Origin of the sequence: Methylophilus sp. 13 (assembly GCF_015354335.1) — a bacterium.
GTDB lineage: Bacteria > Pseudomonadota > Gammaproteobacteria > Burkholderiales > Methylophilaceae > Methylophilus > Methylophilus glucosoxydans.
This window is the reverse complement of the sequence record NZ_JADKYR010000001.1, coordinates 802,614-858,027: the sequence shown is the minus strand read 5'-3', so window position 1 is coordinate 858,027 and position 55,414 is coordinate 802,614. Positions and strand designations below refer to the sequence as shown.

Sequence of the window (55,414 nt, the reverse complement as noted above, 5' to 3'; positions counted from 1 at the left end):
CGGTTCCGGCAACCCAGCACCATGGAACGAAACCATGCGTCCTGGCGACAACAAGTGGACCATGACTATCTGGGGTCGTGACCTCGACACCGGGATGGCGAAATGGGGTTACCAAAAGACACCTCATGACGAGTGGGACTTTGCTGGTGTGAACCAGATGGTACTGACTGACCAACCTGTTGACGGCAAGATGACACCGCTGCTCAGCCACATTGACCGTAACGGTATCTTGTACACGCTGAACCGTGAAAACGGCAAGCTGATCGTGGCTGAAAAAGTCGACCCAGCCGTGAACGTGTTCAAGAAAGTGGACCTGAAATCAGGCACACCAGTGCGTGATCCAGAGTTTGCAACCCGTATGGACCACAAAGGCACCAACATTTGTCCATCTGCGATGGGCTTCCACAACCAGGGTGTTGACTCTTACGACCCAGAAAGCCGTACTTTGTACGCAGGCCTGAACCACATTTGTATGGACTGGGAGCCGTTCATGCTGCCATACCGTGCCGGTCAGTTCTTCGTCGGTGCAACTCTGGCGATGTACCCTGGCCCGAATGGCCCAACCAAGAAAGAAATGGGTCAGATCCGTGCATTTGACTTGACCACTGGTAAAGCCAAATGGACCAAGTGGGAGAAATTTGCAGCTTGGGGCGGTACTTTGTACACCAAAGGCGGCCTGGTTTGGTACGCAACACTGGATGGTTACCTGAAAGCGTTGGATAACAAAGACGGTAAAGAGCTGTGGAACTTCAAGATGCCATCTGGTGGTATCGGATCTCCAATGACTTACTCCTTCAAGGGTAAACAATACGTCGGCAGCATGTACGGTGTCGGTGGCTGGCCTGGCGTTGGTCTGGTGTTTGACCTGACAGACCCAAGTGCTGGTTTGGGTGCGGTTGGTGCGTTCAAAGAACTGCAAAACCACACACAAATGGGCGGTGGCCTGATGGTGTTCAGCCTGTAATTCAAGTCCTGAACCTGTTGATGTAGTGTGCAGGGTGGCCGTTTGTCGCAAGACGGGCTGGTCACCCTGTTCTCAGCCCTAGAGTGAAGAGAGCAAATATGTTTCCTGATGTAAAAAGAGTCCGTGCTGGCTGGGTAAGCGCCTGCCTCACGTTGGCATTCAGTCTGTTGGCGTTGCCTGCCGTGGCTGCAAATGCACTCAATATCTGTGCTGGTAAGTCCGAGCTGCCTTTTTCAAATGACAAGCAAGAGGGCTTTGAAAACAAGATTGCAAATGTGATTGGCAAGGCCATGAATCTGCCAATTAACTATTTCTGGTGGACCAATCCACTCACCCTGCAAAAAGACATGGAAGCAGGTAAATGTGATGTGTTGATTGGCACCGATCCGAATGATCCGCGTGTGCTGACGACCAAACCTTACTATCGTTCAGCTTACGTGTTTATCACACGCAAAGACCGTGAAATTGATGTGACCTCCTGGGATCATCCCTACCTCAAAGAGAAAAATTTCCGTATCGGTGTCATGCCGGATAGCCCCGGTAAAAACATGTTGCTGCAAATCAATCGTTTTGACGACATGTTTGACTACTTTACTGAAATCCAGAATTTTCAGTCCACCCGCAACCGTTACATCCACGTCGAGCCGTCACGGCTGGTGAATGATGTGGCCAATATGCATTTGCATATGGCGATGTTGTGGGCGCCAGAAGCTGCGCGTTATGTGCGTGCTTCCGAAGTGCCGTTGAATATGGTGATCGTCGAAGATACCGCCAAAAAAACCAACGGTGAAAAAATCCCCATGCACTACAACGTGGTCATGGGCGTCAACAAGCAGCACCCCGAGCTGGTGGATGCTTTGAATCGTGTCATTGATGCGCATGGCGCAGAGATTACTGCCATCCTCAAGGATGAAGGCATTCCTCTGTTGAGTCTGCATTAAGTCACTGTATTTTGTTAATCAAGTTTTGGAGTTTGAATTGAAAGAATCTCAACAACCGCATTTACGCCGCCTGCGTCAACCGCTGACCATGGCTTTGGGTCTGACGGGTTTGGTCATGGCTGCTTTTCTGACGGTGGCCTGCGCCAAAGATGAATCTGCTGCGAGTCCTTCTGCGGCTAAAGCAGAGGCGCCTGCCACCCCAGCCACTGCCGTGCATGTCTCGTTGAAAGATGGTCCGCCATTGGAGTTTCGTGGCACGATTTCGGGGGATGTGCTGGAGATCGCACCGATGGACGGTGAGACCTTTACCCCTGAAGCCAAGCATTTTTTAGCCACCGGTGAAAACCCCTACCGTTCCGATCCTGAAGCCATCAAAAAAGGCTATACGATTTTCTCAACCGCCTGTTCTGGTTGCCATGGTCACCTGGCTGAGGGCAAGTTAGGTCCGGCGCTGGCAGATGAATACTGGACTTATCCTAAAAATCAAACCGACAAGGGCATCTTTGAAACCATTTATGGTGGGGCGAACGGCATGATGGGGCCACAACAGGGCCGTCTGCAAGTGGATGAAATTATTCATATCATTGCCTGGATTCGTCACCAGGAGGAAGAGAACCTTAAAAACGGTGGCGCGGCAACGCCTCACGGTTAAACGACTTACCAGAGGGTTAGGCTGGTGGGCCCTCTGATAATTTAAAAAAATACACCAGCTAATTTGTGATTAAGGAGAAATGTGATGAAACACGTAATGACATTACTGGCCGTGGCTGGTGTGTTGGCAGTGTCCAATCAGGCTCTGGCTTACGATGGTCAAAATTGTAAAGAGCCAGGTAACTGCTGGGAAGCCAAACCCGGCTATCCGGAAAAAATTGCGGGTTCCAAATACGACCCAAAACATGATCCGGTGGAACTCAACAAACAAGAGGAAGCCATCAAAGCCATGGATGCACGTAATGCAAAACGCATTGCAAACGCCAAATCCAGCGGCAACTTCGTATTTGACGTGAAGTAATCTTAAATTCCCCCCAGGAGACTGACATCGTTTCCGGTGTCAGTTTCGTCCCCCGTTTGCATGTGACATACCGGTGTCGATTGTGCGCAGTCGATAGTGGCCTGTTTCATTCTGAATCATGGATGGTGTATGGAAAAACAAATGGATTTGGCCGCATGGCGTGAAGGTGCGCTGGCGTTCGAGCAAGCATTAAACAGTGTGGTTGTTGGCATGCCTGAGCAAGTCAGGGCGCTCACGATTGCGATTTTTTCACGTGGCCATGTGCTGCTGGAAGGCGACGTTGGCGTGGGTAAAACCACGCTGTTACGCGCGGCGGCGCAATTGCTGGGCGGCGGCTATCAGCGCATTGAGGGCGCGATTGATCTCATGCCGAGTGACTTTTTGTACCATGCCTATATCAACGAGCAGGGGCAGGCTGCGGTCAAGCCGGGGCCACTGTTGCAACATGAAGATGCGCTCTCGGTGTTCTTCTTTAACGAAATCAACCGTGCCAGACCACAGGCCCACGCCTTGTTTCTGCGCCTGATGGCTGAACGCTCGGTCAATGCCTTTAACCGCGAATATCATTTTCCGCACCTGACCGTGTTTGCTGACCGTAACCGGCTGGAGCGTGAAGAGACGTTTGAGATCCCGGCGGCGGCACGTGACCGTTTCCTGATGGAAATTTCGGTGAAGGCGCCGGATGCACGTGAGCTGCAACGGGCACTGATGTTTGATACCCGCTTTTATGATGTCGATGCTCTGGTCGGCCAGTTACCGTCAGGCCTCACACCCTACGATCAACTGAATGCGCTGGCTGCGCAGGTGCAAAGCACCGTGCGTGCAGAGATGGCCTTGCAGGAGTATGCGGTCAAACTATGGCGCGTGCTCAAGGATCCGCTGGCCGCAGGCATCAGCCTGCCCGAGGTGGATATGAGCCGCTTGCTGGCCGGTGGTGCCAGCCCACGGGGCATGGCCATGTTGATGCGCAGTGCGCGTACGCGTGCCTGGCTCGAAGGCCGCGATTATCTGACCCCGGATGATATCCGCGCCGTATGGCCGTATGTGGTGACGCACCGCGTGTTTTTGAGCGGCGCCTATGCCTTGCAGCATGAGCGGATTGCCCCGCAATTGCTGCAAGCCGTGCTGGATAAAGTCTCTGCGCCCTAAGCGGTGCTGCAGGTTCAAGTCATGATGCAGACACGATGTGTGTGTATGGATGTGAGTGAAGCATGGTAGCTGCAAGCAACGCAATGGTGCAACAGACCGGGCAGGGGCCTATGCAGCCGCTCTCGGCGGTGTCCGTACAAGCCGCCTTCGAGCCGCACCAGTTCTTTTATCCGGTGCCATGGCGGGCGCACAGCTATCACGCGGGCGCGACGCTCACCAAGCATCATGGCAACGGCACTGACTTCGCTGGCTATGCTTCTTTACTGGCTTGTCCGGATCCCAAACGGATTGATATTCGGGCCAGTGTACGCACGCAGCCACAGCAATGGCTGGTCAGGACCTATCTTGAACGTGCTGCCATTCATGTCTACGCCATTGTGGATGTTTCCAGCTCCTTATTTTTTCAGGGCCCTTCTGCCCAAGACTTGCAGCAGCGCCTGACCCGTTTTGTCGCGTCGCTCGCGTGGTCGGTGACGCGCCAGGGCGATGGCTTCGGCATGCACGCTGCCAGCGACCATTTACCCGGCAGTTTGCAACGCCTGCCCAGTTTTCAGCCTGGCACAGCGCAGCAAGTACATGGGCTGCTCAATGACTATTGGCAGCAGGCGCGTAGTTTGGGTGCTGATCACGGCCACACGGCCAGCGCGCTCCCTGCTGCGATAGAGGTCATCGGTCCACGGCGTGCGCTGGTATTCCTCATCTCTGACTTTTTTTGGCCAGAGTCACTGTTGCAAGCCACCATGCGTGCGGCTCAGCCACATGATGTGGTGCCTGTGGTATTGCGCGATGCCTCGGCGTTTGAGGCATTGCCGGCGTTCGGCTGGGCGCGATTACGCGATATGGAAACCGGGCAGGAGCGCAGCTGGCTATTGCGGCGCAAGTTGCGCACACAGATCGCCGCGGATGCCGCGCAGCAAAAGCAGTCGCTCAATCTTGGCTTGGTCAAGGCGGGTGCCAGATCCCCTTTGTGGCTAGCCCCGGATTGGCGTGCGGAAGACGTGAGCCGACACTTGATGGAGACGATGGCATGAGTATCACAAGCAACCGGTTTGCGGGCACGATGCAGTTTACGCGCTGGCTGGCGACATTTTTTGCAGGGTATCTGCTGGCGGCCACTACGCTGGCATATGCCGCCAGCACCACAGCAAGCACCCAAGCCACAACGCACGCCAGCATAAGCGTAGAAAGCGCCACGCGTGAGGCAGATTACACGCTGGGCAGCATTGCAACACAGCATCTCAAGATTCATGTCCCGCCTGGTTTTGTGCTGGATCCGGCCAGTTTGCCTGCCCCGGCACAAAATGAGGCCATTGAGCTGCGCGATGCTCATTGGCAACATGAGGACCTGGCGAATGAGCGCGTGATTAACCTGCAGATAGACTGGCAAATTTTTGTTGCCGGCGACACGGTTAAAATCCTGCCCTTAAAAAAACTGCATCTTGAATTCACCTGCGATCAGTCCAGCTGCGCTCAACAACGGTTGACCGTTGATGTGCCACCAGACAAGGTCATTGTGTCGAGTTTGCTGCCTGCGCGGATTGATGCCGAGCACGTCAAGCTTTACCCGGATGCGCCCATGCCTAGCTGGCCGCTCGCGCCACAACTGTGGTCACTGGCAGGTTGGGGCAGTGCGCTTGCACTGGCATTACTTTACCTGGCCTGGGTGGCCGGCTGGATCACCTTGCCACCAGAAAAACACATGCCTTTCCGTCAGGCCTGGCGCCAGATCCGCAAACTCAGGGGCGAGGCGGCCTCGGATAGTTTGCAGGCCATGCGCTTGCTGGTGCGGGCCATGGATCAATTTGCCGGGCATGCGGTCACCGCTGAAAATCTGCCACAGTTAATGCAACAGCAACCCAGGCTACAGGCCTATGCGCCTGCGCTTGAGGCCTTTTATGCGGATGTGCAGCAGGCGTTTTTTGCTGGCCGATCTGTGACGTCTTCGATCGCTTTGCTGACACAATTAGCCAAAGACTTGAGTCAACTGGAGGTCGCTTAAGCATGTGGCAGGCCTGGGGGCAATCCGTCATCACCTGGAGTGGCTTGGGGGAGTCATGGGGGCTGACACAGGTGTGGCCCTTGCTGTTATTGCCATTGGCCGTATTGCCCTGGTGCATGCGAGGTCAACGGCATTTCAAGCATCCGGCCTTGCAAGGGTTGCCCGAAGACCCGCTCTCCGTCTGGCTGGAGCGTGCTTGGAAAATCAGTTTAAGTACTTTGCTGCTGGCACTGGCCATTGCGCTGAGTGGCCCGTTTCTTAAATCGCAATCCATCGAAAAAATTGGGCGTGGGGCCCATGTGATGATTGTGCTGGACCGCAGCGCCAGCATGAACGAGCCGTTTGTGAACAAGGGCGATGCTCAGGCGCGGCAACCGAAAATGCAGGCCGCGCGTGAAGTGTTGAAGTCATTGGTCAAGCAAGGCCATGAAGACCTGATGGGCATGGTGACCTTTAGTACCTCCCCAATTCTGGCAGCACCGTTGGGGAATGACCGGGCGTTTGTGCAAGCTGCACTGGAAGCAACCGAAGCCGGTGGCATGGGTTTCACGGCGGTCGCGCGCGGACTTGGCATGGCGCTCGATTACTTTGCCGATCAGCCGGTGACCGGGGCGCGTGCCATTGTGCTGGTCTCTGATGGCGGTGCACACCTGGATGGCAAAACCCAGGACATGTTGCGTGCCATGTTTATGCGGCAACAGGCCTCTTTGTACTGGATTTATCTGCGCTCTGAAAACGGCGTCACCATCAAGCAAAGCCTAGCCGAAGGCGAGAATATTGACGCCTATCCCGAGGTGGCCTTGCATGACTATTTCCAGACGCTCAATGTGCCTTATCACGTGTATGAGGCAGAAAATCCGCAGGCGGTGATGGCGGCCGTGCGCGATATCGCCAAGCTTAAAAACAAACCAACCCGTTACCTGGAACCGATTGCACGACAAGACTTGAGTCAATACGCCTATGGTCTGGCCTGGCTGGCAGCCTTGCTATTAATCGCGATGGTACAACTGGAGTTAACACGGTGGCAAACATGAGTCATCCCAACATAAGAAGGCAATGGATCAATCATTTACGCCGCGGCGGGCTGTGGGCTGCGCTGCTGGTGGTGCTATCACTGGTGATGCTGGCGCGTCAGGGCATGGAGCTCTATCAGTCTGCAGTGTACAGACACAGCCTGGCGCCGCATGTGCTGATCCGTTCTACCCTGCTGGGGGCTGACCAGACACCGCAGGCCTTGTTTGCCAATGCAGTGTTTTATGACGATCAACTCAAATCTGATCAGGCGCTGGCGCAGTATGCCGCCGTGATTGCCCGCACCACCGATAGCCAACCCTTGCGCAAGCAGGCCTATTTCAACTCGGGCAATGTCTATTTGCGCACGGCAATCCGCTTGCTCGAACAACGTGGCCTGCCTGCCTGGGATGAGGCGGGGCCATTGGTCGCCCTGGCCAAAGAGAGTTACCAGAAAGCCTTGCGTATCGAGCCTGACTGGTCAGAGGTGAAGTACAACTACCATCTCGCCCTGAGGCTGGCGCCGACCACGCATGGCATGAATGGGCCGCAACAGTACGAAGATGAGCAGATTAAAGCGGAAGAGCAACCCAGTGGCTGGCCTGCGATGCCTGGCAATCCGAGAGGCATGCCCTGATGATGGCTTGGTTTAAACAACTCAGGGCTTTGCTCGTTGGCAGCCCTGAAAACGCGCAGGTGACGCCCGGGCTTGTCTGGCGCAAGCGATGCTTGTGGCTGATTGCGCTGTTGCTCACGCTCACGCTCTTTCACCCGCAACTGAGTTTACCCAACCGTGTGTATGACTGGTACTTTGTGGTGGATATCACACAAAGCATGAATGTGCCCGACTATCAGCTGAATGGGAAAAGCATCAGCCGCCTGGAGATGGCCAAGCAAAGCATACGCAAAACCCTGTCTGTGTTGCCCTGTGGCTCACGCGTGGCGCTGGGCATGTTTACCGAGCGCAATACGGTTAATGTGGTGAAGCCGGTGGAGGTTTGCAGCCATTTTGCCGCGCTGGATCATACCGTCGCCAGCATGGATTGGCGCATGGCCTGGGCCGCAGATTCGTTTATCGCCCATGGCCTCTATCACGCGCTGGAACAAGCGCCGTTGTTGGGCAAACAGATGCGCCTGCTGTTTTTTACCGATGGCCAGCAAGCGCCGCCGGCCAATCCGCAATACATGCCCAAATTTGCAGGCAAACCTGGTGAGGTGCAAGGCTACCTGGTGGGCATGGGCAAGCCCACACCGAGCAAGATCCCCAAACTGGACGAGAAAAATGCCGTAGCCGGCTATTGGGAGCAGGAAGAGGTTCAACGGTTTGGCAACTTTGGCATGGCCGAAACGCTGTCAGTGCTGGCCATGGAGCAGGGGCAGCATGACCGCAATTCCGGACATGGGCCAGGGAACGAACTCTTAAGTAATGCCCATTTATCTGCGCTGGATGAAAAAAACTTGCAGCGTCTGTCGGTAGAGACCGGTTTGCATTACGCCAGGCTGGAGCATGTGGCACAAAGTGGTGACTGGGCGACCGGCTTGGGCATGACGGCCTGGCGCTGGGCCAGAACCGATTTGCGGCCCTGGCTGGCGGTGCCTGCCTGCCTATTGTGGCTCATGTTTATGGGGCTGACGTTTGCCGATAGCCCCTGGCTGCTTGGCATGCGACAAATGTTTAAACGATTTTTTAAGAAGGAGTAGTGTTTTATGAAGTGGTCTTTATGCGGAATGATGATGTTGTTAAGTGTGCAAGCTTGGGCACACGGGCCTACGCCGCAAAAAACGGATGAATCCATTCAGGTCAACGCATCGGCTGACGCGGTATGGAAACGTGTCAGCAGCCCATGCAGTCTGGCGCAATGGCATCCGCAAGTCACGGCTTGCGAGCCAGTGAACGACACCCAGCAAAAACTGACCCTGAAAAATGGCAAGCAGTTGTTGCAGGAAATCGATGAAGTGTCTGCGGCAGACATGACCGTGTCTTATCGCTTATCTGGTGACATTGACCTGGAAGCGCTGCCTGTGAGCTCTTTGAACGGCAAAATCAAAGTCGCTGCCGATGGCAGCAATGCCAAGGTGAGCTGGACAGCGCGTTACTATCGCGCCTTTACCGGCAATGAACCCCCTGCAGGCCAGGATGATGAATCCGCCAAAAATGCGGTAGACGCCTTTGTCAAAGCCGGTTTGCAAGGGCTGAAAGAAGGCCGCCAGAATGCTGCGGCAAACACCCAGGGTTGGCGCCAAAAACTCTGCGCCAGCTTGCGCCCTTTGTTTAAACGCATGGGTTCCAGCCTGTGTGCATAAATTGAGCTCCGCCGTGTTGATTGTGTGGATTCAGCGAGGCATGTCATGGTGAGTAAACACTTAGGGTTATCCCGGCAGTCTGTATGGCTGTGTATCTCTTCAGTGGTCAGTCTCCTGGCCCAGTGGGCAACGATGATGTTGCCAGCCGTAGCTTGTGTTTTGGTCACAGCCAGTCTGCCCGCCAGGGCGGAAGAGGGCGTCGCCAGCAATGAGGCTACATGGGTGATACTCGAAGAGACGGATGACTCGTTATGCCTGGCGCATGGCGGCAAACTGATCACGCTGGCCCTGACTGACAGCGGCCAGCACGCTGCCCCGGCCGGACTGGAGGTGTGGGTGGACCGCTGGTTTATGCAGGTACAGACCGCAGACCATACCCGCCATCAACTCACTGCCGAACACCCCAGCCAGGAGTTGGGGTGCTCACAAAGCATCGCTGGCCCGCAACACTGGACACTCAGTACCATTAAACGCCTGCCCGAGCAGGCGCATCCCTAGGAGTCTCGTATGCAAACAACCAACCCTTCAGATCCGCAATCCAATCTGGCATCTACCCAAACCGCTGCCGTGGTGCAGACACTGGCAAGCCAGGCGCAATTCAATGCGTGGGTGCAGGCGCATCCGCTCGCCGTGGTATTGTTCACGGCCGAATGGTGTGAGCCTTGCCAGCACTTTGCCCCCGTCCTGGCAGCGGTTGCCGCCCAGCATCCACAAGTCGCGTTTGCGGTAGCCGATGTTGATGTCGCCACCGATCTGGTCGCCAATTTCCAGGTGACACAAGTGCCTGCACTCATGACGGTGCGTGATCGCGTCATCATTGATATGGTCAGGGGCGCCATGCAGGCGCATGAGCTGCAGCACCACCTGCAAATGTGGCAAGCGCTGGATATGCGCGCCATCAACGCACATTTCTCGCAACAGAGCGCCTCTGCTATTGCATGAAAAATTCCTGACCCTTTGCGGGAACAGGTCTCAATTCTTACGGCTCACATCGCGCTATCGTAACGCTTGTATGAGGACGATTGATGTGAGCGCGTGCTGGCGCCTGCGCTTGAAAGCGTTGTCGGTTACGCTCAGTCTTTGTTTTACGCTGGGCGCATCCGCGGCAGAGTTCGCCTATATCACCAATCAGGGAGAGCACACGGTTTCGGTCGTAGACCTGCGCCAACTGCAGGTGATCAAAACCATCGCGGTCGGTCAATCGCCGGTCGGCGTCGCTATTCATCCTCAACAGAAAAAAGTATACGTGAGCAATGTCGATGGCCGTTCAATCTCGGTGATAGACATCACGCGGCAGCAAGTGGTGCAGACCCTAGAGCTGCCGATTGCCCCGGTCGGACTGGCCGTGAATCAGGCCGGTAACCGTTTATATGTGGCTGACTGGTATCACCATAGTTTGCTGGTGGTTGAGCCCGTGCACGGGCAAGTGCTGGCGACTATAGAAGTGGGGCAGGCACCAGGCGGCTTGCAGTTAAGTCGCGATGGCCAGACGCTCTACGTGGCGAATCGCGACAGTAATGATGTGAGCGTGGTCGACACGCGCGCGAACAAAGAACTGCGCAGAATTAAAGTGGGCGAGCACCCGTTCGGTTTGGGGCTGAGCCCCGATGGCAAGCAGCTGTATGTGGTGAATGTCTACTCAAACTCAGTGAGTGTGATAGACACGCATGACCAGCGTGTGGTGGCCACGCTTAGCGTGGGGCGGCACCCTTACTGTGTGACCACAGACCCGCAAGGGCAGCGCTTGTTCGTCACCAACACCGGCGAAGATAGCGTCAGCGTGATTGACCTGGCCAGCCAGCGGCCGCTGGCTAAAATTCGCGTCCCCGGCACGCCCGAAGGCATTGCTTTTGACCGCCAGCAACAGCAGCTCGTGGTCACCAGCTGGATGGACAACGTCGTAGCCGTCATTGATGGACAGCGCCTGGACTCGCCGCGACAGGTCAAGGTTGGGGCACAGCCGCGCGCCTTCGGTGGATTTGTGTTTGAGGCTGGCGAATGAGTATAGCGTCGGGAGTTTATCCCGGTTAAATCGGGAAGCATGACGCTATTGCCAAGGATTTTAAGTGCTTAATATGCAATGGTCATTTAAATTTCAAATTTAATTGATTTGCATAAAGTATATCTCCATGTTCTGGCCAGTTGTTGCAGCAACTGGCCGACTTTTTTTAAGGATGCTCTATGCAATACGCTCGATTGTTGACCCTCACCGCAGGCCTGCTAGCCAGCCTCACTCTCAGCGCCCAGCCGCTCGCTTATGTCCCCAACGAAAAAGACGGCACGGTCTCGGTGATTGACACCAGCACCGACGAAGTCATCAACACCCTGCCGAACAAAGGCAAGCTCGGCAAAAAAGTGCAGGCTGCCGCCATCCACCCCAGCAACCAAAAACTCTACGTCGTTGTGCGCGATAAAAATGCCGTCTCGGTGGTAGACACCAAGCTGGGCAAACAAACTGCCCTGATCAAAGTCGGCGACGAACCAGAAGGCATTGATATTTCACCCGACGGAAAATTGCTGGCCGCCTGCCTGGAAGAAGAAAACGCGGTCTCGCTGGTAGACCTGCAAACCAACAAGCTCAAACACACCATCAAAACCCAGGGCAAAAACCCCGAGCATTGCGTGTTTTCACCCGACCAGCAATGGCTGCTTGCCAGCAATGAAGAAAGCAACAATGTCGATGTGATTAACCTCAACATGCTCAAGTCAGAACACCTGATCGCATCCACCAAACACCCGCGCGGCGTCGATTTTAGCCCCGATGGCAAATGGGCTTATGTGGCAAATGAAGCCGCCAGCCTGCTAGAGATCGTCTCCACCGCCGACTGGAAAGTGCAAGCCAATATCAAGGTCGGCCTGCGCTCCAACGGCGTTAAGGTCAATGCCGATGGCAGCCGTATTTATGTCAGCAATGGCGGCGACCACAACCTCAGCGTGATCGATACCGCCACCCGCGAAGTCATCGCCACCATCCCTGTCGGCCAACGCCCTTGGAATATGGCTCTCACGCCGGACGGCAAAAAACTCTATGTCGCCAACGGTCGCAGTAATAATGTCTCAGTGATTGATACCCAAACCAATGCCAAGCTTAAGGATATTGCAGTGGGGAGTTTACCTTGGGGGGTGGTGATTCATTAACCTTGGTAGGTGATTGTTGCTTTTTATTCTGCATCACCACAATATGCGGCGTACCGTGTATGGGTACGCCCTACGTGGGCTGCTCGACTGCCAGTCTGTAGGGTGGGCAACTCGTTGCCCACGCGTACGAGCCGAAATGCTCACGTTGGGTAGAGGAATTCACTTTTCTCTGGCGTGTCAAGATAGTTTCCCCATATGGCCCATTTTGACTGGTCTGGAGATACACACGCTAGTAGCCAAAGCGCGGAAATGTTCAGGCTGGGTGGTATTGCTAGTTCATGGGGATTGAACCGAACTTGCTGGTTTAAGTGGATGATAACCGTTAGGTCATTCGTTCCCGAGTACTTTCCAAGTGAGTTCAATACGTCTTGTAACTCGGCCTTGCTGTTTAGGTCCTTGGGCGCGACCTCCTTGATTTGAACTGGAGCAAAATGCATTTCTTCGCCGTTCGCCCAAAACGCCACGCAGTCCGCGTCCTCGAACTCTCCCTTTGAGAAAAAGATCTTCTGACCGATCCTCTCCCCATAGCCGTGACAGAAGAGTGCGGCTACACGAGTTTCGCGCCACTCCTTCAATCCCTGTGTGCGCAAACGTCGAACCTTTTCGTCTTCGACTTGCTTGAGAACCAGCTCCGCAGACCGCAGCCTCTTTAAGAAATCTTTCGGGTCGCGGTAGTCGCGCTTCCTCAGTTGACGAAACCGTATTGAGTCCATTTGTGGCCTAATAACGTTTGACATAAGGGGCTGGCGACAATGGTGGCTCAACCCTCGTTATTGAAAATTGGTTCATCGAAGATTGCTTTCGCCAGTCCCTCTTGATGGATGGGTTAGACATTGTTTAAAAGCACATAGGGTTGAGCATGGTGTACGCCACACACACCCAGTAGCAAGCACAGTACCCCAGCAGCCCCCTTTACTTCCAGATTGACTTTCACTTTAATGACAATATTTCTCATGGCTACGGCCCTCCTTTTGCTCAGTATTGGCTGGTTTAATGTTTGTAATTCTCTTGCTAGGGGTTTTCGAAGACCCCAAATCTCTTCCGGTCACAACGTTTACTACTTGCGTAATTTGGTTGCTGCGGGGCTGATTTTGCTCACTCCTATGTGCTCTCCTATTGATATGGCTAACGTTTGACATAAGGGGCGTGCTTTAGCGCGTCCCGCTTGATGGAGGGGTTAGAGCGGTATTACATTCGATAAATGTTCTAGTGGTTATACCAAGCCAACCCGTCACATTTTTTGCGCATGCCTCCATTCCGATAGCGTATTTTTCATAGTCGGATTTAGTAACCCCAACTCGATTTTTCATAGTGTTGGTTCCGATCACGAATGTATTACCAAGGCCTTTGATTTGTTTAAATTTTTCTGTTATCAAACCTTTTGAAACAACCTCAGTAGATATTGGACCTATTTCGTTAAGATAGCCAGTTAGAAAAAGAGAATAAAAAATCATGAGGCCTGCAATTGACGACAAGTTACCATGCCCTCGAAAGCACACCCATATAACCGCAGTAAGAATACAAAAAATAATCGTCGCCAAAATAAAAAAGTGTAAAAAATTTAGTATTTGAAAACCATATGGTACAGGGTAAGCAAAAATCAACGCCAAACCCAAAGTGCTTATAAAGAGAGGGTCGAACAGATTTATGCGGCTACTAAGCAAAGGCTTAAACTTAGGCTCTCTAATTTCAAATGTGTTTTTGAAAATTAGGTTTGCTATAACCATTGCTGGTAGAAATAAAACAGCACAAGTTGTTGCCCAATAAAAATGCCAATATGGAAAAAAAATGAGCCAAACCAATAAAACAAAAGATATTAGTATCAGCGTTGCTTTTATAAGTCTCAAATCTTTGTACCTAAGCTCTAACGTTTGAATTAAGGGGTGCCGTTAGGCGTCCCGCTTGAATGATGGGTTAGGGTTAATTTCTCGAACCATGATTTTTGCCTAATTTATCATAGTCTCTAAGTAGGCACATTAGTGGGTGGGCTTCTTCTATCCGCGAATGATAGTCATACTCTCGCATGGCCTGTAGTCCTAACTCGTAATTTTTCTGGGATTTACCTTTTTTTGCGTCCTCTCTTGCTTTAGGTAAAAAAACACATTGGAGCCATTGTTCGAAAGTCGGGAAGACTTGCCCGGACTCAATTGCTTCTAGCTGTGGTGGAGTATCTGTCCAAAAGCCAATGCGCCTCATTTCAGCCTCAATCCGCTCAAGTTGCTGGAGAGCCAAGAGGTTGGGCGACTTTTTCCTAAATAAACTGAACATAAACCCTAACGTACAGTAGGCATCCTAAATGACGCAAAACTTTCCGGCATTGATGCTTTTTTGATTGAAGGTTTAAGGTTTTTATTTAACATTTTCAAGCTGTTATTAATTTTTAGACCATCCTAAAATACAACCTTAACTGCGTCAACTTCTATCAGCTCTACACAACAAACCATACCTTTTAATGGCATTTTCATCAAAAGCCGAGTCTGCCGAGAACAGTTCCAGGCCTTCTAGTTTGGCTTGAGCAAGAAGCAATCCGTCCAATAGGTCTTTGTTGTGAGCTGGCAAGTTTTTTGTTAGGCGCTACAATCGACCATGTGACCCCACGCCTTGATAATTTCTTGCTGTACGAATGAATAGGGAAAAATTCCCGAATGTTTTTGGTGAATACTCTTTAAAATCCCCCTAGCATGATGAAATCTCTCAGCCTTCAATTCAAACTCAATCTGATTATTACCCTGTTATTGCTTGGGTTGTTGCTGACGTGGGCTGTGTCGGTGGTTAAAAACGCGCGCGAGGATGTGCTGGCGGAGGTGCAGTCGACCAGTAATCTGGTGATGCATTTGCTGGATGCGGAGATTGCCCATTACATGACGGACTTTGGCTGGTTGCAGCATAACCAGCAAGAGGGGATTCAGATCTTCCGGCTGGAGGAGTTGAAGAATATCCGCCATTTGAAGGTGGATTTTTACGATAACAATGGCCGGTTGCGCGAATCTAACCGAAGTACGCGCATGGCGCATAGCGGGGAAGACCCCCCCAAATGGTTTGTGAAGTTGCTGGATATTTCTAGTGTGCTGAATGAGCCCAAGCGCAAAAATATCATTTTGAACGGCCGCTTTATTGGCGAGTTGGTGATTACGCCGGACCCTAGTTTTGAGTTGCGCGAGATTTGGGATGATACGTCTGGCTTGCTCGCGATTGTGAGTTTGTTTGGCTTGAGTGTGCTGCTGTTTGTGTATTGGACGGTGCGGGCGACGTTTAAGCCGGTTAAGCAGATTATTCATGGCTTGAATCAGATTGAGCGCGGTGAATACCAGAGCCGCTTGCCGGGTTTTGAGCAGGTGGAGTTAAGTGAGATTAGCGACAAGTTCAACAGTATGGCGAGCACGCTTGAACAAAGCATTCGCAACAATCACCGCTTGACCCAGCAGATTATTCATTTGCAGGAAGAAGAGCGTAAAAAACTTGCGCGCGATTTGCATGATGAGATTGGTCAGTATTTGACTGCGGTGCATGTGGATGCGAGTGCGCTGGTGGCGGCGAAAAAGCTCAGCTCGGCGCGGGAGAGTGCGCAGGCGATTGCGCAGATTACGCGGCAAATGATGGTGACGATACAGGATATTTTGTCGCGCTTGCGTCCGCGTGTGCTGGATGAATTGGGGTTGAGCCTGGCGCTGGCGGAGTTGATTCATCACTGGCGCGACCGCAATCGCGGCATTATGGTGGTGAATCAGATATCTAACCATTTGTCGCAGCCGGATGAAGCGCTGTCGGTGACGGTGTACCGCATTTTGCAGGAGTGTTTGACCAATATCAGCAAGCACGCCGCCGCGACACGGGTGACGATTGAGGTGAAGGAGATGGACAACGGCCTTTACCTGATGGTGGAGGATGACGGACGGGGCTTTGATCCGCAGTTGCAAACGCGCGGGTACGGCTTGGCCGGGATGCAAGAGCGGGTAGAGGGCTTGATGGGGCGCATGCATATTCATACGGCGCCTGGTCAGGGGACGCGCATAGAAATCCATTTTCAGATGACAGAAGCATTTCAGGAAGCAGCGGTATGACAGTCAAGGTGGTGTTGGTAGATGATCACACAGTGGTGCGATCAGGGTTAAGGCGCCTGCTTGAAAGCCACAAGTCGATAGAAATTATCGCTGAGGCGGATACGGGCGAACAGGCTTATCAGGTGTATGGTGAGGTCATGCCTGATGTGATGCTCATGGATATCTCCATGCCAGGCATGGGCGGGCTAGAAGCCGCCAAGCGTATTTTGCAGCGCTACCCGCAAGCCAGGATCGTCATTTTCTCTATGCATGAGGCCGTTTCGTTTGCCGCGCAGGCGCTCAAAACCGGCGTCAAAGGCTATGTGACTAAAACTGGCGTGGCTGAAGACCTGGTACAAGCCGTGCTGGATGTGTCCAAAGGGCGCACGTTTTTAAGTCAGGATGTGGCGCAGAAAGTCGCGTTACAAACCCTGGTGGGCGACAGTAATCCGCTCCAACAGCTGACGTCACGAGAGTTTGAGGTGTTTCGGCTGCTGGCCGAGGGCAAACGGGCGGATGAGGTGGCAGACATGCTGAAAATCAGCCAAAAAACCGTGGCCAATTACTACACCCTGATCAAGCAGAAGCTCTCTGTGAACAGCCCGGTAGAAATGGTCAGGCTGGCCATGAAACATGGGCTGATTGATGCCAGTTAACAAGCTGATAAGCTCAGCTTTTATTTGTTAAGTCTCTACTCTCAATCCACACACAGCAGGTCTTTCCAGTTGGTCGTATAACTCGGGCTCTTGCGCATTTGCTTCATTTGCCAGGGCTGTTGCCGGCCTTCGCTTGCCAGCCGCAAGGTGGCTCTGCCCATTTTGCGGTTAATTGCGTCCATGGCCTGCATCAGCCGCGCAGTGTTGTCTGCTTGCGGGCTTGAATGAAACAAATCCTGTTGTATCGCCTGCGCAGGCACCAATTCGCCCAAGGACACGCCGGCTTTGGCATAGTCGTGTCCGGGCTGGTAAATGCGCCTGAGTGCCCAGAGTGCCGCTTTGACCAGTTGCCGGGTATCGTGCGTGGCCACCGGTAGTGGCACGGTGAGGGCATTGCTGTAAAAGCGGCTGTCCTCGCGGAAGGGGCTGGTGCGGATATACACATAGACACTGCCAGCAAACAGCTGTTTTTTGCGTAACTTTTCTGCAGCACGGGTCGTGTACAACGTCAGCGCTTCAGACAGGCCTTCGATTTCTCTGACCGGCTGGCCAAAGCTGCGAGTGCTCAAAATCTGTTGCTGCGGCCCGCGCACTTCTTGGAGTTCCAGGCACACGGTGCCATTCAGTTCACGAATGGTTTTCTCCATCACCACGCTAAAGCGCCTGCGCATGGTTTCGGCATCACTGTATTTGAGGTCATAGGCGGTGTGAATCGCTAGTGGACGTGCATGCAGCGTGGCGGCCAGGCGGCGGCCGATTCCCCAGACTTCATCCACCTGTATTTCGGCGAGACGGGCATCTACCGCAGGCGGCGGCAGGGCGTTGAAATTGCACACGCCTTGCATGGCAGGGGTATGCTTGGCGCAGTGATTGGCGAGTTTAGCCAGCGTTTTGCTGGCGCCTATGCCGACACACACCGGTAAACCGGTGCCGCGCAAGATGGTTTGCCGCAAGGTTTGTGCATACTCGGTCAAATCGCGCCGCGTAAACCCGGTCAACTCCAGAAAGCATTCGTCGATGGAGTAAATCTCCTGTGCCGGACTGAACTGACGCAAGATGGACATGACGCGGTTGCTCATGTCTGCATACAAGGCATAGTTAGAGGAGAAGGCAATGACGCCAGCGCGTTCTGCCTGCTTGCGAATCTGGAACCAGGGCGCACCCATGGCGATGCCCAGCGCTTTGGCTTCGGCGCTGCGCGAGACCACGCAGCCATCGTTATTGCTTAATACCACCACGGGCCGTTGGCGCAATGCGGGTTTAAACACGCGCTCACAGCTCACGTAAAAGTTATTCACATCAATCAGTGCAATGGTGCGTGCATGCATGCTTGGGCAGTCTGTCGCGTTCATTGGCATGAGGTGTGTTTCATGAAATTCCCTAATCCTTGTTCATGATCGGCAATAGCAGGATTTTGGCCCGCCGGGTCGATAATACTTTCACACGGGCAAGACATGGGGTCGGCCCGGGACAACAACAAGGAGATCAATCATGTGGACTAAACCAGCTGCAACTGAAATGCGTTTCGGTTTTGAAGTAACCATGTACGTCATGAACAAATAATTGTTCTGACTGACGGACAAGAGACCCGGTCGCCTAGTACCGGGTTTTTTGTGCGCGACGCATGACTCTCTTGCCGGTTTGCAACGCGCTGTTTTTGATGTTGCCTCAATGTCTCACCCATCAGCATGGCGGCCGTCAGCATAGAAGACGGCTGCCTGATACGACATTCAGCTGGATGCGCTGGCATGCGCATGCAGACCAGACACCTAGCCGCGACTCCCCTTGTTAGCAAGCCTGATCGCGGCTTTGCACGTCGCGCTTGATTAATAGGCGTAGGCTGCGCGCATGGAGAACATGCCCGGTGTCGCCTGCAGGCGCGGTTTGGCGGCGGTTTTTGGTTTGAGGAAGGCATGAATCGCTGCCGCCAAACGGGCGGGTTCATCGTATGGCAGCCCGTGCCCTGCATCCTGAATGACCTTGTATTGCAGATCAGGATTGATGCGGTGCAAGGCGCGTGCCGTTTCCGCCGAGACCACGCCTTCGCTGCCAAGCAGCATTAAGGTGGGCACATAAATATTGCGGATCAGTTCATCAAACTCTGGATTCGGTGGAATCAGCACATCAAATGCTTGCAGGCTGGTTTGCAGTCTGGCTTCTATCAGGTGCTCGATAATGGCCGAGGCGCGAAAACGGTGTTTCGCCTTGTCTGCTTTAAATAATGCTTCTTTGCTGGAAGTCAGCATCTGTTGATGTTGCTCAACCAGCTGGCGGTGATAGACCTCATGCGGCCACTCTGCACTCAGAAAGGTCGGGTCTGCCAAAATCACGCCATTGATCGCCAGGCCGAGTCTGCTGGCGACCATGGCCGCAGTCATGCCTCCCATGGAGTGGCCGAGCAGGTAGGGCGATTTGATGCCCAGCGTGCGGATCAGCTCAATCACATCATTGGCGTGGTCTTGATAGGTGTAGCCATGCAGGGGCGCGCTGGATTGGCCATGGCCGCGCGCATCCGGCATGATGATGTCATAGTGTTGCTCCAGCGCACGGGCAATGGGTGACCAGCATACGCTGTTGCCGGCCAGGCCGTGCAAGGCAATGATGGTCGGTTTGTTGCCGCCAGTGCGCAGGTAGTGAATATTGATACCGTTTGCTCTGCAAACGCCATCTGTCCAGTGAGAAGCAGGGGTATTTTGACGTGCCATGATTAAAACTTTCTAAAAGAACCAGTCACCACGCCCCAGATTTCAAACTGCATGTGTTGCGAGATCAGGATAGGGGCGTATCTTCCTGATGAATTAGCGGGTAATAACTTGGGCATACCATCTTTTTGTTTGGCGAGGGTTTTGACCGTAAATTCGCCATCAATCATGGCCAGCACAATATCGCCCACAGCGGGCACCTTGTCTTTTTCAATCACGGCTTTATCGCCAGGCATGAGGCCCACCTCAATCATGGATTCGCCTTGTATCGTGACAAAGAAGGTTTTGTCGGCCTTGTTGATCAGATAGGCATTCGGGTCCATGCGTGCATCGACATGGTCGTCAGCAGGGGACGGTAATCCGGCGGGCACTTTGGACTCAAACAGCGGCAAACTGACCTGGTCAAGCTCAGCCGATAACTGTGTAAATTCTTCAATGCGATCAAGATGGTCTTTCAGCTGCGCCAACCGCTGTTTTTTCGCGTAGGCCTCCAGAAAGTCGCTGATGACCGGCTTTTGGCTGTTAGGCACGCGCATGACCGAGGTTTCTTCCCGGTAGGTGCCTGTGCCTGACTTGCGCCCGGCGCCCGCTCTTTTGCCGCCGTGTGTATTGTCTTCATCGTTCATGGAAATTATTGTAACAGCAATCAAGTTTTATTGTAACAATAATCAAGATTTTTTTAAGTGTGATGAAAAAACGAGTGCACCCTGGCTAGGGGGTCACAGCAAACAGCTGTCGGTGGGCACAGTGTGCCCGGATGTGTGACTAATCAGGAATGGGTTTTTTGACGGATCTGCAGGTACTTATCTGAAGCGCCTGAATGAGCCAATGACGACGCCCCAGATTTCAAACTGCATGTCGTCTTCGATCAGAATCGGGCGGTACTTGCCTGAGGCATTGGCAGGTAACAGTTGTGGTTTGCCATTTTTTTGCCTGGACAGGGTTTTGATGGTGAATTCGCCATCAATCATCGCCAGCACAATATCGCCCATCACCGCCTGTTTGTTTTTATCCACCACGGCTTTATCGCCAGGCATGAGGCCCACCTCAATCATGGATTCGCCTTGTATGGTGACAAAAAATGTAGTGTCTGCCTGATCGATCAGGTATTCGTTGGGGTCCAGCCGTTGTTCGATATGATCATCCGCAGGCGAGGGGAAGCCTGCCGCCACTTTGGACTGAAATAAAGGTAAGGCAATGCCTGACGTATCGCGCGCCGGTTGCGCAAAAGATTGCGGGTTATCCAGGCTGTCCGGTGATGGTTGCCGCTGTTTGCGGCCATAGCTGGCCAGCAGTTGGCGAATGGCGGCCTGTTGGCTGGCAGGCATCCGCATGCCCGTTGTCGCTTCCTGGTATAAGCCAGAGCCCGGTTTGCGACCGGCACCGGGGCGCTTGCCTCCTGCTTTTTGATCAACCATCTCGTTCATTTGATTATTGTAACAAAAATTAGTGCGTGGGCAGTTAAACAAAACAGGAGGGATGCAAAAGAAAAAATAATCTCAGAAGGTATACTGTGCGGCCTGATCATTCAAAAAACTGCTATGGACTGGTTAACCGTTTTTTTTGAACAATATGCTGTGTTTTGCCTGATGGGCGTGATTGTCGGTGTCTTGTCTGGCTTGCTCGGGATTGGTGGCGGCATTGTGCTGGTACCCATGCTGCATGCCATTTTGGTCGCCAAAGGCTTTGCAGCCGACACGGCGTTTCATATGGCGCTGGCGACCTCGATGGCTTGCATCGTGTTTACCTCGCTGTCCAGCATTTTGGCGCATCATAAAAACCAGAATATTGTCTGGCCCTATGTGTGGGCCATGGTGCCGATGGCGTTTGTGGGGTCGTTGCTGGCGACACTGGTGGCGATTCATCTGGATGCCAGGTATTTGACGCTGTTTTTTGCCACCTTTACTTTTTTTGCGGCGGTGCAATTATTTCTGGATCGCAAACCGACCCAGCATAAAGTGCCAGGCAAGGTTGAGATTGGCCTGGTGTCATTGCTGATAGGCGGTGTGTCTGCGCTGGTGTCGATTGGCGGCGGAACCTTGACGGTGCCTTATTTAGCCATGCGCAATGTGTCGGTGAAGCAGGCGATTGGGACCTCGGCGGTATTGGGCTTTCCGATTGCTCTGGCCAGTACGGTCAGTTATTTGCAAGATGCCTGGCGGCAAACCGCACATGCGCCAGAAACGTTTGGCCTGCTGTATTTACCCGCGGTGATACTGCTGACGCCTTTTAGCATGCTCTTTGCACCAATGGGTGTCGCCCTAACGAGACGACTTCCGGTCAAGGTCTTGAAGCGCATTTTCGCCGTTTTTTTGATCGGTGTGAGTCTGAATCTGGTATGGTCACAACTGTTCTGAAACATCTTTTGCCTCGCGAGATCCACCAGTCAGCTTGCAGTCGTCCATGGTTATCCGTTGCCGCTATAATGTTGGTCAGCAGGCTAGCCAGCGCTCAACATTCAATCATCATTATCAGGGGGAATACATGCAGGTCGATGAACTGGAGTATGTTGGTTTTTGGGCGCGTGTCGGGGCTTCGCTCATTGATACGGGCTTGTTGGGTGTGATTATCTGGCCAATCCTGACCGCCTTTTATGGCGAGTCCTATTGGTCCAGTCAAAAGATGCTGCAAGGCCCGATGGATTTCATCATGTCGTGGTTGTTTCCTGCCGTGGCGGTGATCATTTTCTGGCTGACAAAGCAGGCGACACCGGGAAAAATGGCTATTTCAGCAAAAGTAGTCGATGCAAGAACTGGACAGAGTTTAACCACAGGGCAATCCATCGGCCGTTATCTGTCCTATTTTCTTGCGGGTCTTCCGCTGGGCCTGGGGATTCTGTGGGTGGCTTTCGACCGTCGAAAGCAAGGATGGCATGACAAACTTGCGGGAACCGTTGTGGTGCGTCAGAAAAACAGGCATCCGGAACCGGTCACCTTTGAGCGCTAGCATATTGTTTTTCGGGTGAAAGACCGTGGATATCTGCGAACTTACCCGTCATAAAAAAACCGCCGGAGTCCGGCGGTTTTTTGTTCAGCTCACTTGTGATTAAGACAAGCGCTGATTATTTGTTCATGACGTACATTGTTACTTCAAAGCCAAAACGCATTTCAGTTGCAGCTGGTTTAGTCCACATAATCGTCTCCTTAAGTGTTTGTTTAAATGCATCATGATTGATGTATTTGTATGACTCTCACTATACGCGGGTGTTTCAATCCAGACCTGAAGCGAATCCGTAAAAACGGCTCATGATTTTACGTAGTTTTTATAATCAGGTCGCTCACTCGGCGTAGAATAAGGCTGTCTGGTCTATGCAGGATTCGAGGTCTATATGATGCAGCGATTGCCACGCTGGGTAGAGTGGGGCGGGTTTTTAATGGCATTGAACGCCGGCTTTATTAATGCGGTGGGGGTATTAGGCTTCAGACATCAGGCGGTGTCGCATCTCACCGGGATTTCGACTTTTTTCTCCATTGAAATCATGCAGGGCGACGGGTTGCAGGCCTTGCACTTGCTTTGCGTGATGCTGTTTTTTTTGCTGGGCGCCATGCTCAGTGGTGTCATCATCGGGCATGAGGCACTCAAGCTCGGGCACCAGTATCATTGGGCGTTATGGCTGGAGGCCGGCTTGTTGGCCGCTGCTATCCTGCTATTGAATACGGGCTGGCACAGCGGACAGTGGCTGGCCTCGGCTGCTTGCGGCTTGCAAAATGCCATGACCAGCACCTATAGTGGCGCCGTGGTGCGCACCACGCATGTCTCGGGCCTGTTTACCGATATCGGCATTGCACTGGGCTTGCGCTTGCGCGGCAAGGCCGTGGATAAGCGCCGGCTCACACTGTATTTGTTGCTGATAGGCGGGTTTGTTTGTGGCGGGGTATTGGGCGCCTGCAGCTTTATGCGCTGGCATTTTAATGCCTTGTGGTTGCCGGTGGGCCATGTGGCCGCGTTGTCGCTGCTGTATTTTAGTCTGCGTCATCGCGCAGCCTGAATCATGCGGAGAAGGAGAAATCCCGCCGCACACAAAACTGCCATCAATTTGTAATACAATCAAGCTTAGATTTTTTTACATTTCACGAAGCCCATATCATGTCGATTCAAACTGTCGCTACACAAGCTTTTTCTGATCAAAAACCCGGGACCTCTGGCTTGCGCAAAAAAGTGCGCGTGTTTCAACAGCCACACTACCTGCAAAACTTTGTGCAAAGTATTTTTGATACGCTGGAGATTCCTGCCAATGCGACCTTGACGCTGGGCGGGGATGGCCGCTACTTTAATAAAGAAGCGATCCAGATCATTATCAAAATGGCGGCTGCCAACGGCTTTGGTAAAGTGCTGGTCGGCCAGCACGGTATTCTGTCTACACCGGCGGCTTCTCATCTGATCCGCAAATACCAGACTTTTGGCGGCATTATTCTTTCTGCCAGTCATAATCCAGGCGGACCGGATGACGATTTTGGCATCAAATACAACACCAGCAACGGCGGCCCGGCACCGGAAAAAATCACCGATGCCATTTTTGCCAATAGCAAACAAATCAGCCAATACAAACTGGCCGACTTGCCAGAGGTGGATCTCTCCAGTATCGGTGTCACCACCCTGGATGGCTTCGTGGTTGAAGTGATAGATGCGGTGAGTGACTATGCTGAACTGATGGAAAGCATGTTTGATTTTGCTGCCATCAAGCGCTGGCTGGCCGCGGGGCATCGGCTGACGTTTGATGCCATGCATGCCGTGACCGGGCCATATGCCAAGGAGATTTTGGGCAATCGCCTGGGCGCATCTGCAGACAGCCTCATGAATTGCGAAGTCTCCGAAAACTTTGGGGGCGGCCATCCGGACCCTAACCTGACCTATGCCGAAGACCTGGTCAAAGTGGCGTATGGCGCACAGGCCCCGGATTTTGCAGCGGCTTCTGATGGCGACGGGGATCGCAACATGATTCTGGGCAATCACTTTTTTGTCACGCCGTCTGACAGCCTGGCCCTGATTGCCGCCAATGCCAAGTTGATTCCTGCTTATGCCAAAGGCTTGTCTGGCGTCGCCCGTTCGATGCCAACCAGTGGTGCCGTAGACCGCGTGGCCGCCAAATTGGGCATCGCTTGTTACGAAACGCCCACCGGCTGGAAGTTTTTTGGCAACCTGATGGATGCTGGCCGCGTGACCTTGTGTGGTGAAGAAAGCTTTGGTACCGGCAGTGACCATGTCCGCGAAAAAGATGGCTTGTGGGCGGTGTTGTGCTGGTTGAATCTGCTGGCCGCCACTGGTGAGAGCGTTGAGTCACTGGTGCGCAAACATTGGCAAACCTATGGCCGCAATGTGTATTCTCGCCATGACTACGAAGGCGTGCCCACCGAGCAGGCCAATGCTGTGATGGCACATATCAAGGCCCAGTTTGCCAGCTTGCCTGGTCAGGTGTTTGGCAGCTACACCGTGAACACGGTGGATGACTTCAGTTATACCGACCCCGTCGATGGCTCTGTCAGCACTGGCCAGGGCTTGCGCATTCTGTTTGCCTGCGGCTCACGGGTGGTGATCCGTTTATCCGGCACCGGCACTGAAGGTGCCACCATCCGCGTTTATCTGGAGGCCTTTACGCAAGACCTGGCTCAGCAACAGCTCGATGCCCAGGAGGCATTGGCAGAACTGATTACGGTCTCGCATCAGATTTCGCAGTTGCCACAGCTGACTGGTAGACAGCAACCTACGGTGATTACTTAAGCAAAGGCTGCACAGGGAACCGTGGCGTGAACATGATCAAAAAAAGCATTCTTTGTCCGCTGATAGTATCTGCAGGCCTGCTGGCTTGCGGGGTGAATCCGGTCACCAAAGAGCGGGAGTTCCAGTTTGTCTCGCAAGACAAGGAAATCCAGATTGGCCAGCAAAACTATAGCCCGGCGCGTCAATCGCAAGGCGGCGACTATACGCTGGATCCTGAGCTGACACGCTATGTGCAGCAAGTCGGCCAGCGGTTAGCCGCGGTGTCTGACCGCCCGGATTTGCCCTATGAGTTTGTGGTGCTCAATGACTCAGTGCCCAATGCCTGGGCCATGCCGGGTGGCAAAATTGCGTTTAACCGGGGCCTGTTATACGAATTGCACAGCGAAGCTGAACTGGCGGCTGTGTTGGGCCATGAAATTGTGCACGCGGCGGCCAGGCATGGTGCCAAAGGCATGGAGCGTGGCATCTTTATGCAAGGGGCCATGCTGGCGGTGGGCCTGGCCACGCGTGACTCCAATTATGCCAATCTGGTGGTCGGTGGCGCGCAATTGGGCGGGCAACTGATCACGAGCAAATATGGCCGTGAGGCTGAGTCCGAGGCAGATCACTATGGCATGAAGTATATGAAGCTTGCCGGTTATGACCCTGCTGCGGCGGTGACGCTGCAAGAGACCTTTGTCCGGCTCAGTCAGGGCAAACGGCAGGATTTTCTGTCCGGCTTGTTTGCCAGCCACCCGCCTTCGCAAGAGCGTGTCGATCTCAACGAAAAAACCTTGGCTGAGCTGGGCACTGGCGGTGAGATGGGGAAAGAGATTTATGCACAAAAAGTCGCCAAACTAATGGCGACGCGCGAGGCTTATAAAGCCTACGATGAAGGCAAAGAGGCCTTGCAAAAAGGCGATACCGAAAAAGCAAAAACTTTGGCGAAAAAAGCCATCAGCATTGAGCCGCGCGAAGCGCGTTTCGAGGAGCTGCTGGGGGATATTGCCCTCACCAAGAAAAATACTACCGAAGCGCTGGCGTTTTACGACAAAGCCATCCAGATGCAACCGGACTACTTCAAGCCCTATGTGCAAAGTGGCATTGCCCTGTTTAATGCCGGTAAAAAAGAGCAGGCGGAATCCTTTTTGAAAAAAGCCAACGCCTTGTTACCAACGGCGCCAGGCTATGCCTTGCTTGGGCAGATTGCTGAAGGGCGTGGCGAAACCGCCCTGGCGTTGCAGCATTATCAACTGGCGGCAAGTTCAGATTCCGAAATCGGCAAAGAGGCTGCGGCAAGAGCCATGCGACTCGATTTGCCACGCAACCCTGGCCGCTATTTGCCTGCTGGTCCGCTGGCTGATGATACCGGCATGGTTTACGCTGCCGTGCAAAATAACAGCAATGTGCCGGTGGGGCGCGTGCAAGTACGCATGCTGCAATACGACAGCCGTGGCCGCATGGTCAACCAGACGCGTTCGATGTTGATTACGGGCGGCATTGCCCCCGGTCGGCGCGGTTCAGTGGCCACCGGTGTCCGCATCATCGACCAGGCCGATTTGCAGTTTTTCCGGGTCGTGGTTGAAGGCGCCGAACTCGCCAATTAATCACGCGATTATTCAATCATTTGGTTTCATCCTATGGCCACTACCGATTCCTGTGTCTCCGTCTCTCCCTACTTTGAAATCCAGCCTGGCCAGGCTTCTGCCTTTCGGGCGATTTGCGAAAAATATGTGAGCTGGTCATCCCGTGAGCCTGGTTGCCTGTATTACGGCTTTAGCTTTCACGGTGACTTGGCCCATTGCCGCGAAGGGTTCACCAATGCAGAAGCGCTGTTGGCGCACATCGAAAACCTGCGGCCGATTTTGCACGAGATGGGGGAAGTGTCTAAGTTGGTGCGGATTGAAGTGCATGGGACAGAAGCCGAATTGGCCAAGCTGAGGGAGCCGTTGGCAGGGATGCATCCGCAGTGGTTTGTGCTCGAATTCGGCTACAGAAAATAGCTTGAAATTTAATAGCAGCCTTATTCTGCGTTCTGAATGGTCATGGTGCCTTGGTATAAGCGCACATCCATTCTGCCTAAAAAGCTCATGCCGAGCAGGGCATCGCCTTCCAGTCCAGGCGAAATCGTCGCGGCGACATCATGGGCGACGACGCCACCCAGTTGCACGGTTTTAAGCCTGACCAAATAAGCGACCGCCGTGCCGTTGGCAGTGTGGGTGCTAATCGCGTCATGGCTGACCAGACCCAAGCGGTCTGCCACATTTTGTGAGATGGCGACACCGGTGGCTCCGGTATCCACCAGAACGCGTACCCGTTCGCCATTAATAAGGGCTTCGGCACTGTAATGGCCGTCGGTGCCGCGCTTGAGCGTCACCACTTTTTGCTGGCCGAGTTGTTCCAGGGTGTTGGGGTGTTGTACGCGGTCTACCAGAAACCAGATCAGTGCAGCTAGCCCCAGCCAGAGCAGGGTGTAAAGCAGGCTGCGCCCGCGGAGATGGTTTTTTTGAGTGGCATGTCGCATGCTCATTCAATGGAGGCTCAAAAAGGGATTTTCAAGTCTGGGTGAGCGCTGAGTAGCCGTTGTTTGAATGTCTGTTGAATGCGGGTTAAGGCCGCATTGTCATCGGCCTCAAAGCGCAAGGTCAACACGGGTGTGGTGTTTGAGGCGCGAATCAAACCAAAGCCATCGGCATACTCAACGCGCAAGCCATCGATGGTGATCACTTCTACTGCGCCCGGAAATTGCGCGGCTTGTTGCAGTTGCGCAATAAAGGCATGTGGCTCGCCTTCTTGCATGGCGATTTGCAGTTCTGGCGTGTTGAGGCTGTCTGGCAGGGCTTCTAGCACGGCGTTGGCATCGGGGCTGCGGCTCACCAGTTCGAGCAGGCGTGCCGCGCTATACAGGCCATCATCAAAACCAAACCAGCGCGGGGTACCCGCGACACAGTCATTAAAAAACAAATGACCCGAGAGCTCACCACCGATGGCGGCACCCGTTTCCTTGATTTTGGCTTTCATCAGCGAGTGGCCGGTTTTCCAGATCACCGGTTTACCCCCATGTTGGCGTATCCAGGGCGCGAGATGGCGGCTGGATTTGACATCAAACACCACTTGGCTGCCTGGTTGCTGGCTGAGTATATCCTCTACAAACAACATGAGCTGGCGGTCGCTACGGATGATTTGCCCGGATCGGGTGACCACGCCCAGACGGTCGCCATCGCCATCAAACGCGATCCCGATTTCGGCGGTGCCGCCTTGCAAGGCGTGGATGACGTCCTGCAAGTTTTTGGCTTCCACCGGGTCTGGGTGGTGGTTGGGGAAGTGACCATCGACCTCACAAAACAGCGGCTCGACCTCGCAGCCTAATGCCTGGAGTATGGCGGGCGCGTAGGCGCCGGCGACACCGTTGCCGCAGTCGATGACCACTCGCATGGGGCGTGCGAGCTGGATATCCGACACAATGGCTGCCTGATAGGCGGGATAAATATCGTAGCTGGTTTGATTGCCAGCTTGGTCGGGCTGGTAAAACTGCTGCTGCATGATGCTGTGCTTGAGGGCCTGGATGGCTTCGCTACTGAGCGTCTCGCCCGCAATCACCATTTTGAGGCCATTGTATTGCGGTGGGTTATGGCTGCCGGTGATCATGACGCCACTGTGCGTTTGGGCAAGGTAATGCGTTGCAAAATACAGCATGGGCGTAGTGATCATGCCCAGATTCAGCACATTGACGCCCGTTTGCATCAGCCCTGCACTCAAGGCAGTGGCCAGTGCCGGGCTGGATAAGCGGCCATCATAGCCCACGCAGACACTCTGCTCGCCGCGTGCCTGTGCCAAAGAGCCCAGCGCCAGGCCAATCTGCTGCACAATCTCTTCTGTCAATGTGTCGCCGACAATGCCACGGATGTCGTAGGCTTTGAAAATCGACGCTGGCAGCAATGGAATCATTTATTCGGCTTCTTCTATCCAGGCCAGTTGAATCGCCTCCAGGATTTTTTCGCCGCAGCGGGAGGGCTCATCATCAAAGTCTTCCAAATCCATCACCCATTGCATGAGGTCGGTAAAGCGGATGGTTTTGGGGTCAATCTCGGGGAATTGATCATACAGCTCTTCAGCGATACGCTGGCTGTCAGTCCATTTCATGGTGGTGGGCTCCTGTCGATGTGAGTGATATTGGCTCATTATAACTGACAGTAGCTGCCGGATTTGCCAGAATCCACCTACAGCGCTGTCAGACGTGGGGCACTGGTCAGCCTGAGCTGCACGCGGCATCATAACGTGTTATGAGTGATATTGATAAAACACCTCGCGCTCCCCTGTTTGCACGCTGGCTGGGGGGCATGCTACTTGTGCTTGTCTTTGTAGTCATGGTCTGCGAAATGCTGGGCTGGCCTTTTTTGCGCCAACCCCTGCAAACCGCGTTGCAAAATCAGTTGCAACGGGCCGTGATCATAGACCGTCCTTTCCATTTGCAATTGCTGGGTGGCATCCGGTTGCAAGTAGGCGGATTGAGAATTGCCGCGCCCGCAGGCTTTGACGCGCCTTATTTTGTTGAAGCGCATGGCTTGTCGCTGGCGTTGCGCTACCGCGACCTGTGGTCACTCAAAGCACGCGATCCTTATCGCATTGCGTCGATTCGCGCGGACCGTTTAAATGCTTACATGATCCGCCATGCCAACCAAGAGGCCAGTTGGGATTTTGAGCTGGATGACGGCAGTCCGCCCCGTCCGTTTCCCATCATTGAGCAACTGGCCGTTAATGAGGGGCAAGCCAAGGTTGCCGATGCCGTTACGGATGCGCAACTGAACGTCAAGTTTTATACCGAAGAGGGCGCCCATCTTAAAACGCCGGAATCGCAAATCAAAGTGGATGGTCAGTTCCGTCGTTTGCCCTTGCAGGCCGCATTGGTGACGCAAGGCTTTTTACCGATCGCGACTCAGGGGCAGGACTCACCGCCAGTTAACTCGCAAGGATGGTTAACGTATGGTGCCGTGCATGCCACGTTCCGCGGTGCCGTATATGATGTGTTGGGTGTCCAGCGTGTCAAGGGGCAGGTAGAGGTAAAAGGTTCATCGCTGGCCGATGTCGGGGACTTGCTGAGCCTGACATTCCCTAGGACACCGCATTTCAAAATCAAGGCGGCGGTTGAAAAAAACGCGACGCAGTGGGCTGTGAATGTCGCCTCTGCACACATTGGCAACAGTCAGCTGGCGGGACAGTTTGTGTATGATCTTGCCCCAGAAACGCCGATGTTGACTGGCAAACTGCAAGGGTCTTTATTGATGTTGGCGGATTTGGCGCCCGCCTTTGGCGCTGCAGCGACTTCATCAACAAGCAACCCGCATCCAGGCAAATTGTTTCCAAATACCTCGCTGGATTTTACGACCTATGGCCGCATGAATGCGGATATCGATGTGCATATTGATGCGGTCGATTTAGGATCGGCCTTCAGGCAGCGCATTGCACCGCTTAAATTGCGCTTGCGTCTGCAAAAACACAAGTTAAGTCTGGCAGAGCTGGAGGCCAGTACGGCTCAAGGCTCGCTCTCAGGCGCGCTATCGATTGATGCACATGATGTGCAGAACGCCGACTTGTCGCCACCCGCTGCCCCGGATTGGGAGATTGCGCTGGCGGTGCATGATATCCGTTTGGAACAATGGCTAAAAGTCTCGCCACAGACGGATAAAAAATCGACCAGTGACGCAGCCAAAGAGACCAGCCAACAGCCGGCGCCAGCTTATGTGAGCGGTAAATTGAATGGGCGTGCCAAGCTGCAGGGGCATGGCCGCTCAACCGCCGAATTATTGCGCTCGCTGGATGGTCAGCTCGCCCTGATGGTGCGTCAGGGGGAAATGTCTCACTTGTTGATTGAGGCGGCTGGCTTAGACATCGCTCAAGCGGTTGGTGTCATGATCAAGGGCGACCAGCCCTTGCCCATGCATTGCGCCGCGATGGGCTGGCGGGCCAAAGAGGGTGTTTTGACACCAGAGGCAGCCGTGATTGATACGCCTGTGACGACCGTCACGGTCAATGGTGCCGTCGATTTGGGTCAGGAGCAGCTCAACCTTAAACTCCAGGCCAGTCCTAAAAACTTTTCGCCGTTAACCGTGCGCTCACCTATTCTGGTGACAGGGCCTTTTGTGGACCCCCAGGTTTCGATCAGCCCGGGACCGATTGCCGCACGGGTCGCTGGCGGCATATTACTGGCATTGATCAATCCGTTTGCCGCCATCCTGCCATTTCTCGATCCGGGCGATCAAAGTGCAACTACGGATGTAGGCTGCCAGCAAACCTTGCAACAATTAAAAATGCGTCAACATTGAGTCAAGACAAGACAGCATCCCCTGAAAAAAAAGAACCCAACCGAAGTTGGGTTTAGGGAGCGATTTTGGAGATATACGCTTACGCATCTTATTAAGCATAAGCTGTGCCAGATTTAAAAAAATAATTTAAATCAATTGCTTAAGTATTTAATTCTGTTTTTTGGTGCATGTTGTTTCAATCAGGCTGGTGATGTTTGCACTGTATTGGTGCGCTTTGTGTCTGGATTACACCACGCCTCAAAGTGATAGGCGCTCAATGAGCGCATCGCTAAAGATGGATGCTGAGGTCGCCTCATGCTAAAATCGCGCTTTATTTTTGTGATACGGAAACTTGATCGTCATGTTTAGCTTTTCAAGAAACTTAAGCGTTGCAGACCCGGCCTTGGCCCAAATGATTTCTTCCGAAGTGGAGCGTCAGCATCAGCATATCGAGTTGATTGCTTCAGAAAACTACACCAGTCCAGCGGTGATGGAAGCCCAAGGCTCGCAATTGACGAACAAGTATGCTGAAGGGTATCCAGGCAAACGCTTTTACGGTGGCTGTGAGTTTGTTGACCAGGTTGAACAGCTGGCGATTGACCGACTGAAAGCCTTGTATGGGGCTGAGTATGCCAACGTGCAGCCACATTCTGGCTCACAGGCGAATCAGGCCGTGTATTTCTCCATCCTGAAACCAGGCGATACCGTCATGGGCATGAATCTGGGTCACGGCGGTCACCTCACACACGGTTCTCCGGCTAACCTGTCCGGCAAGTTGTTTAATATCGTGCCTTACGGTTTGAACGATAAAGAAGAGATCGACTACGATGAGATGGAGCGTATCGCGGTGGAGTGCAAACCAAAGTTGTTGATTGGGGGTGCTTCTGCGTATGCCTTGCGTTTTGACTGGGCGCGTATGGCTGAAATCGCTAAAAAAGTCGGTGCTTATTTCATGGTCGATATGGCGCACTATTCTGGCCTGATTGCAGCGGGTGTCTATCCTAACCCGGTGCCCCATGCTGACTTTGTGACTTCAACCACGCACAAGACCTTACGTGGTCCACGTGGCGGTATCATCATGGCCAAGGCCGAGTTTGAAAAATCACTGAATTCCAATGTGTTCCCAAGCTTGCAAGGCGGCCCGTTGATGCACGTTATCGCCGGTAAGGCGACAGCTTTCCTCGAAGCGGCACAGCCAGACTTCAAAGCGTATCAGGAACAGGTATTGAAGAACGCCAGCATCATGGCCAGCACGTTGGCTGCGCGTGGTTTGCGTATTATCTCCGGCCGTACCGAGTCTCATGTATTCCTGGTGGACCTGCGTCCTAAAGGCTTGACGGGTAAGGCGGCAGATGCTTATCTGGGCCAAGCGCACATTACGGTCAACAAGAATGCGATTCCTAACGACCCCGAGAGCCCGTTTGTGACTTCCGGTATTCGTATCGGTTCGCCTGCGATCACAACGCGTGGCTTTAAAGAAGCCGAAGCCGAGCAAGTGGCTAACCTGATTGCCGATGTGCTGGATAATCCGGAAAGCGCTGAAGTGATTGCGGCCACCAAGGCGAAGGTGCATGCCTTGACCGATCAATTCCCGGTGTACGGTAAATAATTTTTCCGGCTATCCACAGCCATGAAATGTCCGTTTTGCGGTGCTGATGATACGCAAGTGGTGGATTCCCGCCTCAATGAGGAAGGGAACTCCATCCGCAGGCGCCGTCGCTGTCAGGTGTGTGACAAGCGCTTTACCACCTATGAAACGGCAGAATTGCATTTGCCACAGGTGGTGAAGCAAAACGGGACGCGCGAAGAGTTCAAGCGCGAAAAATTGCGCCTCTCATTTACACGCGCCCTGCACAAACGTCCGGTGCCTACCGAATATGTCGATAAAGCACTGGACCGCATTGTTCAAAAAGTGCTCGGTTTGGGTGCGCGCGAAGTGCCTGCGCGGTTGCTGGGTGAAACCGTCATGCAAGAGTTAAAACAAATGGATCAGGTGGCGTATATCCGCTTTGCTTCGGTGTATCGAAGCTTTTCAGATGTGGATGACTTTCATAACGCCATCCGCGATCTGGATAACTGACAACAACCATTGCCGGACGCACCCTCTGTGCGCTGGTGTATGTGTTCCGTGTGCCTTGCTTCAACCGGTGCACGGTCTATCAATGTTGCATGTGAAGGCGGGGGCGTATGAAACTGATCAAGCTGTCTGCAGTGGTATTAGCGGTATTCACCGTGATTCTCACCATCGTGTTTTTTACCTGGTGGGCATTTAAAGATGAGGCTGTGTTTGGTCGAGACAAGTTTGACCAGACCCGCTGGATGCAATTGTCCAACACCGTGCAAAAGGAGTGTAGACGCGGTGACATGGCATACGATCTCAAAAATCACATCCTGATTCGAGGCGCCAAAAAAGAGGCCGTCATGGCCCTGCTTGGGCGGCCTAGCCTTGAGGACGCCAATGCACTTGAGTATGATCTGGGTAAGTGCATGCATGTCTATCATGCCTTACGCATATACTTTGACCAGGACGGACGTCTCACCCATAGTCAAATCTCCTCTCATTAGCTTTCTTTAATACGCGCTTTATTCAGGCCGTGGTCTTATTATTCACTGGCCGTTCAAAGGTGTCCGCCATACAAAACCACCGCAAGGCGGGCTTTTTTTGTATGATGCTAGTCTATGTTACACAGTGCTCAAGATATTCAATGGATGACCCATGCCTTGCGCCTGGCGGCGCATGGACTGTATTCGACCACGCCTAATCCGCGTGTCGGGTGTGTCATCGTCAAACAAAGCCAAGTGGTTGGAGAAGGCGCTCACCTCAAGGCGGGGGAACCCCATGCTGAAGTGCACGCCTTGCGCGCCGCTGGCGAGCAGGCGTGGGGGGCTACTGCATACGTGACTCTGGAGCCCTGCAGTCATTTTGGCCGGACGCCCCCCTGCGCCGATGCACTGGTGAATGCCGGTGTGAGCCGGGTCGTGGTTGCCATGCAGGATCCGAATCCTTTGGTTGCTGGCAACGGCATTGCACGTTTGCAGGCACAGGGTATTGCTGTCACGGTTGGGGTTTGCGAAGCGCAGGCCAAGGCGCTGAATCCCGGGTTTATTCTGCGCATGACGCAACAACGCCCTTATGTCCGTCTCAAGGTCGCTGCCAGTCTGGATGGCCGCACAGCGTTGGCGAATGGCGTCAGTCAATGGATCACGTCGCCGGAGGCACGGAAAGATGTCCATCACTGGCGTGCGCAAAGTTGTGCAGTGATCACGGGTATCTCTACCATTCTGCAGGATAATGCCTCGCTCACCGTACGTGAGGTGAAGACTCCACGCCAACCGCTACGCGTCATTCTCGATAGCCAGTTACGCATCCCGATAGACGCCAAGGTGTTGCAGGATGGCCATGCGCTGGTGGCGTATGCGCACGGGGAGGCCGCCAAGCTGGAGATATTGCAAGTGATGGGGGTACGTACCCTGCATGCACCGAATGTGCAGGGGCAGGTGGATATTGCTGCCGTCATGCAGGCACTAACGGCCTGGCCTTGTAATGAGGTATTGGTCGAGGCCGGGGCAACGCTGAATGGGGCCTTTTTGCAAAGCGGGTTTGTGGATGAGTTATTGCTGTATTACGCACCCAAGCTAATGGGAGACGCGGCACGCGGCATGTTTGCCCTGCCAGCATGGAGGCAGATGGCAGACATACATACGCTGGACATCATGGATCTGCGACAGGTCGGGCAGGATATCCGTCTTCAGGCCAGGCTTAAGGCCTGATTCTTATGCTGATCGACACCCACTGTCATCTGGATGCCCGTGAGTTTGATGCCGACCGTGAGCCGGTCTGGCAGGCGGCCCTGGCGCAGGGCGTTCGTGCGGTGGTCATCCCAGCCGTGACGCAGGCGACATTTGAGCCGATTATGGCCTGGTGTGCACGGCATCCACAAGCTGGATTCGCTCTTGGCTGGCATCCCATGTATGTGTCTGAGGCACCTGAGGATGCGCTGGCGCAGCTCGAGCAAACCGTCGCCAGGGTGCTGGAGGGCCCTCAGGCGCATCAATTGCTGGCGATTGGAGAGATCGGTCTCGACTTTTACCTGACGCGCGAACATGAGGCCAGACAGCTAGAGCTATATGAAGGACAGTTGCGCATTGCCAGGCAGTTTCATTTGCCTGTGATTTTGCATGTGCGAGGTGCGATAGACACCATCCTCAAATATTTGCGCAAGCATGCGTTAACGGGGGGCATTGCACATGCTTACAACGGCAGCAAGCAACAAGCGGAGATATTTGCTAGTTTGGGATTCAAATTAGGGTTTGGTGGTGCCATGACCTGGCCGCGCGCATTGAAGCTGCGTCAGCTTGCTGCAGAATTGCCTGTGGAAACACTGGTTCTGGAGACCGATGCGCCGGATATTCCGCCGGTTTGGCTGGGGCATCAAGGAAGAAATGCGCCGGATCAATTAAAAAAGATCGCAGAAGAGATGGCCCTGATACGTGGCTTGGAAGCTTCGCAACTCATTGAAATGACTGGTAAAAATTCTGTAGAAGTTTTGCCAAAAACAGCCCATTTATGCACATGACTTAAAGTGACACTTTAAGAATGTGTCGAAAGTGACTATATTATAGTGGTGCTTTGTAAGTTATTGATTTTATTGAATAAAAAAATAGATTAAAAAATGAACTTTTGGAAAAAGTCCTTATAAATTGGTAAGTTACGGAATTAAGACACAGCAATCCACAAAGTTATCCACAGATTTTGTGGATAGCAAAATACGGTGTTTGTCCTACAAGAAAAGCAAGTGGTTTTACAAACTTTACAATTACTAATCGGTGCTTGGCCAGGCCTCTCATATGCGCATTCAATCCCAACATTTCCGTAGCATTTGGCAACAAGCCAACGCTGTTTATATCATTGACCAGACGCAGTTGCCGTTTGGTTTTGTGACGGTGGAATTAACGTCTTTGGCGCAAATATGTCATGCCATCCGCCACATGCAGGTCCGTGGTGCACCCCTCATTGGAGCTGCGGCAGCCTATGGTGTGGCGTTAGGCATTCAGCAGGATGCCAGCGATGAACACTTGCAGGCGGTGGTAAAGCAGCTGATCGCCACGCGACCGACTGCCGTCAATCTGGCCTGGGCGGCACAGCGCATGCAACAGACGTTGATGCCGCTGGCTGTGGCGCAACGCGCAGCCGCTGCTTGGCTGGCGGCACAAGCGATTGCTGATGAGGATGTGGCGCAGAATCTGGCGATTGGCCAGCACGGTAAAGCCTTGATCGCTGAAAAGGCGACGGTGGGTGCCAAACAGGCTGTGAATATTTTGACCCACTGCAATGCCGGGTGGTTGGCCACGGTGGATGGCGGGACGGCCTTGGCGCCGATTTACGCCGCGCATGATGCAGGTCTGAAAGTACATGTCTGGGTAGATGAAACGCGGCCACGCAACCAGGGTGCCAGCCTGACCGCGTGGGAGCTGGCGCAACACGGAGTTCCGCATACGGTGATTGCCGATAATGCTGGCGGCCATCTGATGCAGCATGGTCAGGTAGATCTGGTCATCGTCGGTGCAGATCGTGTCACCAGTCAAGGGGATGTCTGCAACAAGATAGGCACCTATTTAAAAGCGCTGGCAGCATTTGATCAGCAAATCCCATTTTATGCTGCGGTGCCGACGCCGACCATAGACTGGCAGATCGCACGCGGCGCAGAGATCGAGATTGAAATGCGTGATGCGGATGAGGTGGCTTATATGCAAGGGCAGACGGCAACAGGAGACATAGAGACGGTCCGGGTAATTCCGCATGAAAGCCCGGCATTGAATCCGGCGTTTGATGTGACACCAGCCAAGCTGGTGACAGGAGTGATTACCGAACATGGGGTGTTTGCCCCAGACCAGTTGCATGCGCTGAAAACGCATAGTCTGGGCAATTAACATGAGCAAACGCTCGCCTGCGCAACAGTTGTTATACACGGCCCAGCAAATGGCCCTGACCGGCCTGAATAAAGGCACCTCTGGCAACGCCAGTGTCCGGCTAGAAACGGGTTTTCTGGTGACGCCTTCTGGCGTGCCGGCAGAACAGCTGCATGCTGACAGCATGGTGCATATGGATTGGCAAGGCCGGGCTGAAGCCGGGAAAACCCCCTCCAGCGAATGGCGTTTTCATCTGGATATTTTACAGGCGCGGCCTGAAGTCAATGCGGTTGTGCATTGCCACAGCATGTTTGCGACCACGGTAGCCTGCATGGGGCACGACGTGCCGCCGTTTCATTACATGATTGCCAGCGTGGGTGGAGATAATATCCGTTGCGCGCCCTACGCCTTGTTTGGCACCCAGGCGCTGTCTGAGGTTGCGCTCGCTGCATTGCATGAGCGCAAGGCCTGTTTGCTGGCACATCATGGCATGATTGCGCTGGGCAAGGATTTATCCCACGCACTGGCCGTGGCGGTAGAAGTGGAAAACCTGTGTGAGCAGTACTGGCGACTGTTACAAGTTGGGCAGCTCCGCTTGCTGACGCCTGCGCAAATGCTTGAAGTCCATGCCCAATTTAAAGGCTATGGGCAATGGCGTGATCCGGTTTAATTACACCGGATGGATTTAGAGTTTTGGAAATAGCGCCAGGGTGGTCATGCGCAATAGAGCGCCAGGGTCACAAATGTAGGTGTTCTGTTTCATCTCGCTAGCGGATGGAGGTACTGCGAGGATGGCTTCTGCGGGAGCAAAGCATTTGAGCAGAACGCCACCGGATTCTACGGCGTTGAGTCCTTTGGCATAGCTGGTGGCCAGCGCCTCCGCGGGTGTCCAGCAAAAGCCAATCTGCTCTTGATCAAATAAAAACCAGCTTTCGCCACGATACAGGGTCAGTCCCTGCAGCGGTTGATGCCGCGTGTCGGCCAAGCATTTTTTCAGCACGCGCAGTACCAATGCGTCATTTTTAATCAAGGCGCGCAAATCGCCGCCATATTGTCGCCACAATGCGGCAATGCTTGATTGGTCAAAGCCGGATTCATCCTGAATTCGAGCGATGTATTCGAAGGTTTGCCGCCATAAAGCAGCATTCACGGTATTCACGTACTGACCATGACAAAACTGCCTGGCCAGCGACTGTACGGAGATACTTTGCATACGTATTGAATCAGGCGTCTTCATCGCTTGCCCCGCTGGGTTAACGCACCCATACGCCCTCAATCAGTTTTTCCTGCGGCTGGAACTGCTGCTTGTAAGCCATTTTCTGGCTGTCTGCAATCCAGTAGCCCAGGTACAAATAGTCCAGGCCGAGTTGCTTGGCCCACTCGATTTGCCAGAGAATGCTATAGGTGCCATAACTCGCTTTGTCATGCGTATCATAAAACGTGTACACCGCAGACAGACCATCCATGACAATATCAATCACGCTGACCATCTTGAGCTGCTGCTGTGCATCTCTGAACTCGACCATTACGCTATCTACATTGCTTTGACACAAAAACTGCTGGTATTGCGTCGCTTCGTCTTCTTGCGGCATGGCTGACTCCAGACTGCTGGGATGACGCTGTTGCTGGTAGGTCAGGTACAGGGCGAAGTGTTCTGCATCATAACTGGCTTCACGGATGGTGGCCTGTAACGGTGCATGCTTCTTAAATGCCCGTTGCTGGCTACGCGTGGCTTCAAACGCATGTACCGGTAAACGGACCGAAATGCAGGCATTGCAATGTTCGCAATGCGGCCGGTAAGCAAACTTGCCACTGCGGCGAAAGCCCTGCTGTATCAGTCCGCTATACACGCGGCCATCTACCAGTGTCTGCGGTGTGGCAATCAGGCTTTGCGCCAGCTTTTTAGGCAGATAGCCACAGGTGTAAGCGGTGGTCACATAAAACTGTAATTTTTGCAGAGGTGCGTCGTTAGGTAGGGTCATATTGCACTAAATGCGTTAATTCTTCGATAAACCGGTCTCTGGGAATTTCATAAGCACCAAAACTGGCAAGTAACGGTGTATGCATCTGACAATCAATCATACCGACTTGTTGCGTGATTAACCATTCCACCAGATGCGCAAATGCCACTTTGGACGCATTGCTGACATGGTGAAACATGCTTTCACCATAAAACATGCGGCCAATCTTGACCCCATAACAACCGCCAACCAATTCCCCATCCTGCCAGGCTTCCATACTATGCGCGTAGCCCATGGCATGCAACTCGCTGTATGCCGCAATCATTTCATTGGTGATCCATGAGCCGGATTGACCTGGGCGCGGGGTGGCAGCACACGCCTGCATCACGGCGGTAAATTGCGTATTCATGCGTAACTCAAACGGCTGTTGCTGGATGACCTTGCGCAAGGAGCGGGTGATTTTCAGCGCTGGTGGAAACAGCACCATGCGTGGGTCCGGACTCCACCAGAGGATAGGCTCGCCCGGACTAAACCATGGAAAAATCCCTTGTTTGTAGGCGCTCAACAGGCGTCGTGGCGTCAGGCTACCGCCGATGGCGATCAGGCCGTTGGGCTCTGTCAACGCCTGCTGCAAGTTCGGGAATGGGGTCTCTGCTGCGAGAATGCGCACCGGCCCGCCCGGGAGAGGATAGTAATTGTCATGCATAAACAGTCATTGCGGTGGTGTAGGGACGCAAGTTAATCGCATTACGGTTTAGTCGGCTCTCCGTGATTGCCAGATACTGATGAGTCTGGTGATCACATAGCTATCCTTTAACGCACATGAGTAAAGTCAGCCTGATATTCAATACGGCATTAGGCACGCTTTATGCGGGACTGACACAGGCCCTTACCCGCACGCATTTGCATTTGGTACTAGAACTTAAACGGATTGTGCTTGCTCGTCCATTCTATAACCTTATGGCCGGGGATGCCACGCGAGATGCCAAACCCTTGGGCATAGTCGCAGCCCAGTTCGGCCAGAATCTGCGCCTGCTCGGCTTTTTCGACGCCTTCAGCCACCACCTTGCGGCCGAAGTCGCGGCAGAGCGTAATCACGCCACGGATCACCGCCATGTCTTCCTGGTCACTTAACATGTTATGGATAAAGGACTGATCAATTTTAATGATGTTGACTGGCAGGCGGCGTAAGTAAATCAGCGAGGAGTAGCCTGAGCCAAAATCATCAATCGAGAATGCAACGCCCAGCGCCTGGCATTGCTGGATGACGCGGTTGACGCGGGCAAAATCGCTGATGGCAGCACTTTCGGTGATCTCGATATGCAGCTGTTGCGGCTTGATCATGGCATACTTTTTAAACAAGTCAGCCAATCGTTCCGGAAACTGTTTATGCATTAAATGCTGGGCGGCGATGTTGACGGAGACTTGTGTGTCCAAGCCCTGGCTTTGCCACTCGCTCAATTGGCGCAGGCTTTCTTCTATCACCCAGTTACCAATGTCTACAATCAGATTGGTATGTTCGACCGCGGTCAGGAAGTCGTTAGGGTAGAGCAGTCCGCGCACCGGATGCTGCCAGCGCAGCAAAGCCTCAAAACAGAAAATTTCACCAGACTGCATACAGACTTGCGGTTGGTAAACCAGGCGAATATGGTTGTTTTGGATGCCATGCAGCAAGTCCTTGAGCAAAGCTTGCTGTTGCTGGGATTGCTGCGCAGACGCCAGGTCAAACAAATGGCATTGATGCCCACCATGCGTTTTGGCATGGTACATGGCATGGTCAGCATGCCGTAGCAAGGTGTCTGGCGGATTGCGGTCTATCGGGTATAGCGTATAGCCAATGCTGGCTGAAATGGAAAACTTGAATTTATCTACCTTGAACGGTTTTTCAATCGCCGTCAGCAACTTTTTGAGCAGTCGTGCATATTCGTTGGCCGTCCGTAGCCCGCACAACAACATGGCAAATTCATCGCCTCCGAGCCTGGCCAGAGTATCTTGCGGTTTGAGCAGGCCATTCAGTCGGGCTGCCAGTTGCATGAGTAAACGGTCACCGTATTCGTGGCCGTATTGGTCATTGACGATTTTGAAGTCATCCAGGTCAATATAACAAATGGCCACCAGCGTCGACTGGCTTTCGGCTTCGTGTAGCGCTTGTTGCAATCGGCTCGAAAACAACACGCGGTTAGGCAGTTGCGTCAGCACATCATGATAAGCCAGATGCTCAAGCATGTTTTGTTGCTCTTTGGCGCGCGTAATGTCTGAAAAGAGGCCGACATAATGCTGAAATTCGCCCGCCTGGTTGAGCACTGGCGACAATTCGAGTTCTACCAGATACTCATGACCTTGTTGATGACGGTTCCAGACCTCGCCCTGCCACTCCTGAAAGCCATGCTGGCTGTCATACAAGGACTGGAACAGATCTGGTTGCTGATAGGCGATGCCCAGTTGTTGCGGAGTTTTACCCATGACTTCAGGTTGTGCATAGCCTGTAATCACGCTGAAGGAGGGGTTACACTGAATGATATGTCCCTGGGTGTCGGTAATGAAAATTGCATCATGGGCATGGTCAAACACGCTGGAAGAGACCTTTAGCCGGCTGGCATTGGCCTGCAGCTGGCTCACCATTTCACGCAGGCGTCTGCGCATTTTAAGCATGTTGGCGATCAGGCTGTCCGGGGCTGCCGTGGTTTGGTCTTCGGCAAAGTCGCCGCTTTCAATCCGCATCAATAAATGCTTGGCTGTCTCGGGATCGCCGCCCAAGGGGTTCAACACAAACCGCTGCAAGCCGCTGACAATGGCAATCAGCACGACCAATGTCAGGATAAAGGTAATGATCATCAAAGGCGACAGCGCGCCCAGTGCAGACCAGTAAGCCTCACTGGTCGGGTACACAATATTGATCTGAAAATCCCATTCTGGCACCTGCCGCGTGACCTTGGTCCAGCGGTGCTGACTATCTTTGAGGGCGGTTTCTGCCTCCAGGCGTGTCAGTCCATTGGTCAGAAAGCGGATATTGCCGTGTCCGTCGGTGATGGCCACAAAGCCTTTTTTCAAAAATCCCCATTGCCGGATCGCCTGGTCAATGGCGTTAAAATCAAGCTTGTAACCGACGTACCAGGCCCCAATCAGGTTACCGTGATTATCCTGCATGGGCTCATAGCGGGAGAGATACGATTCCCCAAGGATATCTACCACGCCAAAATAAGCCTGATTTTTTTGCAGTGCGACAATCGCCTTGCCAAACGGATCCAGCTCTGTGCCAAAAGCATTGGTGCCATCCGCTTTTTTGACATTGGTAGAAATCCGCAGAAACTGCCCGCCACGTTTGACAAAAATGGTGGCGGTACCGCTACCTATGCGTGTCACTGAATCGACCAGTAGTGTGCTGCCGGTTTGAGGGGTATCCCCAAATTGCAAGTTTGGGACGTCCATTCCCAGTATCTGGGTCGTGCCGTTAATATTGGGCGGGCCTTCAAGCGAGCCATATTGTTTGAGCAAGGCCATACTTGAGAATACATGTTCGCTGACCAGGGTTTTCGCCGTGATCAACAGGTTGGACAGTTTTTGTGTTTCTTCCTGAGCCTGGGTTTCGATATTGTTTAAATGCGCGTTGAAAATAAATGCGAAAGAAACTAGACCGATCAGCAACCCCAAGCTGGTCAGTGGTAAAAGGATTTTTTTAAAAAGAGTGTAGTGCTTCATTGTGAGTTTATGTAATTATTTTATAAGTAATTTCCCCGTCCTGCATTTTTGTTTATACATGGCTTTACAACTGACTGCAATCATTTATAAGACCGGCCCCCTGTGGGAGCCCAATTTTAAATAAATGTCGTCTTATTTATTACACAAATATTTGGGAATGGTTTGTGGTGATGAATGATTGTGATTGATTTGGCCAGGTAAGGTGGCACTCACCTGAATGTTGTGAAAAAAATCTTTCAAATCAATCAATTAATGCGTAAAATGCGCAACTCTCAAGCATTAGCTGGTTACCCGCGTGGAAATCTATACTTCCCTCACTGCCAAACCCATTCAAAGTTACCGTCCTTATTGGGCGAAACGCTTTGGCACCGCCCCCGTGCTGCCCATGAGTCGCGCCGAAATGGATGCATTGGGCTGGGATAGCTGCGATATTATTCTGGTCAGCGGCGATGCCTACATTGACCATCCCAGTTTTGGCGTCGCCCTGATTGGCCGCTTGCTTGAGGCACAAGGTTTTCGCGTGGGCATTATTGCGCAACCAGACTGGCAGTCGGCAGAACCGTTCAAAGTGCTGGGTAAACCCAATCTGTATTTTGGCGTCACGGCCGGGAATATGGATAGCATGGTCAACCGCTATACCGCGGACCGCAAGATACGCTCGGATGATGCCTATACGCCGAATGCCGAGGCCAATAAGCGCCCTGATCGCGCGGTACTGGTTTACTCTCAACGTTGTAAAGAAGCCTATGCGGATGTGCCGCTGGTGATTGGCAGTATTGAAGCCAGCCTGCGCCGCATAGCGCACTATGATTACTGGTCAGATAAAGTCCGTCGTTCTATCCTGATGGATGCCAAGGCGGACTTGCTGGTGTTCGGAAACGCCGAGCGTGCCATTGTCGAACTGTCGCACCGCATTGCCCGTGGAGAAGCGATCCATGAGATTGAGGATATTCGCGGCACCGCGTTTATCCGCAAGCAAGTGCCAGATGAATTTGTGGAGGTGCCCTCTACCCGTCTCGACCGGCCAGGGGTGGTGGATAAGCACGAAGACCCCTATGCGATGAAAATGGGCAAAGCTGATGCCAGTTGCGCAACGGATGATCAGGCGAAAGACGCCAATGCTGCGGCGATCAGCTTGCCTTTACCGCTGAAAGCTGCCAAAGTGCCGCGCGAACGTCAGGTGATCCGCATGCCGTCTTATGAAGAGGTGGTGAGTGATCCTGTCATGTATGCGCATGCTTCACGCGTGTTGCATCTGGAGTCTAACCCGGGCAATGCACGGGCACTGGTACAAAAGCATGGCAACCGGGAGGTCTGGCTCAATCCGCCGCCGATTCCCCTCACGACCAAAGAGATGGATTATGTATATGACTTGCCTTATGCCCGCAAGCCCCATCCGGCCTATGGCGATGCCAAAATCCCGGCCTGGGAAATGATCCGCTTCTCGGTCAACATCATGCGTGGCTGCTTTGGCGGCTGTACTTTTTGTTCGATTACCGAGCATGAAGGCCGCATTATCCAAAGCCGTTCAGAAGACTCGATTTTGCGTGAAATTGAAGAAATCCGCGACAAGGTGGATGGCTTCACCGGGGTAATCTCAGACTTAGGCGGCCCGACCGCCAATATGTATCGCCTCTCTTGCAAGTCTGAGGAAATCGAAAAGAATTGCCGCAAGTTGTCTTGTGTCTATCCGGGCGTATGTGAAAACCTCAATACCGATCACTCTGCGTTGATTCAGTTGTATCGCAAGGCGCGCAACCTGCGCGGTGTCAAAAAGATATTAATCGGTTCCGGCTTGCGTTACGATCTGGCCGTGAAGTCGCCCGAGTATGTGAAAGAGCTGGTGCAGCATCACGTGGGCGGCTATCTCAAGATTGCGCCTGAACATTCTGAAGAGAATGTGCTAAGCAAAATGATGAAGCCTGGCATGGGCGCCTATGATGAGTTCAAGCGCATGTTTGAGCGCTTTAGCGCCGAGGCGGGTAAAAAACAGTATTTGATACCGTATTTTATTGCCTCACATCCAGGCACCACCGATGAAGACATGCTTAATCTGGCCTTATGGCTCAAGCGCAATGATTTCCGGCTGGATCAGGTGCAAACCTTCACGCCAACGCCGATGGCGATGGCCACTGCCATGTATCACAGCGGTAAAAATCCGCTGCGTAAAGTGACGGCGGATTCTGAAACCGTGCCCGTCCCTAAAGCAGGCAATATCCGCAAATTGCACAAAGCCTTCATCCGCTATCACGATCCGCAAAACTGGCCGATGCTGCGTGAAGCATTGAAGAAAATGGGCAGAGCGGATTTGATTGGCAATGGTAAAAAGCACCTGGTGCCCGCGTACCAGCCTGCCGTGTTGCCACAAATCGTGCAATCGGACGGCAGCCGCTTCCAGGCCAAGCCATTACCTAAAGGCTTTAACCAGACCAAAAGCTTTGCCAGCCCGAAAAAGCACGCGCCGCGTAGCAAAAAACATTGATGGATTAGCGTGCCGCTTGCGTCGGCGCTATGCCGGCATTGAGCAGCGTAGGCGGGCGATAATCGGCTTGTGCCAACCATTTTTCCGCTACCGAACTATCCAGCGTCACGTTAACCGCCGTCACAGGCAGGGCTTGCAGCGCATTGGCTACGTCGGGGGAGGGCGTGACTGGGCTGCCACGATAAGGCCGGTAAAATCTACCATCGCCTTTGCTAAACAAGCCCTTGAAAAAAGCATACAGGCCATAAGCAAACGCTTTGTATGCATCTGTGGGGCTCGATAAGCAGGCATTAGGGGCCACTGAAAACGGTTTTAGTTTAAGGCCTGCGGCACGGGCTTTGTCCAGCATCCATCCCAGTGCAATGGTGGCCAGCGGGTCATGGCCATAACCGCCGCCGACATTGGCGTGCGCGCCGATAAACCAGCGCTGCTCCACCGCAATGTTCTCAGGTTTTTGCTGGCCGCCCGCATTGGTCCACATCGCTACTTTATAAGCTTCACGGTGTTCGTCTATTGCCATCGCATGGTAGGCATGAGAAACGATTTTTGACAGCTCGGTATCATGCCAGGCATAAAATCCCTGCTCTGAAATCATGGTGCCGGGGATGCCGAGCGCGCCGACGGTATCCCAAACTCCCAGAAAATGGACACGGACTTCCTGGCTGTAGGTCTGCCTGAACGCCAGGCACTGGGGGCTCTCCGGTGCAGCGGATTTGTCGCGGTAGAGCGCTTCAGCGCGTGCGAGCAAATCTGGTGTGCTGGTGTTGAGTAACCCGCATTTTCGGATCAAGCCGACCAGGCTTCTGGCCGTATACGCGCCACGGCTAAAGCCAAACACCCATATCTCATCACCTGTCTGATAGCGCCTGACCAGCCAGTCATAGCCTTTAAGCAGGTTTTTGCTCAAGCCATACCCAAATAAACCCCCGCGCAACTTTTCGCCGGTGCCGGTCCCCACGCCAGGTTCATAGAAAAAACGCTGTTCAATGTCGCCATCCTTGGCTTCGATTAAGGTTGAGAGTTGGTAGACGTTGGTCAGGTCTTGCGGGTCGTTCCAGGTGCCATCAAATAAAACAATCAAACGTTTGTTGCTTTTCATCTGGCTGTCTCCGGGGTTGAGGGGGAAGTGTCGCTGTATCCTTGAGTGCTCGATCATGGAGCTACCTGCCTATGGTAGCCCTCGGCGTGGGGGCTGGCAATGACGGCCTGATGCCTTGCAATCATGGCAGCGGATATTTATTTGTGAGACGATGTCACAATGCCGGTTGCTGAGGGTTTGCAACTGTTTAGCTAATCACAAAAAGTGAGGAATTTGATGCGAAGTGTCCGTTTGTTCGCCCTGTGTTTATTGATGGTAACCCCACTGCTGCAAGCGGCTGAGAAAGGCCTGTTCTGGCAGCTGGAGGCGCCCAATGGCCAGGTCAGTTACCTGTTTGGCACTATGCATACCGACGATAACCGGGTCACCAACTTTTCAGCGTCGGTGATTCAGGCGCTGAAAAATGTGAATATGTTTATGCTGGAGGTAGCAGAGGCGCCGCCAGTGAGTCTTTTGCAAATGCCAGACAGCAATTTGAAACAGTTACTCTCGGAAGCAGAATTGCAGCAGGTCGCTGCGCTGGCAGACATGCACGTGATCCCGATGGATGCGGTGGTCAAAATGAAACCCTGGTTGCTGGCAGTCATGTTTGATTTGCCCAAGCCACAAACGCCGTTTGCGCAAGATCTGTTGCTTAAAGCTAAAGCAGAGGACTTCGACAAACGTATTGTGGGGTTAGAAAGTGCGCAAGCACATTTCGGGGTCATGGATAGCTTGTCCATGGATGAGCAGTTGCTCATGTTGCGTGCGGTGCTCAAACGCAGCCAAAAGCAAAAGGAGCAAGACTTTGAACGGCTGATGAAGGCTTATCTGGCGGGGGATGCCGAGCAGGTCGCGAATATGGATGATGCCATGACGCGTGGCATTTTGCCGGCCGCTTTGTGGCAACGTATGCGTGTCAAGTTGCTGGACGAACGCAATGTGGTGATGGCCGAGCGTAGTCTGGAGCAGGCGCGACAAGGCAGTGTGTTTATTGCCGTTGGCGCGGCGCATTTGGCCGGTAAAAATGGCTTGTTACAGGCCTTCAGGCAGGCGGGCTTTAAAGTCACCGCCATCAAAAAATAGCGGCTGAACTGTCTCGTTGGAAAGCGTCATCAGATGTTGGTCTAGCGCGTCTGCGCAGAGGCGACTTCCTGTGCAATCTGGTTAATGTGGGCGACAAAATCAGCATCTTCGCCGACCAGCAGTCGTGGCAGGTGCTGGCGGAAATCTTCACGCTGGCACCATTCACGCATGTAATCCTCCCACGACATCCAGCGGCGTAAGCGTTTGCCACGCATGTCGGGATCGTAAGCCAGTAAATAGGCGCGCTCAAACAGTGAAATAAGGATTTCAAACAATACCAGTTTGCGCTCCTCCTGTTCGGCGCTAAGTACCAGGGATTCGCGGTTGGAGCGCAATTGCAGGTCCGGGTGAGCCATCACCAGCTTGAGAAAATCCGTGTAGTTATCTGCCAGTAACTGGTAGACCTCTTCATCTTCATTTTCGCGCTCTTTGCGCTGTTCAAGCACAAACGTGACAATGGCCAGCGGCAAGCCGACCACGGTGACCACATAGCTCAGTAATTCCCAGGTTTCTAAAGACATCAAAGCACCGCAGTGTTTCAGGCCGGGTCCGGCCAGGGTTAAGAAAGGTAGTTAGTTGATCTGGCTGGCACGCTGTTGAATGATGTCTATGCACTCATCAAACTGCAAGGACTTGTCAAAAAAATACTCTACGCCCATATTTTGCGCCAGATTACGATAGTAACTGTTGCCATGATTCGTCAACATGACAATGTCAGGCGTCTTGTAAGGGTAGCTCTGCTGGCGGGTATGCCTGACCACATCAAAGCCCGTGCCTTTGGCCAGCTCAATGTCGAGCACGACCATGTCGTACTCATGTGCATTGAGCAGGTTGATCGCTTCATCACTGGTGGTGGCGACATCCTGGATATCAAGCTGCTGACAGTCTTGCAGCATTTCCACAATGACATCACGGATCAACGCAGAATCTTCAACTAACAATAATCTATACATAACAATCTCACCAATGACTCCCTGGGTGATCTAAATTTAAGCAAGTTGAATGCTGACATGACAAAAGGGCGCCTTGTTAGTGATTTTTCTTTAATTAAGTAGCCCATATTTAATGGCATAGTATGTCAGGTCAGCATTTGATTTCATGGCCATTTTTTCCAGAATGCGACTGCGATAAGTGCTCACGGTCTTGATACTGATGAAGAGCTCCTCTGCAATTGCCGTTGGGGTCTGCCCCGCAGCCAGCTTGACGAATACTTGAAACTCTCGGTCGGACAGGGTTTCATGTAACTGCTTTTCCGAAGGATGACTCAGTTCATTGGTCATCAGCTCTGCCAGTTCGGCCGAAATATAGCGTTTGCCGCTGGCAATGGTGCGGATGGCCTGAATGATTTCATCTGAATCCGCATTTTTCGACAAATAGCCCTTGCAGCCGTTACGCATCAGGTTCAATGCGTACTGGTCTTCAGAATAGCCGCTCAGCACCAGCACCGGCAAGGTCGGGGCGACGTGCTTAAGCTCATGCAGCGTATCGACCCCGTTTTTATCCGGCATGGAAATATCCAGCACCATGGCATCAAACTCGTTTTTGCGTACCAGCTGGATGGCTTCTGAGCCAGAGCTTGCTTCTCCGGTGACCTGCAGGTCAGACTCAAGCTCAATCAGGTTACGTAAACCATCACGAACAATACTGTGATCATCTACCAAAAGAATTCTTTTCATGTGGTTCTCTTATTGTTTTGGGGTGTCAGAAGCTGGTTTTTCAGTGTAAGCCGCTTCGCCACCCTCATCTTCAGGTGTTGCCGGTGGCGGTGGCGCAATCTCATTGCGGAATACCTGCCAGTCATGACTGATCATTGACAGCGAATCTGCAAACAATGGTTTTTTGTACCACTGCGCGCGCACTGCCAAAAACACAATCAGCCCGATGGCGGCAGGAACCAGCATCACCAGCCCCAGAATCAAGGTGCGATGTGGATTCTCCCACAAGATGGAAAACAGCCACATCAACCCGAGCAAGCCGGTAAAAATAAACATGCTGAAGACCACCAGCAGGCCGACAATGCTGGTAGCCATGCGTTGGGTTTCCTCCAGAAAATCCTGCTTCATGTGTTGCGCTCTGTCTTCGGTATAGTCAGCCACATGATGGCGCAAATTGATGAAATTATCCTTCAATGCCGAGACTTTACGGTCTAGAAACAGTACAGCCACAAATTTCAGGAGGTTTAACCACATAGATTTCCTTAATTATTCGCGACGCTTGGCGCCCAACAGGTATCCTATCAGCAAACCGACGCCAGCGGCTACCAGTACCGTACCCAGTGGATGCTCTTGCACCGTGTCAGCGGTTTTGTCCTTGATGGTGTGATAGGTATCGCTGACTTCACGCTGTACCTGATCCTTTACACGACCTGCTTTCGCTGACAGGTTAGAAGCCAATGCTGCTGCATTTTCTTCGCTGGTCAAACGGTCGATATTTGCTTTCAGGGTGTGAATCAAGGCCTTGGCCTTGTCTTGTGTCGTGTCAGCCGTGTCATTGACTGCGTCCAGCAAATCATTGGCGGTGGATTTGACTTGCGCTGCAATTTCTTCAATGGCTTGGTCAGATTTTTTAGCTAAATCATCCGTTGTATTTTCAACATGGTCTTTGGAAAAATTAAACATTTTGTAACTCCTTTAAAAAGTCATACAGCATGGTTGAAATCGATCTTGATGTTATATGAGCATTAAGATGCGTTTTCAATATGGTGCCATCTTAACTGCCCGGCCTGCGAGAACCTATCGGCTCACTACCGATTACACGGTCAGAATTCTCTGACAATGCTTATTTGGCTTGATCACGCATGTTTACATTGCCCATCCTCATCAAGCCCGTTATGATGATAATGTATTGTTCACAATGCACATTAAAATACGCTGGATTGACCCTTCTTTCAATCTTTATCCTTGTAAACCGCATGCAAAAAATCAGAACCCAATTGATGGCCTTGCTGGACAGGCTGGAAGTCATCAGTGATACCTTTGGCGGTAATACGGTGGCTTTACTGACGGTGAGTTTATTGCTCGCTGCGGCCATGCTGGTGGTGAACGATCGCTTGATCGTCAATACGCGTGAAAAAACAGACCTGCTGACCAAACTGGACCAGCTCCTGATGGAGGAGTGGAAAACACAAGCCAGTCTTTCGGTGGCTGAAAGCGCGCAGCGCGGCTACTTGCTCACCCGTTCTGAAAACTATTTCGCGCCTTATGACGAGGCGACGCAGGAGATCAGCGAACATCTGCAAAACATCAATACGCTGTTGAACCACACCAATCTGGTCAAGCACATCACGATACAAAACATCATGAACCAGCTGGTCAACAGCATTGCCAAAAAGTCTGCCGAAATGAGTGTGACCATTGATTTTGCCAAGAAGCACCAGTTCGACAAGGCGTTGGCCGTGGTCAAGCTGGACTCTGGCATTAAAGAAAGTGCGAACGTGCAAATGCTCTCGCGCCAGTTTGAGAAGGAAATCACCGATTACCGTCACGAACTGGCCGAGGCGAGAAATAATATGCGGCGCATGATGCGCTGGTTTGTCATGGCGTGCCCGTTGATCTTTGTGTCACTGGTGGTACTGGTGATTCGCCGTTTATTGCGTGAGCTGGCAGAAAAAGCCAATTTGCACGAACGCTTGACGGATGAGAACGCCGAATACGAGCGCAATATCCAGACCCTAACCGTCAGCCTGCAACGACAGGCCCTGCAGGCACAGACCAACATTGAGCGTGAGCGCTATCAGCTCTCGCGCGAATTGCATGATGAGCTGGGCTCGTTGTTGACAGCCATTAAAATGGATATTTCCTGGGCGATCAAATACTTAAAAGACAGCTCGCCGCAAATCACCGACAAGCTGAAAAAGACCAACCAATACCTGGACCGCAGTATCAACTTCAAACGCGAGATTGTGCAAAACCTGCACCCCTCCATGATCAAGAGTTTTGGTCTGATCGCCTCGTTGCAAAACCTGGTTGATGAGGCCGCTGCCCGTAACCATTGGCAAATGGATATCATCATGCCCGAGCAAGAGCTCATGATGAACGAGACCTTGAGTTTGATTATTTATCGCCTGGTGCAAGAGAGCCTGAACAACTGCAGCAAGTATGCACAAGCCAGTGGCGTTTCGGTGCATCTGATGCACGACGACCAGCATATCAAGCTTGAAATTGCCGATAATGGTATCGGCTTTGACATGAATAGTCTGACCGGTAGTAACACCGGCATTAGCGGCATGCGCAACCGGGTGGAGTCTATTGGCGGCCATTATGAAGTCACCAGTACGCCTGGCGAGGGCACCAGTACGCGGGTGATGTTACCTTTCCTTGCTGCCGAACCGGCAAACAACTAAGCCTCCTTATACAGCGTTTTGCACGCTGTAGTCATATTCTGACAAGGGATTCAGTCGGTGGACGACTGACCCCTGCGCTCCCAGCCAGTAACATGGCTACACATCGCATCAACTACTTTGCGATGTGCGTAAATAAGGAGACGCAAATGTCAATGTCAAAATATAAACAAGCAATCATCTTTGGCAGCCTGTTGGCAACAACAATCACTGTGAATGCCTTTGCGTTCGATTTGGACGAAGTGCAAAACGGCGTACAGCCCTATCAGGAAGAGTTTAAGGCCTTGGACAAGAATGGCAACAGCACCTTGACCTGGGCAGAAGTACAGCAAGACAAAAACGTAAAGAAAAAAGATTTCAAAGCGTTTGACCACGACAATGATGGCACTTTGAGCTATGAAGAATTTGCAGAGCTTAAGACACAGACCAGCCAGAAAGCCATTAAAGGCGCCATGTCTGACAGCTGGATCACCACCAAAGTCAAAGCCAAACTGCTCGAGGAAGAATCCTTGAAGTCACTCAAGATCAGCGTGGAAACTCATAAAGGCGAAGTATTGCTGAGTGGGTTTGTGGGAGATGCCTCTCTCAAAGCCAAGGCTGAAGAATTGGTGACTGGTGTAGAGGGCGTTAAATCTGTGAAAAACGCTATTGTGGTGAAAGGTTAACTCACACCCCCTCGCAAGCTACATATCCTCTCCCAATGATGTAGCTTGCTTTTTTTGTTTGGCGGGTTGTCCTACAAGTAGTTGTTAGATTCATCCTCTTTGCAGCTTGGACAACTCGCCCTCTTAATCACGTGTACAAATGAAAGGAAACATCATGAAAATGAATCGTTATCTGACTATGAGTGCTTTAGTAACTTTAATGGGCCTTGCCAGTACCCATGCGCTGGCACAAGGCGAACCGATGTATAAATTTTTGCCTAGCGAAACGGTGGTCGACAATGTGAAAACCCTGTTGCAGAGCCATGGCGTAGATGCTTCAGCAATTGAAGTGAATTCTGACACCCATGGTGTGGTTCAACTGAGCGGTCAGGTTTCTTCCAAAGAGCAGGTTGAAACGGTGACTAATCTGGCCAAACAGGCTGAAGGCGTGTATGCCGTTCTGGGCGAGTTGCGCTATACCACAGGTGAAGTGGTGCCAGCCCCTGCGCCCGCAGGCATGGATACAGTGATGGATACCCCACCTGCACCTGGCAGCGCTGTTGAGCAGATGGATGCCCAATGAACTGATGGACAAGGCCATGCGGTGGTATCAGAGATGTCCCGGCAGGAGTTATTGATGCTGGGGCATCACATGTCTACCGGATTCGTACTCGGCCTGGTTGGCTTGTCGGATGAACAGTAACTGATCGGTGGCAAAACCCAATTCTTTGGCTTTGGCCATCAAATGTTGTTTGATCGGGTAGGGGAGTTGTGGTGTGCGGGAGAGTATCCATAAGTAGTCTCTGCCACTGCTAACCAAGGCATAGTTGTAATAAGGCTTATCGATTTCGAGGATGGTGTAATCACCATAAAAAGGGCCGAAGAATGACACCTTTAGTTTGCCGGTACGGCTGCCGTCAGGATTGGCCGGATCGACAAATTTGGCCTTGCCGGTAGCGACACTCCAGTCGTTTTTCTGGGGATCGAAGCCACGGTTCACTACCTTGAGGGTGCCATCCGCTTCGATGGTGTAATTGGCCGTGACTTGCTCCAAGCCTTTTTCAAATCGGTTGTCCAGTCTGGCAATTTCATACCAGGTTCCGGTGTATTGGTTAGGGTCAAAGCTGCGGACAATGGATTGCTCGGCCTGGCTGGGCATCGGCGCTGAGCAGCTGATGAGACAAGTTGACACGATGCAAATGCAAATGAGGCTGAGACGGCTAGTTAACATAACAATATAGTCAATAAACAATATATGGTTTTTCAAAGACCATTTAAAATAGCATAAATTCAAACAAGGGATACAACATGAAAAAATTGATTTGGGGTGTGTTGTTCATATGCGCAACACCAGTCATGGCAGATAATCTGGAAACAGGTCTTGGCGGCGGCCTGGGCGCAGCAGCCGGGACTGCAGTAGGTAGCGTGTTAGGCGGCTCTACCGGTGAGGTCATCGGTGGCGCTGTCGGCGGTGGTCTGGGAGGCGCGGCGACCACAGGGCGTGCGGGACGGACCGGTGCCATTTTGGGTGGGGCTGCGGGCGGTGCCACCGGGGCAATGGTTGGGCGTAAAGTGAGCGGTACTACTACAGGCGCTGTGGTCGGTGCCGGTGTTGGGGGTGCAGGTGGTGCAGTGGTCGGTAAAGTGATAGCCGAGCCGGATCCCTATGCCGGGCGTGGCTATGGCAAACGACACAAAGGTCCGCGTCATCACCACAAACACAGACACCATGATCACGATTAAGACTGCTGATTAAGCGCGCATGTCGTACAAGTGTCTATTTGATCCTCTTCCCTTTTTCATTGAATGGAGAATGACATGAAAACATGGATGATTGCTGTCAGTTTGCTGATTGCCAGCAACCCCAGTTGGGCGCAAAGCTGTAATAGCAAAAATGTCGGTGCCAGTGGCGTCGGTGGCTTGGCTGGTTCAGCCATTGGTGCCGTGATGCTGGGGCCCGCGGGTGAAGTGCTCGGGGGCGCCGTAGGTGGTGCTGTGGGGAGTGTGGTCGCTAATGGCGGTAAAGCACAGCCGGCGACGATGTTGGGGGGTGCCGTGGGCGGGGCCGGCGGTGCAATCCTGGGTCGTGGTTTGGGTGGTGGCAGGTTGCTCGCGGTGATTGGTGCCGGTTTAGGCAGTGCAGGCGGCGCTTGCGTGGCTCAGCAAAGTGGGGCCACAAAAACACATCACGTCTCACAAACGAAAAAACAGACTGCGAATAACGCCACTGTCAAAGCACAAAAATTGCTCGGCAGTTAAATCCAGGCTTGGGGCGGCTTGAGTTTCAAGTTGCCCGGCTT

Annotated in this window: 62 protein-coding genes (1 of these 62 running past the window's edge); 39 read left to right on the top strand and 23 right to left on the bottom strand. The window is 52.8% G+C overall.

Going from position 1 to position 55,414, the window contains the following annotated elements; translation table 11 throughout:
- The 15 genes from INP77_RS03980 to INP77_RS03910 all read left to right on the top strand — a co-directional run.
- Positions 1–964, top strand: the 3' portion of a protein-coding gene (locus INP77_RS03980; protein WP_194747397.1) for a methanol/ethanol family PQQ-dependent dehydrogenase. 833 nt of this gene lie to the left of the window's left edge; the window shows 964 of its 1,797 coding nt (coding positions 834–1,797); its start codon lies beyond the left edge, outside the window; its stop codon occupies positions 962–964.
- 98 nt (positions 965–1,062) lie between these two features.
- On the top strand, positions 1,063–1,905 hold the full coding sequence (gene moxJ, locus INP77_RS03975; protein ID WP_194747395.1) for a methanol oxidation system protein MoxJ: 843 nt from the start codon (positions 1,063–1,065) through the stop codon (positions 1,903–1,905).
- A gap of 37 nt (positions 1,906–1,942) precedes the next feature.
- Positions 1,943–2,557, top strand: a complete 615-nt coding sequence (gene moxG / locus INP77_RS03970) for a cytochrome c(L), periplasmic (protein ID WP_228518680.1) — start codon at positions 1,943–1,945, stop codon at positions 2,555–2,557.
- Between the two features lie 84 nt (positions 2,558–2,641).
- Complete coding sequence (locus tag INP77_RS03965; RefSeq protein WP_194747393.1) at positions 2,642–2,917, top strand: methanol dehydrogenase [cytochrome c] subunit; 276 nt, start codon at positions 2,642–2,644, stop codon at positions 2,915–2,917.
- Between the two features lie 129 nt (positions 2,918–3,046).
- Positions 3,047–4,066: a MoxR family ATPase gene (locus INP77_RS03960; protein ID WP_194747391.1), complete on the top strand. Its 1,020-nt coding sequence runs from the start codon at positions 3,047–3,049 to the stop codon at positions 4,064–4,066.
- Between the two features lie 62 nt (positions 4,067–4,128).
- Positions 4,129–5,097 (top strand): DUF58 domain-containing protein, encoded by a 969-nt coding sequence (locus tag INP77_RS03955; protein WP_228518678.1) that lies wholly within the window; start codon positions 4,129–4,131, stop codon positions 5,095–5,097.
- Positions 5,094–6,065 carry a hypothetical protein gene (locus tag INP77_RS03950; RefSeq protein ID WP_194747389.1) on the top strand — a complete coding sequence of 324 codons (972 nt, stop codon included), beginning with the start codon at positions 5,094–5,096 and terminating at the stop codon, positions 6,063–6,065. The genes INP77_RS03955 and INP77_RS03950 overlap by 4 nt, the downstream gene beginning before the upstream one ends.
- Positions 6,066–6,067: 2 nt before the next feature.
- Positions 6,068–7,099, top strand: a complete 1,032-nt coding sequence (locus INP77_RS03945; RefSeq protein ID WP_194747387.1) for a VWA domain-containing protein — start codon at positions 6,068–6,070, stop codon at positions 7,097–7,099.
- Positions 7,096–7,713 carry a hypothetical protein gene (locus tag INP77_RS03940; RefSeq protein WP_194747385.1) on the top strand — a complete coding sequence of 206 codons (618 nt, stop codon included), beginning with the start codon at positions 7,096–7,098 and terminating at the stop codon, positions 7,711–7,713. Before INP77_RS03945 ends, INP77_RS03940 begins: the two co-directional genes overlap by 4 nt.
- Positions 7,713–8,777, top strand: coding sequence for a vWA domain-containing protein (locus tag INP77_RS03935; protein WP_194747383.1), 1,065 nt, complete (start codon positions 7,713–7,715; stop codon positions 8,775–8,777). Before INP77_RS03940 ends, INP77_RS03935 begins: the two co-directional genes overlap by 1 nt.
- A gap of 6 nt (positions 8,778–8,783) precedes the next feature.
- Complete coding sequence (locus tag INP77_RS03930) at positions 8,784–9,380, top strand: SRPBCC family protein (protein ID WP_194747381.1); 597 nt, start codon at positions 8,784–8,786, stop codon at positions 9,378–9,380.
- A gap of 45 nt (positions 9,381–9,425) precedes the next feature.
- The gene (locus tag INP77_RS03925; protein WP_194747379.1) at positions 9,426–9,878 is read left to right on the top strand and encodes a hypothetical protein; all 453 of its coding nucleotides are present in this window, start codon (positions 9,426–9,428) and stop codon (positions 9,876–9,878) included.
- A 9-nt stretch (positions 9,879–9,887) separates the two neighbouring features.
- Entirely contained in the window at positions 9,888–10,322 is a 435-nt protein-coding gene (locus INP77_RS03920; RefSeq protein WP_194747377.1) for a thioredoxin family protein, read from the top strand.
- An 85-nt stretch (positions 10,323–10,407) separates the two neighbouring features.
- On the top strand, positions 10,408–11,382 hold the full coding sequence (locus tag INP77_RS03915; RefSeq protein WP_338656836.1) for a YncE family protein: 975 nt from the start codon (positions 10,408–10,410) through the stop codon (positions 11,380–11,382).
- A 179-nt stretch (positions 11,383–11,561) separates the two neighbouring features.
- Positions 11,562–12,518: a beta-propeller fold lactonase family protein gene (locus INP77_RS03910; RefSeq protein WP_194747373.1), complete on the top strand. Its 957-nt coding sequence runs from the start codon at positions 11,562–11,564 to the stop codon at positions 12,516–12,518.
- 140 nt (positions 12,519–12,658) lie between these two features.
- On the opposite strand, the gene INP77_RS03905 is transcribed toward INP77_RS03910, so the two are convergent.
- From INP77_RS03905 to INP77_RS03895, 4 genes are all read right to left on the bottom strand, one after another.
- Positions 12,659–13,255: a hypothetical protein gene (locus tag INP77_RS03905; RefSeq protein WP_194747371.1), complete on the bottom strand. Its 597-nt coding sequence runs from the start codon at positions 13,253–13,255 to the stop codon at positions 12,659–12,661.
- 89 nt (positions 13,256–13,344) lie between these two features.
- A complete protein-coding gene (locus INP77_RS14960) occupies positions 13,345–13,473 on the bottom strand; it encodes a hypothetical protein (protein ID WP_255521176.1) in 129 nt (42 codons plus the stop codon).
- A gap of 196 nt (positions 13,474–13,669) precedes the next feature.
- A complete protein-coding gene (locus tag INP77_RS03900; protein WP_194747369.1) occupies positions 13,670–14,365 on the bottom strand; it encodes a hypothetical protein in 696 nt (231 codons plus the stop codon).
- 73 nt (positions 14,366–14,438) lie between these two features.
- A complete protein-coding gene (locus tag INP77_RS03895; protein WP_194747367.1) occupies positions 14,439–14,786 on the bottom strand; it encodes a YqcC family protein in 348 nt (115 codons plus the stop codon).
- Between the two features lie 413 nt (positions 14,787–15,199).
- Here INP77_RS03895 and INP77_RS03890 point away from each other — a divergent pair, with 413 nt between their 5' ends.
- Together INP77_RS03890 and INP77_RS03885 are read left to right on the top strand one after the other, a co-directional pair.
- Positions 15,200–16,579 carry an ATP-binding protein gene (locus INP77_RS03890; protein ID WP_194747366.1) on the top strand — a complete coding sequence of 460 codons (1,380 nt, stop codon included), beginning with the start codon at positions 15,200–15,202 and terminating at the stop codon, positions 16,577–16,579.
- On the top strand, positions 16,576–17,214 hold the full coding sequence (locus INP77_RS03885; protein ID WP_194747364.1) for a response regulator transcription factor: 639 nt from the start codon (positions 16,576–16,578) through the stop codon (positions 17,212–17,214). The genes INP77_RS03890 and INP77_RS03885 overlap by 4 nt, the downstream gene beginning before the upstream one ends.
- 41 nt (positions 17,215–17,255) lie before the next feature.
- Here INP77_RS03885 and INP77_RS03880 read toward each other — a convergent pair whose 3' ends face one another.
- Positions 17,256–18,572: a Y-family DNA polymerase gene (locus tag INP77_RS03880; RefSeq protein WP_228518677.1), complete on the bottom strand. Its 1,317-nt coding sequence runs from the start codon at positions 18,570–18,572 to the stop codon at positions 17,256–17,258.
- 133 nt (positions 18,573–18,705) lie between these two features.
- Here INP77_RS03880 and pqqA (INP77_RS15015) point away from each other — a divergent pair, with 133 nt between their 5' ends.
- The gene (pqqA, locus tag INP77_RS15015; protein ID WP_081624291.1) at positions 18,706–18,777 is read left to right on the top strand and encodes a pyrroloquinoline quinone precursor peptide PqqA; all 72 of its coding nucleotides are present in this window, start codon (positions 18,706–18,708) and stop codon (positions 18,775–18,777) included.
- Between the two features lie 263 nt (positions 18,778–19,040).
- Here pqqA (INP77_RS15015) and INP77_RS03870 read toward each other — a convergent pair whose 3' ends face one another.
- From INP77_RS03870 to INP77_RS03860, 3 genes are all read right to left on the bottom strand, one after another.
- A complete protein-coding gene (locus INP77_RS03870) occupies positions 19,041–19,919 on the bottom strand; it encodes an alpha/beta fold hydrolase (RefSeq protein WP_194747362.1) in 879 nt (292 codons plus the stop codon).
- A 2-nt stretch (positions 19,920–19,921) separates the two neighbouring features.
- The gene (locus INP77_RS03865) at positions 19,922–20,542 is read right to left on the bottom strand and encodes a LexA family transcriptional regulator (RefSeq protein ID WP_194747360.1); all 621 of its coding nucleotides are present in this window, start codon (positions 20,540–20,542) and stop codon (positions 19,922–19,924) included.
- 177 nt (positions 20,543–20,719) lie between these two features.
- Positions 20,720–21,343, bottom strand: a complete 624-nt coding sequence (locus INP77_RS03860) for a LexA family transcriptional regulator (RefSeq protein WP_194747359.1) — start codon at positions 21,341–21,343, stop codon at positions 20,720–20,722.
- 114 nt (positions 21,344–21,457) lie between these two features.
- Here INP77_RS03860 and INP77_RS03855 point away from each other — a divergent pair, with 114 nt between their 5' ends.
- Both INP77_RS03855 and INP77_RS03850 read left to right on the top strand, forming a co-directional pair.
- Positions 21,458–22,273 carry a sulfite exporter TauE/SafE family protein gene (locus tag INP77_RS03855; protein ID WP_194747358.1) on the top strand — a complete coding sequence of 272 codons (816 nt, stop codon included), beginning with the start codon at positions 21,458–21,460 and terminating at the stop codon, positions 22,271–22,273.
- Between the two features lie 46 nt (positions 22,274–22,319).
- A complete protein-coding gene (locus tag INP77_RS03850) occupies positions 22,320–22,862 on the top strand; it encodes an RDD family protein (RefSeq protein WP_228518676.1) in 543 nt (180 codons plus the stop codon).
- Positions 22,863–22,977: 115 nt separating this feature from the next.
- Here the strand turns inward: INP77_RS03850 and pqqA (INP77_RS03845) are convergent, their stop codons facing one another.
- Entirely contained in the window at positions 22,978–23,049 is a 72-nt protein-coding gene (pqqA, locus tag INP77_RS03845) for a pyrroloquinoline quinone precursor peptide PqqA (protein WP_081624291.1), read from the bottom strand.
- 195 nt (positions 23,050–23,244) lie between these two features.
- On the opposite strand from pqqA (INP77_RS03845), the gene INP77_RS03840 reads away from it, so the two are divergent.
- The 4 genes from INP77_RS03840 to INP77_RS03825 all read left to right on the top strand — a co-directional run bounded on the left by INP77_RS03840 (position 23,245) and on the right by INP77_RS03825 (position 27,616).
- Positions 23,245–23,904, top strand: a complete 660-nt coding sequence (locus tag INP77_RS03840) for a YoaK family protein (protein ID WP_194747357.1) — start codon at positions 23,245–23,247, stop codon at positions 23,902–23,904.
- Positions 23,905–24,002: 98 nt separating this feature from the next.
- The gene (locus INP77_RS03835) at positions 24,003–25,634 is read left to right on the top strand and encodes an alpha-D-glucose phosphate-specific phosphoglucomutase (RefSeq protein ID WP_194747356.1); all 1,632 of its coding nucleotides are present in this window, start codon (positions 24,003–24,005) and stop codon (positions 25,632–25,634) included.
- A 32-nt stretch (positions 25,635–25,666) separates the two neighbouring features.
- Positions 25,667–27,220, top strand: a complete 1,554-nt coding sequence (locus INP77_RS03830) for a M48 family metalloprotease (protein ID WP_194747562.1) — start codon at positions 25,667–25,669, stop codon at positions 27,218–27,220.
- A gap of 33 nt (positions 27,221–27,253) precedes the next feature.
- The gene (locus INP77_RS03825; RefSeq protein ID WP_194747355.1) at positions 27,254–27,616 is read left to right on the top strand and encodes a putative quinol monooxygenase; all 363 of its coding nucleotides are present in this window, start codon (positions 27,254–27,256) and stop codon (positions 27,614–27,616) included.
- Between the two features lie 20 nt (positions 27,617–27,636).
- Here the strand turns inward: INP77_RS03825 and INP77_RS03820 are convergent, their stop codons facing one another.
- From INP77_RS03820 to iscX, 3 genes are read right to left on the bottom strand one after another with little or no spacing between them, the layout of a single operon-like run.
- Entirely contained in the window at positions 27,637–28,143 is a 507-nt protein-coding gene (locus tag INP77_RS03820; protein WP_194747354.1) for a TIGR02281 family clan AA aspartic protease, read from the bottom strand.
- 11 nt (positions 28,144–28,154) lie between these two features.
- A complete protein-coding gene (locus INP77_RS03815) occupies positions 28,155–29,561 on the bottom strand; it encodes a phosphomannomutase/phosphoglucomutase (RefSeq protein WP_194747353.1) in 1,407 nt (468 codons plus the stop codon).
- A complete protein-coding gene (iscX, locus tag INP77_RS03810) occupies positions 29,562–29,756 on the bottom strand; it encodes a Fe-S cluster assembly protein IscX (protein ID WP_194747352.1) in 195 nt (64 codons plus the stop codon).
- Between the two features lie 140 nt (positions 29,757–29,896).
- Between iscX and INP77_RS03805 the strand changes: the two genes are divergently transcribed.
- From INP77_RS03805 to INP77_RS03770, 8 genes are all read left to right on the top strand, one after another.
- Positions 29,897–31,936 (top strand): AsmA family protein, encoded by a 2,040-nt coding sequence (locus tag INP77_RS03805; RefSeq protein WP_194747351.1) that lies wholly within the window; start codon positions 29,897–29,899, stop codon positions 31,934–31,936.
- 340 nt (positions 31,937–32,276) lie between these two features.
- Entirely contained in the window at positions 32,277–33,524 is a 1,248-nt protein-coding gene (gene glyA / locus INP77_RS03800) for a serine hydroxymethyltransferase (RefSeq protein WP_194747350.1), read from the top strand.
- Between the two features lie 21 nt (positions 33,525–33,545).
- A complete protein-coding gene (gene nrdR / locus INP77_RS03795) occupies positions 33,546–33,995 on the top strand; it encodes a transcriptional regulator NrdR (RefSeq protein ID WP_194747349.1) in 450 nt (149 codons plus the stop codon).
- Between the two features lie 107 nt (positions 33,996–34,102).
- Positions 34,103–34,480 carry a hypothetical protein gene (locus INP77_RS03790; RefSeq protein WP_194747348.1) on the top strand — a complete coding sequence of 126 codons (378 nt, stop codon included), beginning with the start codon at positions 34,103–34,105 and terminating at the stop codon, positions 34,478–34,480.
- A gap of 114 nt (positions 34,481–34,594) precedes the next feature.
- Positions 34,595–35,686: a bifunctional diaminohydroxyphosphoribosylaminopyrimidine deaminase/5-amino-6-(5-phosphoribosylamino)uracil reductase RibD gene (gene ribD / locus INP77_RS03785; RefSeq protein WP_194747347.1), complete on the top strand. Its 1,092-nt coding sequence runs from the start codon at positions 34,595–34,597 to the stop codon at positions 35,684–35,686.
- Positions 35,687–35,691: 5 nt separating this feature from the next.
- The gene (locus INP77_RS03780; protein ID WP_194747346.1) at positions 35,692–36,492 is read left to right on the top strand and encodes a TatD family hydrolase; all 801 of its coding nucleotides are present in this window, start codon (positions 35,692–35,694) and stop codon (positions 36,490–36,492) included.
- 271 nt (positions 36,493–36,763) lie between these two features.
- The gene (gene mtnA, locus INP77_RS03775) at positions 36,764–37,846 is read left to right on the top strand and encodes an S-methyl-5-thioribose-1-phosphate isomerase (protein ID WP_194747345.1); all 1,083 of its coding nucleotides are present in this window, start codon (positions 36,764–36,766) and stop codon (positions 37,844–37,846) included.
- A 1-nt stretch (position 37,847) separates the two neighbouring features.
- Entirely contained in the window at positions 37,848–38,495 is a 648-nt protein-coding gene (locus INP77_RS03770; RefSeq protein WP_194747344.1) for a class II aldolase/adducin family protein, read from the top strand.
- Between the two features lie 15 nt (positions 38,496–38,510).
- Here INP77_RS03770 and INP77_RS03765 read toward each other — a convergent pair whose 3' ends face one another.
- The 4 genes from INP77_RS03765 to INP77_RS03750 all read right to left on the bottom strand — a co-directional run bounded on the left by INP77_RS03765 (position 38,511) and on the right by INP77_RS03750 (position 43,485).
- Positions 38,511–39,038 (bottom strand): hypothetical protein, encoded by a 528-nt coding sequence (locus INP77_RS03765; RefSeq protein WP_194747343.1) that lies wholly within the window; start codon positions 39,036–39,038, stop codon positions 38,511–38,513.
- A gap of 40 nt (positions 39,039–39,078) precedes the next feature.
- Positions 39,079–39,807 carry an arginyltransferase gene (locus INP77_RS03760; RefSeq protein ID WP_194747342.1) on the bottom strand — a complete coding sequence of 243 codons (729 nt, stop codon included), beginning with the start codon at positions 39,805–39,807 and terminating at the stop codon, positions 39,079–39,081.
- Entirely contained in the window at positions 39,794–40,492 is a 699-nt protein-coding gene (gene aat, locus INP77_RS03755; RefSeq protein ID WP_194747341.1) for a leucyl/phenylalanyl-tRNA--protein transferase, read from the bottom strand. Before aat ends, INP77_RS03760 begins: the two co-directional genes overlap by 14 nt.
- A 209-nt stretch (positions 40,493–40,701) precedes the next feature.
- A complete protein-coding gene (locus INP77_RS03750; protein WP_194747340.1) occupies positions 40,702–43,485 on the bottom strand; it encodes an EAL domain-containing protein in 2,784 nt (927 codons plus the stop codon).
- Between the two features lie 295 nt (positions 43,486–43,780).
- Between INP77_RS03750 and INP77_RS03745 the strand changes: the two genes are divergently transcribed.
- Positions 43,781–45,967 carry a YgiQ family radical SAM protein gene (locus tag INP77_RS03745; protein WP_194747339.1) on the top strand — a complete coding sequence of 729 codons (2,187 nt, stop codon included), beginning with the start codon at positions 43,781–43,783 and terminating at the stop codon, positions 45,965–45,967.
- A 4-nt stretch (positions 45,968–45,971) separates the two neighbouring features.
- Here the strand turns inward: INP77_RS03745 and INP77_RS03740 are convergent, their stop codons facing one another.
- The gene (locus INP77_RS03740; RefSeq protein ID WP_228518675.1) at positions 45,972–47,123 is read right to left on the bottom strand and encodes a DUF2235 domain-containing protein; all 1,152 of its coding nucleotides are present in this window, start codon (positions 47,121–47,123) and stop codon (positions 45,972–45,974) included.
- Between the two features lie 159 nt (positions 47,124–47,282).
- Between INP77_RS03740 and INP77_RS03735 the strand changes: the two genes are divergently transcribed.
- Entirely contained in the window at positions 47,283–48,131 is an 849-nt protein-coding gene (locus INP77_RS03735) for a TraB/GumN family protein (protein ID WP_194747338.1), read from the top strand.
- A gap of 41 nt (positions 48,132–48,172) precedes the next feature.
- On the opposite strand, the gene INP77_RS03730 is transcribed toward INP77_RS03735, so the two are convergent.
- From INP77_RS03730 to INP77_RS03710, 5 genes are all read right to left on the bottom strand, one after another.
- Positions 48,173–48,652, bottom strand: a complete 480-nt coding sequence (locus INP77_RS03730) for a hypothetical protein (protein ID WP_194747337.1) — start codon at positions 48,650–48,652, stop codon at positions 48,173–48,175.
- A gap of 51 nt (positions 48,653–48,703) precedes the next feature.
- Complete coding sequence (locus INP77_RS03725; protein ID WP_194747336.1) at positions 48,704–49,084, bottom strand: response regulator; 381 nt, start codon at positions 49,082–49,084, stop codon at positions 48,704–48,706.
- 90 nt (positions 49,085–49,174) lie between these two features.
- Positions 49,175–49,807, bottom strand: a complete 633-nt coding sequence (locus INP77_RS03720) for a response regulator transcription factor (protein WP_194747335.1) — start codon at positions 49,805–49,807, stop codon at positions 49,175–49,177.
- A 9-nt stretch (positions 49,808–49,816) separates the two neighbouring features.
- Positions 49,817–50,320, bottom strand: coding sequence for a phage holin family protein (locus tag INP77_RS03715; protein WP_194747334.1), 504 nt, complete (start codon positions 50,318–50,320; stop codon positions 49,817–49,819).
- A 12-nt stretch (positions 50,321–50,332) separates the two neighbouring features.
- Positions 50,333–50,749, bottom strand: coding sequence for a YqjD family protein (locus INP77_RS03710; protein WP_194747333.1), 417 nt, complete (start codon positions 50,747–50,749; stop codon positions 50,333–50,335).
- A 293-nt stretch (positions 50,750–51,042) separates the two neighbouring features.
- Here INP77_RS03710 and INP77_RS03705 point away from each other — a divergent pair, with 293 nt between their 5' ends.
- The 3 genes from INP77_RS03705 to INP77_RS03695 all read left to right on the top strand — a co-directional run bounded on the left by INP77_RS03705 (position 51,043) and on the right by INP77_RS03695 (position 53,697).
- Positions 51,043–52,473: a CHASE3 domain-containing protein gene (locus tag INP77_RS03705; RefSeq protein WP_194747332.1), complete on the top strand. Its 1,431-nt coding sequence runs from the start codon at positions 51,043–51,045 to the stop codon at positions 52,471–52,473.
- Positions 52,474–52,619: 146 nt separating this feature from the next.
- Complete coding sequence (locus INP77_RS03700) at positions 52,620–53,135, top strand: BON domain-containing protein (RefSeq protein ID WP_194747331.1); 516 nt, start codon at positions 52,620–52,622, stop codon at positions 53,133–53,135.
- 154 nt (positions 53,136–53,289) lie between these two features.
- Positions 53,290–53,697 (top strand): BON domain-containing protein, encoded by a 408-nt coding sequence (locus INP77_RS03695; protein ID WP_228518674.1) that lies wholly within the window; start codon positions 53,290–53,292, stop codon positions 53,695–53,697.
- Between the two features lie 48 nt (positions 53,698–53,745).
- Here the strand turns inward: INP77_RS03695 and INP77_RS03690 are convergent, their stop codons facing one another.
- Entirely contained in the window at positions 53,746–54,273 is a 528-nt protein-coding gene (locus INP77_RS03690; protein ID WP_194747559.1) for a lipocalin family protein, read from the bottom strand.
- A 149-nt stretch (positions 54,274–54,422) separates the two neighbouring features.
- On the opposite strand from INP77_RS03690, the gene INP77_RS03685 reads away from it, so the two are divergent.
- Positions 54,423–54,857, top strand: a complete 435-nt coding sequence (locus INP77_RS03685; protein ID WP_194747330.1) for a hypothetical protein — start codon at positions 54,423–54,425, stop codon at positions 54,855–54,857.
- 75 nt (positions 54,858–54,932) lie between these two features.
- The gene (locus INP77_RS03680) at positions 54,933–55,373 is read left to right on the top strand and encodes a bacteriocin (protein WP_194747329.1); all 441 of its coding nucleotides are present in this window, start codon (positions 54,933–54,935) and stop codon (positions 55,371–55,373) included.
- The last annotated feature ends 41 nt before the right edge of the window (positions 55,374–55,414 follow it).

Excerpts from the sequence above, each read along its gene's own strand:
- moxJ (WP_194747395.1), top strand. The coding sequence starts at position 1,063 with ATGTTTCCTGATGTAAAAAGAGTCCGTGCTGGCTGGGTAAGCGCCTGC.
- INP77_RS03965 (WP_194747393.1), top strand. The coding sequence starts at position 2,642 with ATGAAACACGTAATGACATTACTGGCCGTGGCTGGTGTGTTGGCAGTG.
- INP77_RS03960 (WP_194747391.1), top strand. The coding sequence starts at position 3,047 with ATGGAAAAACAAATGGATTTGGCCGCATGGCGTGAAGGTGCGCTGGCG.
- INP77_RS03955 (WP_228518678.1), top strand. The coding sequence starts at position 4,129 with ATGGTAGCTGCAAGCAACGCAATGGTGCAACAGACCGGGCAGGGGCCT.
- INP77_RS03950 (WP_194747389.1), top strand. The coding sequence starts at position 5,094 with ATGAGTATCACAAGCAACCGGTTTGCGGGCACGATGCAGTTTACGCGC.
- INP77_RS03945 (WP_194747387.1), top strand. The coding sequence starts at position 6,068 with ATGTGGCAGGCCTGGGGGCAATCCGTCATCACCTGGAGTGGCTTGGGG.
- INP77_RS03940 (WP_194747385.1), top strand. The coding sequence starts at position 7,096 with ATGAGTCATCCCAACATAAGAAGGCAATGGATCAATCATTTACGCCGC.
- INP77_RS03935 (WP_194747383.1), top strand. The coding sequence starts at position 7,713 with ATGATGGCTTGGTTTAAACAACTCAGGGCTTTGCTCGTTGGCAGCCCT.
- INP77_RS03930 (WP_194747381.1), top strand. The coding sequence starts at position 8,784 with ATGAAGTGGTCTTTATGCGGAATGATGATGTTGTTAAGTGTGCAAGCT.
- INP77_RS03925 (WP_194747379.1), top strand. The coding sequence starts at position 9,426 with ATGGTGAGTAAACACTTAGGGTTATCCCGGCAGTCTGTATGGCTGTGT.
- INP77_RS03920 (WP_194747377.1), top strand. The coding sequence starts at position 9,888 with ATGCAAACAACCAACCCTTCAGATCCGCAATCCAATCTGGCATCTACC.
- INP77_RS03910 (WP_194747373.1), top strand. The coding sequence starts at position 11,562 with ATGCAATACGCTCGATTGTTGACCCTCACCGCAGGCCTGCTAGCCAGC.
- INP77_RS03905 (WP_194747371.1), bottom strand. The coding sequence starts at position 13,255 with ATGTCAAACGTTATTAGGCCACAAATGGACTCAATACGGTTTCGTCAA.
- INP77_RS14960 (WP_255521176.1), bottom strand. The coding sequence starts at position 13,473 with ATGAGAAATATTGTCATTAAAGTGAAAGTCAATCTGGAAGTAAAGGGG.
- INP77_RS03895 (WP_194747367.1), bottom strand. The coding sequence starts at position 14,786 with ATGTTCAGTTTATTTAGGAAAAAGTCGCCCAACCTCTTGGCTCTCCAG.
- INP77_RS03890 (WP_194747366.1), top strand. The coding sequence starts at position 15,200 with ATGATGAAATCTCTCAGCCTTCAATTCAAACTCAATCTGATTATTACC.
- INP77_RS03885 (WP_194747364.1), top strand. The coding sequence starts at position 16,576 with ATGACAGTCAAGGTGGTGTTGGTAGATGATCACACAGTGGTGCGATCA.
- INP77_RS03880 (WP_228518677.1), bottom strand. The coding sequence starts at position 18,572 with ATGCCAATGAACGCGACAGACTGCCCAAGCATGCATGCACGCACCATT.
- INP77_RS03870 (WP_194747362.1), bottom strand. The coding sequence starts at position 19,919 with ATGGCACGTCAAAATACCCCTGCTTCTCACTGGACAGATGGCGTTTGC.
- INP77_RS03865 (WP_194747360.1), bottom strand. The coding sequence starts at position 20,542 with ATGAACGATGAAGACAATACACACGGCGGCAAAAGAGCGGGCGCCGGG.
- INP77_RS03860 (WP_194747359.1), bottom strand. The coding sequence starts at position 21,343 with ATGAACGAGATGGTTGATCAAAAAGCAGGAGGCAAGCGCCCCGGTGCC.
- INP77_RS03855 (WP_194747358.1), top strand. The coding sequence starts at position 21,458 with ATGGACTGGTTAACCGTTTTTTTTGAACAATATGCTGTGTTTTGCCTG.
- INP77_RS03850 (WP_228518676.1), top strand. The coding sequence starts at position 22,320 with ATGGTTATCCGTTGCCGCTATAATGTTGGTCAGCAGGCTAGCCAGCGC.
- INP77_RS03840 (WP_194747357.1), top strand. The coding sequence starts at position 23,245 with ATGATGCAGCGATTGCCACGCTGGGTAGAGTGGGGCGGGTTTTTAATG.
- INP77_RS03835 (WP_194747356.1), top strand. The coding sequence starts at position 24,003 with ATGTCGATTCAAACTGTCGCTACACAAGCTTTTTCTGATCAAAAACCC.
- INP77_RS03830 (WP_194747562.1), top strand. The coding sequence starts at position 25,667 with ATGATCAAAAAAAGCATTCTTTGTCCGCTGATAGTATCTGCAGGCCTG.
- INP77_RS03825 (WP_194747355.1), top strand. The coding sequence starts at position 27,254 with ATGGCCACTACCGATTCCTGTGTCTCCGTCTCTCCCTACTTTGAAATC.
- INP77_RS03820 (WP_194747354.1), bottom strand. The coding sequence starts at position 28,143 with ATGAGCATGCGACATGCCACTCAAAAAAACCATCTCCGCGGGCGCAGC.
- INP77_RS03815 (WP_194747353.1), bottom strand. The coding sequence starts at position 29,561 with ATGATTCCATTGCTGCCAGCGTCGATTTTCAAAGCCTACGACATCCGT.
- iscX (WP_194747352.1), bottom strand. The coding sequence starts at position 29,756 with ATGAAATGGACTGACAGCCAGCGTATCGCTGAAGAGCTGTATGATCAA.
- INP77_RS03805 (WP_194747351.1), top strand. The coding sequence starts at position 29,897 with ATGAGTGATATTGATAAAACACCTCGCGCTCCCCTGTTTGCACGCTGG.
- glyA (WP_194747350.1), top strand. The coding sequence starts at position 32,277 with ATGTTTAGCTTTTCAAGAAACTTAAGCGTTGCAGACCCGGCCTTGGCC.
- nrdR (WP_194747349.1), top strand. The coding sequence starts at position 33,546 with ATGAAATGTCCGTTTTGCGGTGCTGATGATACGCAAGTGGTGGATTCC.
- INP77_RS03790 (WP_194747348.1), top strand. The coding sequence starts at position 34,103 with ATGAAACTGATCAAGCTGTCTGCAGTGGTATTAGCGGTATTCACCGTG.
- ribD (WP_194747347.1), top strand. The coding sequence starts at position 34,595 with ATGTTACACAGTGCTCAAGATATTCAATGGATGACCCATGCCTTGCGC.
- INP77_RS03780 (WP_194747346.1), top strand. The coding sequence starts at position 35,692 with ATGCTGATCGACACCCACTGTCATCTGGATGCCCGTGAGTTTGATGCC.
- mtnA (WP_194747345.1), top strand. The coding sequence starts at position 36,764 with ATGCGCATTCAATCCCAACATTTCCGTAGCATTTGGCAACAAGCCAAC.
- INP77_RS03770 (WP_194747344.1), top strand. The coding sequence starts at position 37,848 with ATGAGCAAACGCTCGCCTGCGCAACAGTTGTTATACACGGCCCAGCAA.
- INP77_RS03765 (WP_194747343.1), bottom strand. The coding sequence starts at position 39,038 with ATGCAAAGTATCTCCGTACAGTCGCTGGCCAGGCAGTTTTGTCATGGT.
- INP77_RS03760 (WP_194747342.1), bottom strand. The coding sequence starts at position 39,807 with ATGACCCTACCTAACGACGCACCTCTGCAAAAATTACAGTTTTATGTG.
- aat (WP_194747341.1), bottom strand. The coding sequence starts at position 40,492 with ATGCATGACAATTACTATCCTCTCCCGGGCGGGCCGGTGCGCATTCTC.
- INP77_RS03750 (WP_194747340.1), bottom strand. The coding sequence starts at position 43,485 with ATGAAGCACTACACTCTTTTTAAAAAAATCCTTTTACCACTGACCAGC.
- INP77_RS03740 (WP_228518675.1), bottom strand. The coding sequence starts at position 47,123 with ATGATCGAGCACTCAAGGATACAGCGACACTTCCCCCTCAACCCCGGA.
- INP77_RS03735 (WP_194747338.1), top strand. The coding sequence starts at position 47,283 with ATGCGAAGTGTCCGTTTGTTCGCCCTGTGTTTATTGATGGTAACCCCA.
- INP77_RS03730 (WP_194747337.1), bottom strand. The coding sequence starts at position 48,652 with ATGTCTTTAGAAACCTGGGAATTACTGAGCTATGTGGTCACCGTGGTC.
- INP77_RS03725 (WP_194747336.1), bottom strand. The coding sequence starts at position 49,084 with ATGTATAGATTATTGTTAGTTGAAGATTCTGCGTTGATCCGTGATGTC.
- INP77_RS03720 (WP_194747335.1), bottom strand. The coding sequence starts at position 49,807 with ATGAAAAGAATTCTTTTGGTAGATGATCACAGTATTGTTCGTGATGGT.
- INP77_RS03715 (WP_194747334.1), bottom strand. The coding sequence starts at position 50,320 with ATGTGGTTAAACCTCCTGAAATTTGTGGCTGTACTGTTTCTAGACCGT.
- INP77_RS03710 (WP_194747333.1), bottom strand. The coding sequence starts at position 50,749 with ATGTTTAATTTTTCCAAAGACCATGTTGAAAATACAACGGATGATTTA.
- INP77_RS03705 (WP_194747332.1), top strand. The coding sequence starts at position 51,043 with ATGCAAAAAATCAGAACCCAATTGATGGCCTTGCTGGACAGGCTGGAA.
- INP77_RS03700 (WP_194747331.1), top strand. The coding sequence starts at position 52,620 with ATGTCAATGTCAAAATATAAACAAGCAATCATCTTTGGCAGCCTGTTG.
- INP77_RS03695 (WP_228518674.1), top strand. The coding sequence starts at position 53,290 with ATGAAAATGAATCGTTATCTGACTATGAGTGCTTTAGTAACTTTAATG.
- INP77_RS03690 (WP_194747559.1), bottom strand. The coding sequence starts at position 54,273 with ATGCCCAGCCAGGCCGAGCAATCCATTGTCCGCAGCTTTGACCCTAAC.
- INP77_RS03685 (WP_194747330.1), top strand. The coding sequence starts at position 54,423 with ATGAAAAAATTGATTTGGGGTGTGTTGTTCATATGCGCAACACCAGTC.
- INP77_RS03680 (WP_194747329.1), top strand. The coding sequence starts at position 54,933 with ATGAAAACATGGATGATTGCTGTCAGTTTGCTGATTGCCAGCAACCCC.